This is a genomic window from Actinoplanes sp. NPDC051343, from assembly GCF_044455125.1.
Classification (GTDB): Bacteria; Actinomycetota; Actinomycetes; order Mycobacteriales; family Micromonosporaceae; genus Actinoplanes.
Genome location: NZ_JBITEL010000007.1, coordinates 1 through 56450, shown reverse-complemented (window position 1 = coordinate 56450; position 56450 = coordinate 1). Strand labels below are relative to the sequence as shown.

Sequence of the window (56450 nt, the reverse complement as noted above, 5' to 3'; positions counted from 1 at the left end):
TAGCCGATGCGCAGCCCCACGCAACGCCTCCTGTCCCCCGCCGACATCCAGGACATCGTCGGCTCGCCCGTGCTCGAGGCGGCCGAGCTGAGCGGCGGCGGTTTCGCGGCCGTCTGGCGAGCTACGCTCACCGACGGCCGCCACGTCGTGGTCAAGGTCGGTCCGCCGCCGACGGCTCGCCTGCTCGCGTACGAGGTGGGCCTGATCCGTCGCGAGGCGGAATACTTCGCCCTGGTCGCCGACCGTGCGCCGGTGCCCTCGGTGGTCGCCGCCTCCGACGACTGGATCGTCACCTCGTGGCTGCCCGGCCGGCCGCTGACCGAGGCCGACTCGCCGGCGGCCCGGGCCCAGCTGGGCGCAGTCGTCGCGGCCGTACACGAGATCACCGGCCCGCACTTCGGCTACGTCTCCGACCCCGCCCCACCCCCCGGCCCGTTCACCCACCCCGCGCCACGGCCGGCGGGCGACCGTGCCTCCGGGGCCGACTGGCCGACCGCTTTCGCCGCCATGGTGGCCGCACTGCGGGCCGACGCCGCGGCCTGGGGCGTGCCGCTGCCGCCGCTCGACGGCGTGGTCGAACGGCACGCGGACGTGCTGGCGTCGGTCACCCGGCCGGCCCTGCTCCACTTCGACCTATGGGACGGCAACGTGCTGGCCGGCCCGTCGGGCGAGCTGACCGGCCTGGTCGACGGCGAGCGCTACCTCTACGGTGACCCGCTGCTCGACCTGGTCTCGCCGGCCCTGTTCCGCCGCATCGAGGACATGCCGGACCATCCGTTCCTCCGCGGCTACGGCCGTACCGAATTCGACCGCTCGGCCCGCATCCGGTTGGCCCTCTACCGCCTGCACCTCTATGTGTTGATGCTCGCCGAGGCTCCGTCACGGGGCATCGGCCCCGACCGCCACGACCGCGTCACCCGGCTGCTGACCGCCGAGATCGAGCAGCTCGGCTCATTCGGCCGTTGAGTACAGGGCCGACATCTTCAGTGGCCGCCGAGCAGCGCCTTCTCCTGCTCGGCGGTGAAGGGCTCCGCCTCTGGGCCGCCGCGGGCGACGTCCCAGGCCAGGACGTCGGCGGCGGTCTCGGCCGGTGACCGCCACGTCAGGCCGGCCGCGACGGCCCGGGAGTTGTCGACCAGGTTGGCGGCCGCCCACTCCGGGTCGCCGATCCACAGTGGTACGCCCATCCACGGGTCTAACCCGGCGGCCAGCAGGTCGGCCGTGGACACCCAGACCAGCTCGACCGGGGCACCGGACCGGCACGCCTTCAGCACGTCGCCGAAGGGCAGCGCCGGACCGACCACGTTGAACACGCCGGACGGCGACGGGGAGACCAGGAAGCGGGCCAGGTCGCGAACGTCGATGAACTGGATCGGGTCGTCGGGCGCGCCCGGGGCCAGCACCCGGCCACCGCGGGCCAGGCGACGGGGCCAGTAGGGGAAGCGCACGGTCGGGTCGTACGGGCCGACGATCAGGCCGGGGCGGGCGATCGCCGCGCGCGGGCCGAACACCGAGAGAACCACCTGCTCGCAGGCGGCTTTGCGGCCACCGTAGGAGTCGTCGGAGAGGACGGCCGCGCCCTCGACCGGTGGCACCGACTGGTCGGCGTAGACCGAGACCGAGGAGACGAAGACGTAACGGTCGACCGCGTCGCGCAGCGCCGCGACCGAGAGCGAGACCACCGCGGGGTCGTAGCCGGCACAGTCGATCACCGCGTCGAAGTGGCGGCCGGCCAGCGGCGACAGCGAGACCGTGCGGTCGCCGGTCACCGTCTCGACCGAAGGGTAGAGGCCGGGGTTGGTGAGGCCACGGTTGAACATCGTGACCGAGTGGCCGGCGGCCAGAGCTTCATCGACGACGGCACGACCGACGAAACGGGTGCCACCCAGTACCAGCAGGCGCATGCGGCAGGAGCGTAGTCAGCGAGGCAGCACCAGGTCCATCTCGAGCCAGTCGGCCAGGTCGTGGATCTCCGCGATCACCTCGTCCAGCGGGAGCGTCTCGTCCTGGTGGATCGCTGCCACCCGGAGCACATCGGCCTTGCGGTCGGCGGCGGCGTCGACCTTGCCGAGCAGGCGGTCGCCGACGAGGATCGGCAGCGCCCAGTAACCCCAGCGGCGCTTGGCCGCCGGCTTGTACATCTCCAGCTGGTAGTCGAACTCGAACAGGTCGGTCATCCGCTTGCGGTCGAAGATGGTCCGGTCGAGCGGCGACAACAGCGCGACCCGCGGGTGGAAAGGCATGTCGAGCAGTTGCGGATCGACGCGCCACTTACCGCGTACGCCCGAAATCACGGCCGGCTCGCCGGCCTCGCCGACGCCGCCCGGCTCGGACTGGGTGTCCTGGCCCTTGGAGCGGGCTATCCCGAGCGAGCTCAGCCGCCGCTCGTCGCGCTGCCGCCGGGCGAGGTCCGACGGCACCGGCGGGAGGGCCGGATAGACCCGGGAGGCCAGGTCGAACAGCCTGTCCGGCCCGCGCCGCCCGCTGACCGCGACCTCGCCCCGCGCCACCATGAAATCGAGCAGCCGGACCACGTTGCGGTCGTTGTTCCACCCCGACGACTCCCACGGAACCGCACAGGCGTCCGGAATGTCGCGTGAGGACAGCGGGCCTTCGGCCGAGAGGCGGGCCAGGATGTCGCGCCGGCAGGCGTCGTTCTTCTCGACCCATGCGGCCTGGGACGCACGCCAGGCCGGACCACCGGCGGGCCACACAGCCATGTCCGCCTGGTAGAGCGGGAGATCGGCGGCCGGCCGGATCATGCCGTTGAGCTCGATCAAATCGCGACTTCCGAGCAACGACTGCAACGTCGCCGGCTCGTAGCCCGACCCGAGCCGGCTCCACAACACCAGGTCGGCGCTCGGTGCGACGGCGGCCGTCTGGTCGTACTGAAGAAGGGTGAGGTCGTGCACCACCTCGACCACCCCGGACGGCCGGGGCAGGGACAGCAGCTGGGCGTTCAGCGCGATCCGCCGGGCTTCGGCGAGCGAAAGCTCATGCACGCGTCGCACCCGCGAGGAAATGATCGGCCGGATCCTCGTACCGGAAAAGAGCCCAGCCCGCCGTGGCCAGCAACCGGCGCAGCGGGGTCTCGTTGAGCGGCTCGTCCGGCCGCACCGTGCGGCCGTGGCGGGCGGCGAGCGCCGCCCGCCCCGAGGGATGGAAGATGATCAGCCGGCCGCCGGGGCGCGTCACCCGGGCGAGTTCGGCCAGCCCGGCGCCGGGGTCGGGCAGGTGGTGCACCAGGCCGGCCGCGAAGACCACGTCGGCCGCCGCGTCGGCGATCGGCAACCGGCGCGCGTCGGCCAGCGCCAGCGTCGCGCAGTCGTCCCGGCCGGCGGCGCGCGCCCGGGCCAGCATGTCGGGGGTGATGTCGAAGCCGATCACCCGGCCGGTCGGTGCAACCGCGGCGGAGAGGTCCGGCAGCGCGCGCCCGGTGCCGCAACCCACATCGAGTGCCAGGTCGCCGGGTGCGAGGCCGGCGGCCTCGACCGCTTTCCGGTACGCCGGGAAATCGTCGCCGAACTTGGTGTCCCACCCGGCGGCCCGGGCCCCGAAGAACGCCCGGCTCTCGGTCAGGTACCACTGTTCGGGGTCGGCCAGCCGCGGGTGCACGTGCCGGATCACCGGCCATTGCGGATCGTGGTGGTCGATCACCACCTGGGCCCGGCGCTCGCCCTCGCCGTCGCCCAGCCGGCCGCGCGGCCCGCTGCGGAGATAGACGATGACCTGGTCGGCGGCGGGTTCGAGCACGTTGAGGGCGGAGTCGAAGGCGCCGCCCGCGGGCCCGGTGAGCCCCAGCACCGCGTCGACGCTCCACGCCCGGGCGGACGGCGGGAACGCGGCGGCGAGCCGGGCAGCGAACGCGGCCGCCGCCCCGTGGTCACCGCCCTCGACGATCACGGTGAGAGGGGCCCGCGGCGCGAGTACCTCGGCTAAGAACGCGGTGACCTCGGCGATCCGTTCCGGCACGCCCACAGCATGCCGCTGAGCTTGTGATCAGTGCAACGGTTCGGCAACTGCGAGGCCTTTTCGCGTGTTGCCCTCGCAGTTGCGGCCCTAGAGTGAGGGTTGTGACGACGTATCGCATCGGCGAGGCCGCCGAACTCCTCGGCGTGAGCGTCGACACCGTGCGGCGCTGGGTGGATGCCGGGCGTCTCGCCGCCGGGCGCGACGAGCACGGTCACCGCAGCATCGCCGGCGCCGACCTGGCCGCCTTCGCGCGGACGCTGGCCGACGAGCCCGATCCGGGCACCCGCCGCTCGTCGGCCCGCAACCGGCTGCGGGGCATCGTGACCGCGATCAGCCGCGACGCGGTGATGGCGCAGGTCGACATCCAGGCCGGACCGTTCCGGGTGGTCTCGCTGATGAGCCGCGAGGCCGTCGACGAGCTGGGCCTGGAGGTCGGGTCGGCGGCAACCGCTGTGATCAAGTCGACCACGGTGGTCGTGGAGCGAGGGGACGACAGATGAGGTTCAGATTCGTGGCGGCGGCCGCCCTGGCCACCGCCCTGGCCACCGCAGGATGCGGCCGCTCCTCGACGCCGGCCGCGGGAACCAGCACGGCTGCTGTCACCGGGAAGATCACGGTGCTGGCGGCGGCCTCGCTGACCGAGTCGTTCGACCGGATCGGCAAGGACTTCCAGGCGGCCCACCCGGGCACGACTGTCACTTTCTCGTACGCCGGCAGCTCCCAGCTCGCCCAGCAGATCACCGCGGGCGCACCGGCCGACGTGTTCGCCTCGGCCAGCCCGGCCACCATGAAGACGGTCACCGACGCCGGCGACAACACCGGCACCCCGGCCGTCTTCGTGAAAAACCAGCTGGTCATCGCCGTTCCCAAGGGCAACCCGAAGGGCATCAGGGCGCTGGCCGACCTGACCGGGCCGGGCCTCAAGGTCGCGCTCTGCGCCAAGGAGGTGCCGTGCGGCGCGGCCGCGCACACCGCGCTCGCCGCGGCCGGCGTCAAGCTCACCCCGGTCACCGAGGAACAGGACGTCAAGTCGGCGCTGTCCAAGGTGAAGCTGGGCGAGGTCGACGCGGCGCTGGTCTACCGCACCGATGCCCACGCCGCGGCCGGTGACGTGGACGGCATCGAGTTCCCCGAGTCCGCCCAGGCGATCAACAACTACCCGATCGTCGTCCTGAAGAACGCCCCCAACCCGTCGGGCGCGGCCGCGTTCGTCGCCTTCGTACAGACCCCGGCCGAGCTGACGGTCCTGTCCGACGTCGGGTTCCAGCGGCCCTGAGCAAGCGAAATCTCTCCCGAGTTCCGCTAGCCCTGGCGATCCCCGCGGTCGCCGGGCTCGCGTTTCTCGTGCTGCCCCTGGTCGGACTGCTGGTCCGGGCGCCCTGGGCGACGCTGCCCCGGCGGATCACCGACCCGGCGATAGTGGCCGCGCTCCGGCTGTCGCTGGAGACCGCGACCCTGGCGACCGCGGTGAGCCTGGTCCTCGGCGTACCGCTGGCCTGGGTCCTGGCCCGCACCCGGCTGCCCGGGCGGCGGTTCGTGCGTGCGCTGGTGACGGTGCCGCTGGTGCTGCCGCCGGTGGTCGGCGGCGTGGCGCTGCTGCTGGTCTTCGGCCGGAGGGGTCTGCTCGGCGCCTGGCTCGACACCCACTTCGGCATCACGCTGCCGTTCACCACCACGGGCGTCGTGGTCGCGGAGGCGTTCGTGGCCATGCCGTTCCTGGTGATCAGTGTGGAGGGTGCGCTGCGGGGCGCCGACGCCCGCTACGAGGAGGCCGCGGCGACGCTCGGCGCGACCCGCTGGACGGCCTTCCGCCGGGTCACGTTGCCGCTGGTCGCACCCGGCATCGCGGCCGGTGCGGTGCTCTGCTGGGCGCGCGCGCTGGGCGAGTTCGGCGCGACCATCACGTTCGCCGGCAACTTCCCGGGCCGCACCCAGACCATGCCGCTCGCCGTCTACCTGGCTCTCGAGCAGGACGTCGACGCCGCGATCGTGCTCAGCCTGGTGCTGCTGGTCGTCTCGGTCGTCGTCCTGGCCGCCCTGCGCGATCGGTGGATCAACGCCGCATGAGCCTCTCCAGCCGCCTCGTCGTCCGCCGCAACGACTTCACCCTCGACATCGAACTCGCCGCCGCACCCGGCGAAGTCGTCGCGCTGCTCGGCCCGAACGGCGCCGGTAAGACGACGGCCCTGCGCGCGCTGGCCGGCCTGGCCGACCTCGACGACGGCCACATCACGCTCGACGACGTCCGGCTCGACCGGGTGCCGACCGAGAACCGCCGCATCGGCGTCGTCTTCCAGGACTATCTGCTCTTCCCGCACCTGTCGGCCCTCGACAACGTGGCTTTCGGCCCCCGCTGCCGCCGCGTTCCGCGACGGCTCGCGCGGGCCCAGGCTGCCGAGTGGCTCACGCGGGTGGGCCTGGCCGATCACGTACGCAAGAAGCCGCGCCAACTGTCCGGAGGCCAAGCCCAACGGGTCGCCCTGGCGAGGGCGCTCGCGGCCGAGCCCCGCCTGCTGCTGCTCGACGAACCGCTGGCCGCCCTCGACGCCCGCACCCGCATGGAGACCCGCGCCCAGCTGCGCGGCCACCTCGCCTCGTTCCCCGGCGCCACCGTCCTGGTCACCCACGACCCTCTCGACGCCCTGATGCTGGCCGACCGCCTGGTGGTCGTCGAGGACGGCCGCGTGGTGCAGACCGGCGACGCGGCCACGATCACCGCCCAGCCCCGCACCGACTACGTGGCCCGGCTGGTCGGCCTCAACCTCTACCGGGGCCGCGCCGACGGCACCGCAGTCACCGTGGCCGGCGGCTTCACCCTGGTCACCGCCACCCCTGAGCAAGGCGACGTGTTCGTGGCGTTCCCGCCGAGCGCGGTCGCCCTGTTCCCGGACCGCCCTGCGGGCAGCCCCCGCAACACCTGGCCGGCCACGGTCACCACGGTCTCCCGGCACGGCGACGCCCTGCGCATCGAACTGACCGGCCCGCTCCCGGTCGCCGCCGACATCACCCCGGCCGCCGCGGTCCAGCTCGACCTGGCCCCGGGCCGCGAGGTGTGGGCCGCCCTCAAGGCGACCGAGGCGAGCGCCTACCCCGCCTGACCGGCCGGCCGATGAACGCCGCATGATCCGGCGAGGCTGCTCGGGCCCCGCGGCGGGGTAGGTTGACCTGCGTGGATTCGTGGATCTCGTACTCCGTGTGGTGGCACGTCTATCCGCTCGGCTTCACCGGGGGGCTTCATGCCGGGCCGGGGCATCGGCTGGGCCGGATCGTCGACTGGATGGACTACGCGGTCGAGCTCGGGGCCAACGGGCTGCTACTGGGGCCGATCTTCGCGTCCTCGACGCACGGGTACGACACGATCGACCACTTCCGCATCGATCCTCGGCTGGGGGACGACGGCGACTTCGACGCTCTGGTCGCGGCGGCCCGGGCGCGCGGGCTGCGGCTTCTTCTCGACGGCGTTTTCAACCATGTCGGCCGCGGTTTCGAGGCGGCACCGTCGTGGTTCAGCGGGTCCGTCTTCGAGGGGCACGACGAGCTGCCGGAGCTGGACCATGCGAACCCGGAGGTCGTCGACTACACGGTCCAGGTGATGGAGCACTGGCTGGGCCGGGGCGCCGACGGGTGGCGGCTGGACGCCGCGTACGCGGTCGAGCCGGCGTTCTGGAAAGCCGTACTGGACCGGGTGCGTGCCACGCACCCGGCCGCCTGGTTCGTCGGCGAGATGATTCAGGGCGACTACGCGGGTTACCAGCGCGACAGCGGTCTTGATGCGGTGACCCAGTACGAGCTATGGAAGGCGATCTGGAGCAGCCTCAACGACGGCAACTTCTTCGAGCTGGCGTGGGCTCTGAAGCGGCACGCCTCCGTCCACCTTCCGATGACCTTCGTCGGCAACCACGACGTGACGCGGATCGCCAGCCGGCTCGACGATCCGCGGCATCTCGCTCACGCTCTGGTCGTGCTGTTCCTGGCCGGCGGCGTGCCGAGCGTCTACTACGGCGACGAGCAGGCGTTCCGCGGTGTCAAGGAGGAACGGTTCGGCGGCGACGACGCGATCCGGCCCGAGTTCCCCGCTTCGCCGGGCGACCTGGCGCCCTACGGCTGGCCGACCTACCGCCTGCACGAGCGGCTGATCGGCTTCCGGCGGCGGCACCCGTGGCTGGCCGAGGCCGCACTGACGTCGGAGCACCTGACCAACACCGCGGTCGCGCTCCGCTCCACCAACGGCGCCGAGCAGGTCATCGCCCTGCTCAACGTGGGCGACGACGCATACACGTTCCCGATCGAGGCGGGCGGCCTCTCGCTCGCCGAGAAGGGCGACGACCAGTCCGATCCGCTGACCGTGCCCGCACACGGCTGGGCGATCCTCACTTCGGCCGGGGAGTGATCACGGTGAAGCTAGCCTGGAGGCCATGGAGGCACTTGAGCTCACCGATTTCCGCGCCGCGACCGCCCGGATGTACCTGGACTCCACCGGCCTGAAGGAATTCCGGGCTCGGCGGGACGACCTGTTCGCCACCCACCCGCAGTCGGCGATCCCGGCTGCCGAACGGGCCGGGTTCCGGGGGCTGCGCTACTTCGAGCCGGACGACGACGCGATCTGCGAGGTCGACCTGCGGCCCGAGGCGGGCGAGATCGACATCGACACCGGCGGGCCGGACGGCGTGGTGCACTACGACCGGGTCGGGGTGCTCGAGACGCCGTACGGCGAGCTGTCGCTGTGGTGGATCCGGGCCTACGGCGGCGGGCTTTTCCTTCCGGTGCGCGACGGCACCTGCGGCAAGAGCACCTACGGCGGCGGCCGCTATCTGACCGACACGGTCAAAGGCACGCACGGCCGCGGGCTGCAGGTGGTCGGCGACACCCGGGTACGCCTCGACTTCAACTACCTCTACAACCCGTCCTGCGCCTATGACGACCAGTGGCTGTGCCCGCTCGCCCCGCCGGAGAACCGGGTCACGGCCGCGATCGAGGCCGGAGAGCTGACATACCACTGATCGCCTGATCGCCGCCAGTGCCACCGGCGAAGGCGACGAACGGTGCCGGCTTGGCGGGCGCAGCACCATCCCGACCGTGCCGGCCGCCAACAGCAACGCGGTCATCACGATGGCCGTCGAAGCCCGCCTCGCGGCGATGAACAGCCCGGCCGGCAGCGGTCCGACCAGGTAGAGCGCTTCCTCGGTCACCGAGTCGAGCGCGTACGCCCGCTGCTTGAGCGACGTGCCCAGGGTGGCCACCCGCCAGGTGGCCCGCATGGCCGGGCCGAGCGGCGGCGCCGCGAGGCCGGCCAGGCCGATGAGGAGGACACGAAGGCGCGCAGCGCGAACGGCAGCGTGCGGACGTCACGGTAGCTGTCCACGCCGGCGACCGGGCGCATTTACTGCCGGCTGGGCCATTCCGGGGCTAGCAGCGACCAGACCTCGCAGTCGTGGCGGACGCCCTTCCACGGATATTGCGAGCGCAGCGTGCCGTCGAGGGTCATGCCGAGGCGGCGGGCGACGTTGGCGCTGGCGGTGTTGTCGGGGCGGCAGCGCCATTCGACGCGGTGCAGGCCGCGGGTGACTATCGCGTAGTCGATGAGGGTGCGGCAGGCTCGGGTGACCAGGCCGTGGCCGGTGCCGGCCGGTTCGAGCCAGCAGCCGATCTCGCAGTTGCCGGTGCCGGGGTCGAACTGGGGGAACATCACGCCGCCGACCAGGGTGCCGTCGAGCCAGATGCCGTAGACGCCGCCGCCGGTCGCCGCCTGTTTGTCGGCGTACCGCTGGAGGGTGTTCCGCGCCGATTCGAGGTCGGTGCTGACGCTCGCCCACGGGATCCAGGGGTCGACCGTCGCGCGGGCGCGGTCCATGTGCGCCAGGAATTCCGGGGCCATCCAGGGCTCGAGCGGACGTAGCACGGCGGAGTCACCTAAGTCGACCTTGAACACCCGGGCAGCCTATCGGAAACGATCTACCTGCGGTTTCACAGGGACGAAACAATTGACTCGATGCAGAATGCATTCTATGTTGTGAGCCTGATCACGGTGAGCGGCGCCCTCTTCACCGGCTGTGCACCCACCCCCTCGGGAGGCAGCATGTCCGACTCCACTACCAAGACCGTCGATGCCGTCATCGTCGGCGCCGGGTTCTCCGGCATGTATCTGCTCCATCGCCTGCGCGAGATGGGCCTCAAGGCGGTCGTCTTCGAGGCCGGCACCGACGTCGGCGGCACCTGGTACTGGAACCGCTACCCCGGTGCCCGGGTCGACGTGGAAAGCCTCGCCTACTCGTACTCCTTCTCGAACGACCTCGAGCAGGAGTTCGAGTGGAAGGAGCGCTACCCCACCCAGCCCGAGATCCTCAAGTACGCCCGGCACGTCGCCGACCGCTTCGACCTGCGCAAGGACATCGTCTTCCGCACCCGGGTCACGGCCGCGACCTACAACGACGACTCCCGCGACTGGCTGATCCGCACCGAGTACGGCGAGGCCGTCACCGCCCGCTGGTTCGTCATGGCGACCGGCTGCCTCTCGTCGTCGAAGATGCCCGAGATCCCCGGGCTGGCCGCGTTCAAGGGCGCGACCTACCACACCGCACACTGGCCGCACGAGGGTGTCGATTTCACCGGGCAACGGGTCGGCATCATCGGCACCGGATCGTCCGGCGTGCAGTCGATTCCGGTGATCGCCGAGCAGGCCCTCGACCTGACCGTCTTCCAGCGGACGCCGTCGTACTCGCTGCCCGCCCGCAACCGCAAGCTGCGGCCGCAGGAGGTCGCCGACATGAAGGCCCGCTACCCCGAGTTCCGGCAGGAGCAGCGGGAATCGGGCGCCGGGGTGCCGGTGCCGATCCCCACCAGGTCGGCGCTCGAGGTGGCCGACGCCGAACGCGACTCGATCTACGAGCAGGCGTGGGAGAGCGGCAGCCTGGTCAACCTGCTGTCCAGCTTCACCGACCTGGCGGTCAGTCAGGACGCCAACGACACCGCGAAGCGCTGGATCCACCGCAAGATCCACGAGATCGTCGCGGACCAGGCGGTCGCTGACGACCTCTGCCCGGAGTACCCGTTCGGCACCAAGCGGCCGTGCCTGGACACGAACTACTTCGAGACCTACAACCGGCCGAACGTGCACCTGGTGAACCTGCAGCGCACCCCGCTGATCGAGGTCACCGAGAAGGGCATCCGCACGTCGGAGCGGGAGTACGAGTTCGACGTGATCGTCTACGCGACCGGTTTCGACGCGATGACCGGGTCGCTGACCAACGTCGACATCCGCGGCCGGGACGGGCTCTCGCTGCGGGAGACCTGGCGGGCCGGCCCGCGGACGTACCTCGGCATCGGCTCGGCCGGCTTCCCCAACCTGTTCATGATCACCGGACCGGGCAGCCCGTCGGTGTTGTCCAACATGGTCGTCTCGATCGAGCAGCACGTGGACTTCGTGGCCGACGCGATCGGGCATCTGCGCGAGCAGGGCCTGGCCACGATCGAACCGACCGCCGAGGCGCAGGACGCGTGGGTCGACCACGTCAACGAGATCGCCAGTCACACGCTCTATCCCAAGGCCAACTCCTGGTACATGGGCGCCAACGTGCCCGGCAAGCCGCGCGTGTTCATGCCGTACGCCGGCGGGGTGGGCGAGTACCGCAAGAAATGCGACGAGGTCGCGGCCAAGGGTTACGAGGGCTTTGCCCTCGCCTTCTGAAAGGAGATCAGATGTCTCGTCGCGAATTGATCGACGCTGAAGTACGCGTCCCCCTGGACCAACTGCTCGATGCACTCCCCGGTGGTTTCAACGCCATCCCCGACATCGTGCAGCGACGGGCGACCGTCGAGGCGATGCTCTCCGGCATCGAGGTGCCGGACAACCCGAACGTCACCAAAGAGGACCGCACGATTCCCGGGCCGGACGGCGAGCCGGACATCAGCGTCCGCATCTACCGCCCAGCGGGCAAAACCGAAAAGGGCATCTACTTCATTCACGGCGGCGGCATGATCCTGGGCAGCGTCGAAGGCGAGGACCCGGTCGCCACCAAGATCTGCGACGAGGTCGGCGCTGTCGTCGTCTCCGTCGAATACCGCCTCTCCCCCGAGAATCCGCACCCGGTTCCGGCCGAGGATTGTTATGCCGGCCTCAAATGGATGGCCGCTCATTCCGGCGAACTGGGGATCAACCCCGAAAAGCTCGGCGTCTACGGCGGCAGCGCGGGCGGCGGCCTCGCGATCGCGGTCGCACTCATGGCGCGGGACCGCGGTGGCCCGGCGCTGAAGTTCATGATGCCGATCTACCCGATGATCGACGACACCAACACCACCGCGTCCACGCAGGAGATCGTCGATATCGGCATCTGGGACCGGGCCGGCAACATCCAGGCCTGGGAGTGGTATCTGGGCGGCAAGCCGGCCGACCAGTACGCCGCGCCGACCCGGGCGGAGGACCTGGCCGGCCTGCCGCCGGCGTTCATCGACGTCGGTACGGTCGACATGTTCCGCGACGAGGACATCGCCTTCGCCCAGCGGCTCATGCAGTCCGGCGTGCCGACCGAGCTGCACATCCACCCGGGCAGCTATCACGCGGCCGAGACGTTCGCGACCGATGCGGCCCTGTCCCAGCGCATCTGGTCGCTGCGCATCGACGCCCTGAAGCGTTTCCTCAGCTGACCGGTGCGGTGCTGTCCCGGACGACCAGTTCCGTGGCCAGCTCGATGTGCAGGGCCTCGGCCTCGTGCCCGTCGAGCACCCGCATCAGCGCGGTCACGGCCATCCGTCCCATCTCCTGCAACGGTTGCCGCACCGTCGTGAGCCGCGGCGTGGTCGCCCGGCTCACGTCGATGTCGTCGAAACCGACCACCGAAAGATCCTGAGGCACCTGGAGGCCGCGGTCCGCCGCGGCCTCCAGTACGCCCACGGCCACCTTGTCGTTGAAGCACACGATCGCCGTCGGTCGCGAGTCGAGGTCGAGAAGCTCCCCGCCCTCCTTGCGGCCGGTCGCCGCGATCGGTTCGCCGTAGCGGACCAGCTCCGGTCCGACCAGCGCGCCCACCTGCGCCAGGGCTGAGGCGTGCCCGGCCAGCCGGGCCTCCCCGGCCGCCAGCACCGGACCGGCCGAGATCACCCCGATCCGCCGGTGCCCGAGACCGGCCAGGTGCGCGGTCGCGTCGCGCGACCCGGAGAAGTTGGCCGCCGAGACCGACAGGACGTCTTTCGGTACGCGGACGCGCGGATCGATCACCACGAACGGCGTGCCGGACGCACGCAGGGCCTCGATCTCGCTCGTCTCTTCGGGCGGCAGGATCAGGACCGCCCCGGCGATCTCGCCCCGGGACGGGAGCCGGCGCAGCACGTCGTCGTGATAGCTCGCGCCACCGGTGTCGAGCAGCATCTCGCGCCCGTGCAGCCGCAGCGTTTCGCCGACCGAGGACACGATGGGTCCGAAGTAGTCGGTCAGCTCGTAGGGGCAGCGGACGAAGACGAGGCCTTCTTTCTGAATGGAACGAGAGGCCGCGTCGAGGACCCGCCGGCGCGTTGAGGATGCCACGTGACTGTGCCCGTTGAGCGCGCGCGAGACCGTCGCCGGGGAGAGGCCCAGCTGAGCGGCCAGTTCGCGTACCGTCGCGCCCTTCATCGGGCGAGCATAGCGCTCGATTTCTTGACATCGATGAAACACGATGCTTTCCTTACAAAAACACGCGTTGCAGAGCCGTTTCATAAGTTTCTATGCAGCTCAGCAGCGGTTTGTGACGACCGAAGCCGACCCACCCGGCACCGGCGCCAGGCGTGTTGTTTCAGTAACAAACCCCTTCGTTGCAGTGGAGAGGGCAAATGAAACAGTCCGTATGGCTCGCCGCCGTGGGCGGAGCCAGCCTCGTGGCCACCGGGCTCGTGGGCGTGATGGGTGCGAGCAGCGCCTCCGCCGCCCCGCCGACCGGGACGTTCTTCACCTTCGTCAGCGGTAACAGTGGCAAGTGTCTCGACGCCGCGTCCGCCTCGACCGCCAACGGCACCGCCGTGCAGCAGTACGGGTGCAACGGCAGCGCGGCCCAGCAGTGGGAGTTCCTGCCCGCAGCCGACGCCGGCTACTACGTGATCGTCAACCACAACGCGCCCCAGCCGGCGATCGATGTGGACGGTCCCTCGACCACCTCCGGCGCCAAGATCCATCTCTGGTCGAACGGCGGCTGGAGCAGCCAGGAATGGCAGCCGGTGCAGGAGAGCAGCGGCGCCTACCACTTCGTCAGCCACTACAGCGGCCTCTGCCTGGACACCCCCGGCGCATCCCAGGCCGACGGTGTCCAGCTGCAGCAGTACGCCTGCAACGGCACCGCCGCCCAGTCCTGGGCCCTGAACGCCGCCGGCGGCGGTGGTGGAACGACGCCGCCGACCAACCCGAACAACCCCGACCTCGGCCCGAACGTCAAGATCTTCACGCCGTCGATGTCGCAGTCGTCGATCCAGTCGACGATCAGCTCGGTCTACAGCTCGCAGCAGAGCAACCAGTTCGGCACCAACCGCTACGCCCTGCTGTTCGCGCCGGGCAGCTACAACGTGGACGTCCCGGTCGGCTTCTACACCCAGGTGGCCGGCCTCGGCGCCTCCCCGGACGACGTCTCGCTGACCGGCGCCGGCATCCACGTCGACGCGGCCTGGTCGGGCGGCAACGCGACCCAGAACTTCTGGCGCGACGTCGAGAACCTCTCCGACACCCCGAGCTCGGGCACGCTGGAGTACGCGGTGTCCCAGGCCGACCCGTTCCGCCGGGTCGACGTGCACGGCAACATGACCCTCGACGACTACACCTCGGGCAACAACTCGAGCAACTGGTCGTCCGGCGGCTACATCGGCGACTCCCGCATCTCCGGGCAGATCAACTCCGGTACGCAGCAGCAGTACCTGTTCCAGGACACCCAGATGGGCAGCTTCACCGGCTCGAACTGGAACCTGGTCTTCACCGGCGACACCGGTGGCGTTCCCGGCACCTCGTTCCCGAGCCGCACCAACACGGGCGCCTCGCCGGTCAACCGCGAGAAGCCGTACCTCTACACCGACAGCACCGGCCTCTACAACGTGATGGTTCCGGCGTTGCGCACCAACGCGAGCGGCCCCTCCTGGACCGGCGGCTCGACCGCGGGCACCTCGATCCCGATCACCCAGTTCTACGTGGTGAAGTCGGGCGACACCGCCTCGACGATCAACGCCGCGCTGGCGAGTGGCAAGAACCTGCTGGTCACCCCCGGCGTCTACCACCTCAACGCCCCGATCAACATCACTCGGGCCAACACCGTGGTGCTCGGCCTCGGCCTGGCGACCTTCATGCCGGACAACGGCGTCACCGCGATCACCACCGCCGACGTGGACGGCATCGACGTCGCCGGCCTGCTGATCAGCGCCGGCACGACCAACAGTCAGATGCTGATGCAGGTCGGTCCGGCCGGATCGTCGGCGTCCCACGCGTCCGACCCGATCGCGCTGCAGGACGTGTTCTTCCGGGTCGGTGGCGACGTGGCAGGCAAGGCGACCCAGTCGCTGGTGGTCAACAGCTCCGACACGATCGGCAGCGACAACTGGATCTGGCGGGCCGACCACGGCAACGACAACACGTACGGCTGGGGCACCAACACCGCGGCCAACGGGCTGGTCGTCAACGGCAACAACGTGACGATGTACGGCCTGGCGGTCGAGCACTACCAGCAGTACCAGACACTGTGGAACGGCAACGGCGGCCGGACGTACTTCTACCAGTCCGAGATGCCGTACGACGTGCCCAGCAACGCGAGCTGGTCGGCCGGCGGCGGTGAGCAGGGCTACCCGTCGTACAAGGTGGCCAACTCGGTGACCTCGCACCAGGCGTGGGGCACCGGCGTCTACTGCTACTTCAGCACGAACTCGAGCGTGGTCGCCGACCGCGGCATCGAGGTGCCGAGCAGTGGAACCACCTTCCACGACATGATCGATGTCTCGCTCGGCGGGACCGGGACGATCAACCACATCATCAACAACAGCGGCGCCAAGGTCAGCTCCGCTTCGAACGTCCAACCTTTGACCGTCGGCCCCTGACCCCCGGAGGGATACCCCCATGTCCCGAGTCAAGACGCTGCTCGCCGCCATCCCCGTGGCCGCCGCGGCGATCCTCACCGCCACATCCGGACCGGCGGCCGCGGCCGCCAATCCCGGGCCCGGCTTCCCCACGCACTACGCCGCGCCCTACGCCGAGATGTGGAACGACCCGTCCAGCCTGATGAACGCCTACAACGCGACCGGCAACAAGTACTACACGCTGGCCTTCATCATCAGTCAGGGCACCTGCAACGCCGCTATCAACGGCGACACCCCGGTGACCGACGCCGGCTGGAACAACGCCATCAACAGCCTGCGCGCGGCCGGCGGTGACGTGATCGCCTCGTTCGGCGGCGCGTCGGGCTCCGAACTCGCCTCGTGCGGCACGGTCGCCTCGATGCAGGCGCAATATCAAAAGGTCATCGACCAGTTCAACCTCACCGGCATCGACCTCGACATCGAGGAAGACACGCTCAACAACACCGCCGCCAACGACCGGCGCAACCAGGCTCTGGCCAACCTGCAGACCCAGTACGCCGCCCAGGGCAAGAACCTCCAGGTCGACTACACGCTCCCGGTCGACCCGACCGGCCTGGACTCCCGTGGCGTCGGCATCCTGCAGAACGCCAGGAGCCACAACCTGAACGTCAACCTGGTCGACATCATGACCATGGATTACGGCCCGGCCATGGACATGGGCCAGGCCGCGATCAGCGCCGCGAACGCCCTGCACACCCAGCTCGGCCAGATCTGGACGACCAAGACGTCGGCCCAGCTCTGGGCGATGGAGGGCAACTGCCCGATGATCGGCGTCAACGACGGCGGCGTCGAGACGTTCACCATCCAGGACGGTCAGGAACTGGAGAGCTTCGCCGCCGCCAACGGCATCCAGGAGCTGACATTCTGGGCGCTCGGCCGCGACAACTCGGCGCAGAGCGGCATCTCGCAGAGCAACTACCAGTTCCTCAACATGTTCAAGGCGATCACCGGCGGCGGTACGACGACACCTCCGCCGCCCACCGGCGGTACGGCGATCCACGGCTACGGCGGCAAGTGCGTCGACGTCGCCGGGGCGTCCGCCACCAACGGCACCAAGGTCGACATCTACGGCTGCAACGGCACCAACGCGCAGGCGTGGACGCACTCCGGCAACACGTTCCAGGCGCTCGGCAAGTGCCTCGACGTGGCGGCGGCCGGCACCACGAACGGCGCCAAGGTGCAGATCTACGACTGCAACGGCACTGCGGCCCAGGCCTGGACCGTGGGTGCGAACAACAGCCTGGTCAACTCGGGGTCCGGCAAGTGCCTCGACGACACCGGCTGGAGCACGACCGACGGCAACCAGCTGCAGATCTGGACCTGTGGCGGCACCGCCAACCAGGCCTGGACGCTGGGTTAAGCGACAGGCCCGGCGAGGCTCCACCCCTCGACCTTGCTGACCGGGGTGACCTCGCCGGGCCCGACCACCTCGCCGCACTCGGCGCAGGTCACCCGGGGCCGGAACTCGTGATCGTGGTGGTGCCGCAGCTGCGTGGTCGGCTGCGTCACCGCCCACTTGTTTCCCCAGGTGAGCAGCGACGCGATGACCGGGCCCAGCTCGCGACCGGCCTCGGTCAGGTGGTAGCCCTCGCCGCGCACCAGGATGCCGGCCTCGACCAGCGCTTTCAGCCGGGCCGCGAGGCGGTCGCGGGGGGCGCCGGTGTTGCCGGCGATCTGGTTGAAGCGGTGGTTGCCGAAGGAGATCTCGCGTACCGCGAGCAGGGCCCAGCGGTCACCGACCAGCTCCAGCGCGGCCGCGGCGGCACACGGCCGGCCCGGCAGGGAGGCAACGTCTATCACCCGCTCAGCGTGCCACTTACGGTTTGATTTTCCAACCAACCCCGTTATCGTACGGCCGTGAGCAGTTCAGTTGGATTTTCAAACCGTCGGGTAGCAACCGTTGTCGTGACCCTCGCGGTGTTCATGACCAACCTCGACCTGTGGATCGTCAACGTCGCCCTGCCGGCGCTCGGACGCGACTTCCACGCCACGCTCGGCGATCTCAGCTGGGTGCTCAACGCGTACGCGATAACGCTGGCCGCCCTCCTGGTCGTCGCCGGACGTCTCGGAGATCGGATCGGGCAACGCCCGATCTTCCTGGCCGGCGTGGCCGTCTTCACCGTGGCCTCGCTGGGCTGCGCGCTGGCCCCCAACCTGGGCCTGCTCGTCGTGGCCCGGGTCGTGCAGGCGATCGGCGCCGCCGCCCAGCTGCCGACCTCACTGGCGCTGCTGCTCGCCGCGGTCCCTTTTGAGCGCCGAACCACCGCCACCCGGTCCTGGGCCGCCGTCGGCGGCCTGGCCGCAGCTTCCGGCCCGGTGCTCGGCGGTCTCCTGGTGCAGGCCGACTGGCGCTGGGTCTTCGTGGTCAACCTGCCGATCGGCGTGTTCGCGCTGATCGCCGGCCTGGTGTCGCTGCCGCACCCGGCGGCCCGCGAGTCCGGCCGCCTGCCCGACGCGTTCGGCGCCGTCCTGGTCACCGCCGCGGTGGCCGCGCTGTCCGGGGCGCTGGTCGAGGCGCCGGACTGGGGCTGGCTCTCCCCCCGCACGCTGGCCCTCGCCGCGCTGGCGGTGCTGGCCGGCGCCTGGTTCTTCAGGCGCTCGCTGCGCCACCCGCGACCGCTGCTCGAACTGCACCTGCTGCGGCTCCCCCGCTTCGGCCTCGCCGGCCTGGGCACGATCACGTTCAACGTGGCGTTCGCGATCATGCTGCTTTCGAACGTCCTCTGGTGCCAGGAGGTGTGGCACTGGAGTGCGCTTCTTACCGGCATCGCCCTGGTCCCCGGCCCGGCCCTGGTGCCGATCGTGACCGTGCTGACCACGAAGGCCGTTCACCGCTTCGGCCACGGCCGCCTCGTCACCGTCGGCGGCCTGCTGTTCGCGGCCGGCATGCTGTGGCGGGTCGTCTTCATCTCCGTACGCCCCGACTACCTCCGCGACCTGCTGCCCAGCATGCTGCTCAGCGGCGTCGGCGTCGGCCTCGCGATGGGCACGCTGATCGCGGCCGGCGTGCAGTCACTGCCCGGCCCCCGCGCGGCCACCGGCTCGGCCCTGGTCAACTCGGCCCGCCAGATCTCGGCCTCGATCGGCGTGGCCCTGCTGGTCACGATCGTCGGCGGCAACGTCGGTGTTTCGTCACGCGACGACTTCCGCTGGGTGTGGTCGGTGGCCGCGGTCCTGACCCTCGCCACCGCAGCCGTCGGTCTGCTGCTGTCGCGGACGCCGCGCGCGACCCCGGTGCCCGAACCGGCCCTCACCTGAGGTTCTCGGCCGCCCGCGTCTCGGTCGCCGCGCGGGCGGTGCTCAACGTGCGGGCGGTATCGATCAGCGGGACGTGGCTGAACGCCTGCGGGAAGTTGCCGACCAGCCGACCGGCCTCGGTGTCGTACTCCTCGGCGAGCAACCCGACGTCGTTGCGCAGGGCCAGCAGCCGGGCGAACGTGTCCCGCGCCTCGTCGTGGCGTCCCATCAGCGCGTAGTTGTCGGCCAGCCAGAACGTGCAGGCCAGGAACGCGCCCTCGCCCGGCGGCAGGCCGTCGACGTCGGTCTCGGGGTGCTGGGTGTAACGCTGCACGAAACCGTCACGCATCAGGTGCTTCTCGATCGCGGCGACCGTGCCACGCACCCGCTCGTCGCCGGCCGGGAGGAAGCCGACGAGCGGCACCATGAGCAGCGCGGCGTCCAGCTCGTCCGAGCCGTAGAACTGGGTGAAGGTCTTGCGGCCCGGGTCGTAGCCCTTCTCGAGGATCTCGGCCCGGATCTCGTCGCGCAGCCGGGTCCAGCGGTCGACCGGGCCGTCGAGCCCGAACTCCTCCACCGCCTTGACCGCCCGGTCGGCCGCCACCCAGGCCATCAGCTTGGAGTGCACGAACTGCTTCGGCCCGCCGCGGACCTCCCAGATGCCCTCGTCCGGGTCCTGCCAGTGTTCCCCGACGAACTCCATCAGCTTGCACTGCAGGCCCCACGCCGGGTCTTCCGCCTTGAGCCCGGCCCGGCGTCCCTGGTGGAGTGCGTCCATCACCTCGCCGTAGACGTCAAGCTGGAACTGCTCGGCGGCCGCGTTGCCGATCCGCACCGGGTTGCCGTCGTAGCCGGACAACCAGGTCGCCTGGTATTCGTCGAGGCGGCGTTCGCCGGCCACGCCGTACATGATCTGCAGTTCCGCCGGATTTCCGGCGATCGCCCGGAGCAGCCACTTGCGCCAGGCGATGGCCTCGCTCTGGAAGCCGGAGTACAGCAACGACTGCAGCGTGATGGTCGCGTCGCGCAGCCAGCAGAACCGGTAGTCCCAGTTGCGGACGCCGCCGAGCTTCTCGGGCAGGCTGGTCGTCGCGGCGGCGACGATGCCGCCGGTCGGGGCGTACGTCAATGCCTTGAGCGTGAGCAGCGAGCGCACCACCGCGTCGCGCCACTCGCCCTCGTAGGTGCACGCCGACACCCAGCCCCGCCAGTAGCCCTCGGTCACCCCCAGCTCGTGCGCCGGGTCGAGCGGTTCGGGCGGCGGCAGGTGCGACGGACGCCAGGTGAGCACGAACGGCACGCTCTCGCCGGCCCGTACGGTGAAGTCGGCCCGGGTCGCCAGGTTTTCCCCGCGGGTCTCCACCGGCGTACGCAGCCAGGCCGCGTCCGGCCCGGCCACCGCGACCAGAGCGCCCTGCTCCCGATAGACCCACGGCACGACCTGCCCGTAGTCGAAACGCAGGCGCAGCACCATGCTGAGATCGACCCGGCCGCGCACCCCGGTCACGATCCGGACGATCGACGGGGCCTCGGCGCCTTTCCCACTACGCGGCGGCATGAAGTCGGTCAGGCGCACCACGCCGTCCGCGGTCTCGAACTCGGTCTCCAGCACCAGCGTGTCGTCGCGGTAGCGCCGCTTGACCGTGGCCGCACCGACCGGCCCGATCGTCCAGTGGCCGTTCTCCTCGTTTCCGAGCAGCGAAGCGAGGATCGCCCCGGAGTCGAACCGCGGCACACACAGCCAGTCGATCGACCCGTCCCGCCCGACCAGGGCCGCGGTCTGCGTGTCGGCGATGATCGCGTAATCCTCGATGCGGAGCGCCATGCGCATGTCCGTACCCAGAAACAGCGCCGCTAGTGCCCCCGGCCCTACCGGCGGGAGATCCGGTCGCGCAGAAGTCCGTGGCGGAACTGGTAGACCCCGCCGGCCCGGCGCAGGATGCCACGTTCGCACGCCTGCTGAAGGGCGCGGGCCTGCCGCAGCGGCGTGCGGTGGAATACCGCGACCACGACCTGAGCCAGATGCAACTGCCCCCACGCGCTCAGCAGCACGGCGGCGGCCGCGGCGAGCAGGCCCGCGATCCACGGAAGAGGAGTGACCGGCCAGGCGGCACCGGAGAACAGGAGGAAGGTGGCCGAGCCGATGACGGCACCGGAGACCAGGGCCGCCGTACGGTCGACCCGCAACAGGAAGGTCGGACCGGCCGCGATCGGCGCTGCCACGGCACCGCTGCCGAGAGCGACCACCGTGCCGGCCGACAGGCCCAGAACGCCGCCGACGCCCGGACTGCCGATCAGCGCCGCGATGACGAACGGCGGCAGGCCGATGGCCAGAAACATCGTCTGCAGACCGCGGAGGGTGAGTTGCCGTGGATGCTGGCGATCCGTGAAGAGCAGCCGCCCGAAGGCGGTCAGGAGGCCGATCCACACCCCGCCGAACAGCGAGGTCTGCCCGGCGCCCGCCGAGTTGGCGTCCAGACCGAACACTTCGGGCCGCGAGAATACGGCGACGATGGTCACGAGAGCGACCAGGACGGCGAACGCGACCGACAGGAACTGGGCCACCGGGGCGGGGTTCAGCTCGCTGATCTGCCACCACGCGAAGTCGTACACCCGATGGCGGCGCATGTGCCGGGCGATCAGCGAAAGCCACTGTTCGACGTCCTCGGCCACGGCCGACGGATACCGGTTCCAGGCGGCCGGGATCAGATGATCGAGCAGGTGCTCCTCGATGCCCTGGCGGCTGGTCGACCACTCGGCGGTCAAGAGCTCCCCGGGGTCGCGGGCCGCGTCCTGATAGACCATCCGGGCCAGCCAGATCATCAGCGGCGTGCCGAGCGCCTCGGTCAGCGGCGTGACGCCGCCGCGGTTGAGGTGGGCGACGATCGGTGACCAGCGGTCGTCGCTCATCGCCGCGCTGTCGACGAGGTGCTGCGCGGCCTCGGCGGCCGGAATCGACTGGAGCTCCACCACCACCGCGGCCGGTACCGGTCCGCAGACCGCGACGGCCGCCTCGTACGGCCGGGTGCGGCACGTGACGACGAACTCGCGACCGGCGGCCGCGGCGGCCGAGATGCCGATGAGGGCCGCCCGTTGCACCTGCTCGTCGAGTTCGTCGAGTCCGTCGAGCACCGGCAGGACCAGTCCGTCGGCGACCAGGTCGCGGGCCAGGCTGCGACGGTTGGCATCGCCGCGGCTCAGCCGCCGGTCGAGCCGCCGGTCGAGAGCGACCAACTGGTCGGCGATCCAGTCGTCGAGGGGTTGCGCCGGGTTCCAGCCGGCCGCGCTCAGCAGCACGGCGGCCGGGCCACCGGGCGGACGCCGTTCGAGCAGTTGGAGCGTCAGGTGGATGGCGAGCATCGACTTGCCCGCCCCCGGTTCGCCGAGAACGATCAGCCGCTTCGGGACGTCGGCGCGGTCGAAAACGCCAGCGATCCCGGCGTAGTCACCGTCGACGTCAACCGGGCCGGCGCCACTCGAGCGGCGAACCGACGCCCAGCTCGCCATCACCGCCTGCGCGCGAGTGGTCGACACCCATCGCACATTCAGCGGCCAGGGGTCGCGCACCCGGCGGGCGGCCTGCTCGGCGGTCCACTGCTCCCTCTGCATGGCGGCCAGACACGACAACGACGCCTCGCGACGGTCGGCCGCGGTGGGGCTGCCCAGACGCCAGAGCCAGGTGAGAGCGCCCGCGGTCACGGCGACAGCGCCGATCGAGCCGAAGAGGACACTCGACCACTTGTCGGCCCGGTCCAGGCCCTGGTGCTGAAGGAACCAGATCAGAAGCAGCGCGACGAGCACGGTCGCCGCTGACACGATCAGGAACCAGGCGCGCGGGCGGAACCACCATTTCGGCACCGCAACAGGATGTCCAAGCAACGGCCGGATCGATACCACCCGGACGGGCGATAAATCGATCAAGATCAAACTCTTGAGGAGGACCGGCCGCGTCGGCCCTGGCGGAGCCGGCGCGGCCGGACGTTCTCTATTTTGCCGCCTCGTCGGAGCTGAAAGCGGTCAGGAAACGGTCACGGAACTGGCTCATCTGCCAGACCGGCGCGTTCGGGGCCGGGGTCAGGCCGTCGGTCCAGCCCCAGCTCGCGATCTTGGCGAAGACCGATTTGTCCTTCGCGACGATCGTGATCGGGACGTCGTGGCTGGCGTTCTGGCCGACCACGACCGACGCCGGCTGGTGGTCGCCGAGGAAGACCATGACCAGGTTGTCGTCGCCGTAGTTCTGGATGAACGAGACCAGGGTGTCGACGGAGTACGCGATCGACTTCGCGTACGCCTCCTTGATGTCGTGATTGTGCTGCCACAGCTTGCCCGGCCCCTCGGCCGCGGCGACCATCGGGCCGTAGACCGAGCCGTCGCCGATCTGGTTCCAGTCGAGGGTCTCGGGCAGCGGCGCCCACGGGGTGTGGCTCGAGGTCAGGGTGATCTCGGCCAGCAGCGGGCCCTGGCGCTTGGCGTACTCGAGGTTCTCGAACTGCTTCAGGACGAACTGGTCGGGCATCGTCGACCAGCTCAGCGACGGGCCGTGGTAGCCGAGCGTGTGCGAGTCCCACACCTGGTCGTACCCGTAGAAGTTGCCCTCCGGCCAGGCGTACGTGACACCGGGCTCGACGCCGACCGTGCGGTAGCCGGCCTTCTTGAAGGCCCGCGTCAGCGTGAACCGGTCGCCGCCGACCAGGTTCTGGTAGCGCTGCTGGTTGTCGATCCAGAGGCCGGAGAGGAACGTCGAGTGCGCGAGCCAGCTGCCGCCGCCCGCCGTCGACGACGTGAGGAAGCCGCTCTTGGCCGCGAAGCCCTTCTCCGCCAGTTTGCCCTGGTCGCCCTTGAGCTGGCCGAGCACCTGGGTGTTGAACTCGGGGTTCTCCAGCGCGTCCCGGCCGTAGCTCTCGACGAAGCCGATCACCACGTCCTTGCCCTTGAGCCCGGTCAGCAGCTGTTCGGGCGGGGTGTTGCGGAACGCGTCGACCTGCACCTCGCGTTCGAACGCCTTCTGGTCCTTGATGTCCTCGGGCACCTTGAGCGCGGTGTCCCGGGCCAGGGCGGCCGCGCTGGACGCGGCCACCGGCACGCCGCCGACGATCTGCACGCCGAAGACCAGGCAGACCACCCATGCCGCGGCGAACGCGAGAGCGGCGTGCGCGCTGACACCGCGGTGGGCGGCGAGCAGCCGGCTGAGCCGCATGACGGCGAGCGTCATGAAGGTCATGATGGCGGCGATCAGGACGATCACGCCGATCGCGACCAGCAGCGCGCCTGTTTTGCCCATCGAGTCCTGCAGGAAGCTGTAGCCGTCGCCGATCAGCGGCCAGTCGAGCACCGGGTCGAACTCGCGCGCCAGCACGGCGAAGAAGCCCAGGTCGACAATCTTGATTACGGTCAGTAGGCCCAGAACGAAGCCCAGGACGCCGGCCACGATCTGGCGGGGTCGGCGGGGCAGAACGATCAGGATCGCGAGCGCGACGATCCCCTCGATCGGGATCCGGATCAGGGCGTTGACCACGGGGTTTCCGGGCGGGAGCCGGGTGATCTGGTCAGGCACGATGAGCGCCGAGAGGACCAGCACCGCGGCGAGCGTAGTGAGAACCGCGCCACCGACACGGCGCGGATTCGTGATCATTGACAACTCGGGTTCCTTTACCACCGCTGCGTACCTGCCTTTGGGTACACGGCGGGAGACCGGGTTTGGTTCAACCCTGGGTAACGACCACCACGACCTTACCGGCGACGGCGCGGGCGAGTCGCTCGGCCCGGGCGGTGGCCGGCTTACATCGAGACCTTCGCCGCCGGGTCGTCGAGCAGAAGGTAGATGTCTTCGGGCGAGCTCGGGCGGCCGAAGAGGTAGCCCTGGCCATGGTCGATGCCGATGCGGCGGAGCATGGCCCACTGGCCGTCGGTCTCGATGCCCTCGGCCACGGTCTGCATCTTCAGCGCCTGGCCGAGGCCGACCACGGCGTCGACCAGGGCCACGTCGTCGGCGTCGGTGTCGACCTGGTCCACGAACGTCTTGTCGATCTTGATGATGTCGACCGGGAGCTGCTTGAGGTAGCTCAGCGACGAATAGCCGGTGCCGAAGTCGTCGATCGCCAGCCGTACGCCGAGGCGACGCAGCGAGTGCAGGGTCTCCTTGGCGCTCTCGATGTCGGCCATCAGCATCGACTCGGTGATCTCCAGGGTCAGCGAGGCGGAGTCGATGCCGGCGTCGGCGATCGCCGCGCGTACGTCGTCGACCAGGCCCGCGTACTGGAACTGGCGGGCCGAGAGGTTGACGTTCATCCGCAGGTCGGCGGCGGCCTCCGGCGACTCGGTACGCCAGTACGCCAGCTGCTGGGTGGCCTGCCGCAGCACCCACCGGCCGAGCGGCACGATCAGCCCGTTCGCCTCGGCGTGGGCGATGAAGTGGTACGGCCCCAGCAGCCCGTCGCGGGGGTGCTGCCAGCGCACGAGCGCCTCGACGCCGGTCAGCCGCTGGGTGTGCATGTCGACCACCGGCTGGTAGAGCACCAGGAACTCGTCGTGCTCCAGCGCGTGCTCGAGGTCGGCCCGCTGCTGCGCCTCCTCGAGCACCGACATGGTCATGGTCGGCTCGAAGATCCGGTACGCGTTCCGGCCGGCCCGCTTCGCGGCGTACATGGCCAGGTCGGCGTTGCCCAGCAGCTGCTCGTCCGTGACGCCGTCGCCGCCGGTCACGCTGGCGATGCCGATGCTGAGCGTGCATATCACGTCGCGGCTGGCGAGGCGGATCGGTTCGCGTACGACCGTGAGCAGCCGCGCGGCAAGCGCGGCGGCATCGGACGGCGCGAGGTCTTCCATGAGGATGGCGAATTCGTCGCCGCCCAGCCGGGCCAGCATGTCGCCCGGGCGCACCTGGGCCCGCAGCCGCTCGGCGATGGTGGCGAGCAATTCGTCGCCCGCGCTGTGCCCGAGATTGTCGTTGACCAGCTTGAAGTCGTCGAGGTCGAGCAGGAGCAGCGTGACCGGGCGGCCTTCGACGCCGGTTACCGCCTGCTCGAGCTTCTCGCGGAACAGTGAACGGTTGGGCATGCCGGTCAGCGGGTCGGTGAAGGCCTGGCGCTGGAGTTCGGCCTCGAGCGCCCGGCGGGCGCCGATGTCCCGCAGGCTGATCACGACCGCCGGCATTTCCGGGTCGCCCTTGAGGGTCCGGCCGATCACGTCGACGTAGACCCATTCGCCGTCGGCGCCGCGCAGCCGCGTCTCGGTGCGCCGGGTCGTCGCGTCCGGGAGATCCCAGATCCCGTACATCCAGGCCCGCAGCTCGTCGAGCTGCTCCGGATCGGCGTATTCGCCGATCCGGGTGCCGAGCAGCTGTTCGCCGGGGTAGCCGAGCAACTGCTGGACCGAGGAGCTGACGAACCGGATGTAGCCACCCTCGCCGATCGCCAGCACCGCGTCGGCCGAGGCCTCGAGCAGCGTGACGGTGCGCTGCTCGGCGGTGGTCCGGCGGCGGTCCAGCCGGCGGCGGCTCTGCGCGTTGACCGCGGTCAGGCCGACCACGCAGATCATCATGGCGACCAGCACGACCGTGGTGACCACGTCGGTCGCCGCCTGCGCCGGCAGGAGCACGCAGTAGCCGAGCACCGACGCCGCACCGAGCACGACAACGACCGCGGGTGACCAGAGGGCGGCCGCGGTGAGCAGCAGCAGGACGGCCCCGGGGAGATAGAGCATCAGGCCGCGGCGGTCGTTCAGCCCGAACAGCAGGAGAACCGGCAGCTCACCGAACCACCAGAGCAAAAGCCAGTTGCGAACATTTTTGTGTTGCACCAGTCTGGCCCAGGGCAACCGCAGCGCGGCCGCCTGGAGCAGCACGACCGCCACCACCGGCACCAGCCAGAAGTGCCGGCTGGGTGGCCAGTTCAGCGCGATCCGCACGCCACCGATCGAGGTCACGAAGACCGCGACCCAGGTGCCGATGCGGAGCTGACGGGCCCAATAGTCGGCGGTGTGGGCGTCCATCTCGGTCTGCTGCTCCTGCACGGGCTGCCAGATCGGCGCAACCGATTGGCACCTGAGGCAAACATCCGTGACAAATGTCAGTGGCTGAGTGAGTGCTCACTCAGTTAGAGTTCCGGATCGTGGAGAACAGGCGCAGACGGGTACCCGCGATGGCCCCCGACGACCGCCGGGCCGCGCTGATCCAAGCGACCATCCCGCTGCTGCACGAACACGGTCTCGACGTCAGCACGCGGCAGATCGCCGAGGCGGCCGGGGTCGCCGAGGGCACGATCTTCGGTGTCTTCGAAAACAAGAACAAGCTGGTCACGGTGTCGGTGCTGCAGGCGCTCGACCCCCAGCCGACGATCGACGCGTTCGCCGCGATCGACCGGGGGCTGTCCCTGCGCGAGCGGCTGACCATCGCCGCCGACCTGCTGATGCAGCGCTTCGTCGAGCACGCCCAGCTCATGGGCGCGATGCGAAAGCTGATCATGACAGGGGGCAAGGAGGAGCACTTCCGCAAGTTCGGGCACGACCGCGAACGGATGCAGGCCGCACTGGCCGCGCTGATCGAACCGGACGCGGCGATCCTGCGCCGCTCCCCCGGCTCGACCGCCCGGCTGCTCCTGCTCTATTGCGGCGCCCGCACGTTCGGCCCGTTCGGCGACCCGGACCCCTTTGACTCGCAGGAGGCGGTCTCGCTGCTGCTGGACGGATTACTCATCAGGCAAGACGACAATCGGGGGGCTCAGTCGACGTGTTGATTCGACTGCTACGCACACACCTCCGGCCCTATCGCACCACGATCGGGCTGGTCGTGCTCTTTCAGTTCCTGCAGACACTGGCCACGCTCTATCTGCCGACGCTCAACGCCGACATCATCGACAACGGCGTGGTCAAGGGCGACACGGGCTACGTTGTCCGGATCGGCGCCGGGATGCTCGGCATCACGGTGCTGCAGATCGCGACCCAGATCGTCGCGGTGTACTTCGGCGCCCGCACGGCCATGGCGGTCGGCCGCGACGTACGGGCCTCGATCTTCCGCGCGGTGCAGGGCTTCTCGGCCCGCGAGGTCGGCCAGTTCGGCGCCCCGACGCTGATCACCCGCGTGACCAACGACGTCCAGCAGGTCCAGATGCTGGTGCTGCTCACGTTCACGTTGATGGTCTCGGCACCGATCATGTGCATCGGCGGTGTGGTGCTCGCCCTCCACCAGGACGTGCCGCTCTCGGCCATGCTGCTGGTCATCGTGCCGGTCCTGATCGGCGTGGTCAGCCTCATCGTGAGCCGGATGCGCCCGCTGTTCCGCTCCATGCAGAAGCGCATCGACCGGGTCAACCGGGTCATGCGCGAGCAGATCACCGGCATCCGGGTCATCCGCGCCTTCGTCCGCGACGAGCGCGAGCAGATCCGGTACGGCGAATCCAACGACGAGCTGACCGACGTGTCGAAGAAGGCCGGCAAGCTGATGGCCCTGATGTTCCCCAGCGTGATGCTGATCGTGAACATCTCCAGCATCGCCGTGCTGTGGTTCGGCGGCCACCGCATCGACGCCGGGCACATGCAGGTCGGCGCGCTCACCGCGTTCCTCAGCTACCTCATGCAGATCCTGATGTCGATCATGATGGCGACCTTCATGTTCGTCATGATCCCCCGGGCCGAGGTCAGCTCCGAGCGCATCCAGGAGGTGATCGGCACCGAGCCGAGCGTCAAGCCCGCGGCCAACCCGGTCACCACGCTCAGCCGCTACGGCTACCTGGAACTGCGCGGCGTCGACTTCCACTACCCCGGCGCCGAGGCGCCGGTGCTCCACGACATCAACCTCACGGCCCGGCCGCGCGAGGTCACCGCGATCATCGGAAGTACCGGCAGCGGCAAGACCACCCTGCTGAACCTGATCCCCCGGCTGTTCGACGCGACCGGCGGCCAGGTGCTGGTCGACGGGGTCGACGTGAAGGAACTCGACCAGGCCGAGCTGTCCCGCGTCGTCGGCTTCGTGCCCCAGCGGCCCTACCTGTTCACCGGCACGATCGCCACCAACCTCCGGTACGGCAACCCGGACGCGACCGACGAGGACCTCTGGCGCGCGCTCGAGGTCGCACAGGCCCGCGACTTCGTCGAACGGATGGACGGCGGCCTCGATGCGCCGGTCGCCCAGGGCGGCACCAACGTCTCCGGCGGTCAGCGGCAGCGGCTGGCGATCGCCCGGGCGCTCGTGCACAAGCCCGAGATCTACCTGTTCGACGACTCGTTCTCGGCCCTCGACTACGCGACCGACGCGGCGCTGCGGGGAGCCCTGACGGCGTACATCGCCGACGCCACGGTCGTGATCGTGGCCCAGCGGGTCAGCACCATCCGCGACGCCGACCGGATCATCGTGCTCGACGACGGCCGGGTGGCCGGCACCGGCACCCACGCCGAGCTGATGGACACCAACGCCACCTACCGCGAGATCGTCCTCTCGCAGCTGACCGAGCAGGAGGCCGCCGCGTGACCGCCCCGAACCGGCCCGGCGGAGGGCCACCGGCCGTCCGCATGATGATGGGCGCCCGACCGACCGAAAAACTGCAGGACTTCAAGGGCTCCACCAAGCGGCTGCTCAAACTGCTCAAACCCCAGTGGCCGCTGGTCTCGGTCGCCGTGCTGTTCGGCATCGGCAGCGTCGGACTGGCTGTGACCGGGCCCAAACTGCTCGGCAAGGCCACCGACATCATCTTCGCCGGCTGGATCGGCAAGCTGACCGCGAGCGCCCCCAACAAGGCCGCAGCGGTGAGCGCGCTGCGCGCCTCCGGCCACGGCAACCAGGCCTCCCTGCTCAACTCGATCGACTTCACGCCCGGCCAGGGCATCGACTTCGACCGGCTGGGCCACCTGCTCGCCTGGGTCGCCCTGGTCTACGTCTTCGCGTGGGTCTTCGGCGTCTTCCAGGGCCGGCTGATCGCCACCGTCGTGCAGAACACGGTCTCCCAGCTGCGCGGCAGCGTCGAGTCCAAACTGTCCCGGCTCCCGCTGTCCTACTTCGACCAGCAGGCCCGCGGCGAGGTGCTCAGCCGCGCGACCAACGACACCGACAACATCGCGCAGACCCTCCAGCAGACGTTCGCCCAGCTGCTGACCGCGCTCCTGACGATCATCGGCGTGCTGGTGTTCATGTTCTGGATCTCCTGGCTGCTCGCCCTGATCGCGCTGGTCACGGTACCGATCTCGGTCCTCGTCACAACCCAGGTCGGCAAGCGGGCCCAGCCCAACTTCGTCGCCCAGTGGGCCACCACCGGCAAGCTCAACGGGCACATCGAGGAGATGTTCACCGGGCACTCGCTGGTCCGCGTCTTCGGGCGGCAGGAGGAGGCGGTGCAGACCTTCGATGAGCACAACGAGAAGCTGTACGCGTCGGCGTTCCGGGCCCAGTTCATCTCCGGCATGATCCAGCCCGCCATGATGTTCATCGGCAACCTCAACTACGTGCTCGTTGCGGTCGTCGGCGGCCTGCGGGTGGCCTCGGGCGCGCTGACGCTGGGCGACGTGCAGGCGTTCATCCAGTACTCGCGCCAGTTCAGCCAGCCACTCACCCAGGTGGCGTCGATGGCCAACCTGATCCAGTCCGGTGTCGCCTCGGCCGAGCGGGTCTTCCAACTGCTCGACGCGCCCGAACAGAGCCCCGACCCGGCGCCGGTCAACCTTCACCGGGTCGAAGGGCGGATCGCGTTCGAGGACGTGTCGTTCCGCTACCTGCCCGACAAGCCGCTGATCGACGGGCTGTCGCTCAGCGTCGAACCGGGCCAGACGGTCGCGATCGTCGGCCCGACCGGCGCCGGCAAGACGACGCTGGTCAACCTGCTGATGCGGTTCTACGACGTGTCATCGGGGCGGATCACGCTCGACGGGATGGACATCGCCACGATGCCCCGCGAAGAACTGCGGGAACACATGGGGATGGTGCTGCAGGACACCTGGCTGTTCGGCGGGACGATCGCGGAGAACATCGCGTACGGCGCCGACTCGTACGACATCGAGGCAGTGCAGGCGGCGGCCGAGGCGGCCCACGTCGACGCGTTCTGCAAGACGCTGCCCGAGGGCTACGACACGGTCATCGACGAGGAGGGCTCGAACGTCTCGGCCGGCCAGAAACAGCTGATCACCATCGCCCGGGCGTTCCTCGCCGAACCGAGCATCCTCATCCTCGACGAGGCGACCAGCTCGGTCGACACCCGCACCGAGGTGCTGATCCAGCGGGCGATGACCACGCTCCGCAGCGGCCGCACCTCGTTCGTGATCGCCCACCGGCTGTCCACCATCCGCGACGCCGACGTGATCCTGGTGATGGAGGACGGCAGCATCGTCGAACAGGGCACCCACGACGAGCTCATCACGGCGGACGGCGCGTACGCCCGCCTGTACTCCGCCCAGTTCGCCTCAGCAGTAGCCGAAGTCGACTGAGTTCGGGAAAGGCGGCGGGGCGGCCCGATGGGCCGCCCCGCCTTCGTTCGGTCAGTGAAGAACTACTTGATGGTGACCTTCTTGGCAGCCGAGTAGCCGCCGTTGATGCCCCAGTTCATGTCGCCCTGGACGAAGGCCCGCAGCGTCCAGCTGGACTTGGACTTCTGGGAGACGGTCGCCTTCCAGACGTTGTTCGTCCCGGTCATGCCCTTCCAGGTGTTGACCCACTTGCCACCGGACCACACCTGAACGATGACGACCTGCTTCGGTCCACGCGGGTTGCCCTGGATGGCCACACTCAGCTTGCCCTTCGACGGCGAGCTCGCCACGAAGACCGGAGCCTGGTTGAGGCCGACCTTGACGACGTCAGACATCTCGTCGCCGACCGCAACCTGGAAGCGGTAGCCGGTGCCGACCCAACGCGAGAACTTGTAGTTGCCGTTCTTGTCCGCGGTGGTCGAGTCCAGCTTCACCAGCTTCGGGTTGGCCGGGCTCCAGGCAGCACCCCACAGGTCGACGGTCGCACCGGCGTCCGCCTTACCCGTGACCGGCACGGCCACCGAACCAGTCACCCAGGTGGGAGCCGAGATGGTCAGGCTGCCGTTGCTCGGCGGAGGCGTGGTGCCGCCACCACCGTCGTTGTCCTTGATGATGACCTGGCTGATCGCCTTGCCAAGCGTGGCACCGGTCGGACCGACCGAGCTGACCTTGACGAAGAAGTCCTCGCCGTTCTCCTTGACCATGTCGTCGATGACCGGAATGTTGATCTTCGACTTGAGCGTGCCTGCCGGAATCGACAGGGTGCTCTTGGTCGCCTTGTAATCCTGGCCGGCCTTTGCCGCTCCATCGACGGTCGTGTACTGGACCGTCACGGGCTGCGACGTCGACGTGGCGTCGTTGTCGCTGGTGAAGGTGAGATCGACCGGGATGTCGACACTCTTCTCGCCCTCACCGATCGACACGTCCTCGAGCGACACCATCGGCGGCAGGTCCAGCGGATCGTCCGCGATCTTCACAGTCGCGGTCGACGGCATGAAGCCCATCAGCGGCGACGTGGTTTCGCTCGCCTTGACCCCGAACGTCTCGGTCGCCTCGTCGATCGAGTCCCCGTCGAGCACGAAGGACAGCGGCGTGAAGCCCGTGACCAGCGGATCGGTGAGCGCACCGGTGAATCCGGCCGGGATCTGGGCCACGTCGGTCGCGAGCCCGGTCGGGACATCGAAGTCGGTGCCCGGGGTAGCCGGATTGTCCCCATTACCAGCGACCGTGAAGCCGACGGTGTAGGGGTACTGCGAGGAGCCGGTGACCGTTCCCGTCACCTGGATCGTGCCGCCCTCGGGCCCGCTGTACTGGCCGAAGGTGATGGTGGGCTGAGCGTCGTCGTTCTTGATCGTCACGCGTGCGGTGTCCACCGTGTCCGCGGTGGTGGTGACGCCGCCCGGAGCCCCGAAGAGAACGGTGAACGACTCGTCCCGCTCGTACATCTGGTCACCGTTGATCGGCACGTCGAGGTACCCGACGGTGGCGCCGGCCTTGATTGTTACGTTCCCGAGCGCGGGTGAGCTGTAGTCGTTGCCGTCCACGCCGATGTTGCCCGACTTGGCGCTGCCGTTGATCGGCATCGCCGAGAAGGTGACGTCGGCAGCGGCCGGCCCACTGAGGGAGACCGGCACCCGGGCCATCGTCTGGCCTGAGTCGCCTTCCGTCACGGTCACGTCGCTGGTAGTCCAGGACGGCGCGGTGTCATCGTCGTTGATGGTGAACGGCTGCTCGCCGATGGTCGTCGAGTCGGCGATGCCATTGGCGTCGGTCAGGAGGAGCTTGAACGTCTCGTTCATTTCGTCGATCCGGTCACCGATGATGGTCACCGGAACCGATACCGTCGAGTTCGGCGTTCCCGAGGCCGGGACCGTGATCGTTCCGGACTTGCCGATGTAGTCGGTGCCGTTGGTCGCGGTGCCGTCGACGAAGCTGTAGTTCAGCGTCGTCGGCAGTGTTCCGCTGGTGAGCTTCAGGTAGATCTTCTGCTCGACCGGCCCGTTGTTGCCCTCGGTCCACTCCCGGTAGCCGTTGCTGAAGATTTGGGCCGGCGCGGTGCCGTTCGCAGAGCTGAGCTCCAGAAGCTCGCCCGCTCCGGTGTCGGTGATGACACCGTTCGCAGTCGTCTGCGCGCCCAGCGTCGAATTCGCCGCGTTCGAGATCGTGGCCCGCACGTTCTCCGGGCCTTCGAACGTGTAGTGGCCGACCGTGCCCGGGTTCGTCGTGATCGGCATCATGACGTTGGTAGACGCGGCGTACAGCGGAACGTCCACCGTGTTGTGGCCGCTCGCGTTGTTCCAGAGAACGTCCACCGCGTCGGTCGTGCCGTGGTCGTCGACCGCCGCGACCGTTGCATCACCGGCGCTGCCGGTGGCCACGCCGGCAGCATCGAGATCGACGCTGACGCCCTTCTCGGACGGGTTGCTCAGCTTGAGCGGGAAGGTCAGGCGCCCTCCCTCCTGGGCCGTCGTCGCATCGCCGATGGTGACCGTCGGCTGAGCGTCGTCGTCCTTGATGCCGACCCGCACGGTGTCCTGGACCACGGCACCGCCGAGCGTCGGCCGGGTCGGATCCGTGTCCTGGACGACGTTGAAGTACTGGGTGTCCGCCTCGTCGGAGGTGTCGTCCCAGAGCTGAACCGAGATGGTTCCCGTGGTCTGGTTCGCCGGGATGACGATCGCGGCGTCGGCCGGCAGCGCCGTGTAGTCCCGGTTGGGACCGCCATCGGGGGTCGCCATGTCGGTCTGGTAGTCGGTGCCGTCGGTGATGTCGGCGGTCTTCACCGGAACGACGACGTCGTGCGGCTGCGGATGCGTCGACGTGGCGGTGACGGTCACCACTTTCTGGACGCCGTTGACGGCGGTCTCGGGGACCGTCGTGTTACCGCTCAGAACGACGTCGTTCGCCGGGTCAAGGTTCCAGATCGTTCCGGTCGCCTTGCTGCTGGGAGTCGACCCGATCTGGCCGTCCGGCGTGGCGACGAGGTGGAACGTCTCGCTGGGCAGGTCACTCGCCCCAGCATCCAAGGCGTGCACGGTGACAGTTGCCCTCGCGGGCTGGCTCGCACTCGCCGCCGTGAAGGTGATGTTGGTGCTCGAGGTGTCGAAATACGGCGAGTCCAGAGTCGGATCGGTGTCGTCCACCGAAGCGCTGCCGTCATTGACAATGGCGAAGTCGAAGGTGGTGGTGGCCGCCGTGCCCGTGTAGGTCACGTTGAAGACGAGGTCGCCGCCTTCCCAGTTCGCCGCGTCTGAGATCTTGAGGAAGTCGATCGGCGCGGCCTGCGCCGGCGACGCCACCATGACGACTGGAACGAGGGCAGCGGCCGCGGCAGCTACCGCTGCGAGCGCTGTCCGGGCTTTTGAATGCCCCCACAGCGCTAGCGGCGCCCGCTCCCGCGAGGCCGCTTGGATTGGTCGATAACGCATTCTCTTCCTAACTCCTTCGGCGGCTGGGCTGCCTCCGTTCGGGGAGGCCCCTGGCTTTGCGCCCCCGCCTCGCGACGGGTTCGCCTGTTCGGGTACCGCACCTGAGGGCGGTTGGGGCACCGGCGTGACCTGTGCAGGAACCAGGCATGAAGGTCCGTCCAGAGGCCGCGCCTTCCGTAATCTAACCGTCCTATCCGCCTCTTACCGGCGGATTACGTAATTCGGTCTAAATCAACCTAAGACGCCCACTGAGCAGCAGGGATAGACCCGGTCGACGGCTGTGGACAGCGCCGCGAAACTGTCAGACCAGCCGTTGACTGGGCCCACCCAGTAGAGGGCGGGAAGACGCGGCGAAACAGACGGGTCGGTGCGGTCGGGGCAGCGGCCAGGATATGGGCTGGTCGAGGCGCAGGCGGGCGCGTCAGCGCCGCAATGTCGACGGTCGCTGCTGCTTCGAGGCCCGTCTTCCTACCTGATGTTCATCTCCGGCGCCCTGTCCGGCCCGAGTTTGCCGACCCGTTCCCCGTTGTCCATTTTCAGGTCGCCCTGGGCTGGTCATGTCTGACTCGACAGTCTTCGAGACAACTCGCTTTGAGACAACGGAGTGCCGATCAATGAAAGCCTCACGCGTAGCCCTCGCGGCCGCGGCGATCGCCGTCGTGGCGGTGCCCTCGGTCGCCCTCGCGTCCGACTCCCACCCCGATCGCACCTCGGCCGCGAAGCACGCCGTCCAGGGCGGCAAGGCGCGCAACGTCATCCTGCTGATCGGTGACGGCATGGGCGACAGCGAGATCACGATCGCCCGCAACTACCAGGTCGGCGCGAACGGCCGCCTGGCCATGGACACCCTGCCGCTGACCGGCGCGTACACGACCTACGCGGTGCAGAAGGACAACCCGGCACTGCCCGAGTACGTGACCGACTCGGCCGCCTCGGGCACCGGCTGGTCGACCGGGCACAAGACGTACAACGGGGCGATCTCGGTGCTGCCGGACGGCAGGCCGGTCCCGACCGTCCTCGAGCTGGCGAAGGCCGCCGGCTACCGGACCGGTGACGTGAGCACCGCCGAACTGCAGGACGCCACCCCGGCCGTCCTCGGCGCGCACGTCGTCAGCCGCGACTGCAAGGGCCCCGACGCGATGGCCGCCTGCGCGGTCAACGACAAGCTGAACGGCGGCGCCGGTTCGATCGCCGAGCAGCTGGTGCAGACCCGGCCCGACGTTCTGCTCGGCGGCGGCAAGCAGTACTTCGACCAGACCGTGAAGGCCGGCCGCTACCGGGGCCTGACCGTCGCGCAGCAGGCGCAGGTCAACGGCTACCAGATCGTCACCGACGCGACCGGCCTGGCCGCCGCCCCGGCGAACAAGCCCATCCTCGGTGCCTTCGCCAAGAACAACATGGACCTCGAGTGGGTCGGCCCGACCCCGACCCGCACCGGCACCGCGCCGGCCAAGTGTGCGGTCAACACCGCCCGCACGGCCTCGCAGCCGCACCTGGTCGACATGACGACCAAGGCGCTGGACGTGCTCGACCGGCAGACCCGGGGCGACCGGAAGGGCTTCTTCCTGCAGGTCGAGGGCGCCTCTATCGACAAGCAGGACCACGCGGCCAACCCGTGCGGCCAGATCGGCGAGACGGTCGCCTTCGACGCCGCGGTGAAGAAGGTCCTGTCCTACCAGAAGTCGCACCCGGACACCCTTGTCGTCGTCACCGCCGACCACGGCCACACCAGCCAGATCGTCGAGGCGGCCACGCTCGGCTACACCGCCACGCTGGTCACCCACGACAACGCCAACATGACGGTCTCCTACGCCACGGCCGAGATCACCGGCTCGCAGCAGCACACCGGCACCGAGGTGCGGATTGCCGCCGGCGGCCCGCAGGCGGCCAACGTGCTCGGCGTGACCAACCAGACCGACCTGTTCTACACGATGAAGCGGGCGCTCGGCCTCCGCTAAGGCCCGCGCACGGAGAGGGGCCCGGGCTCGCCGGGCCTCTCTCAGGCGGGCCAGCCACCCAGCCGCAGTACGTCGAGGCTGGGTGTGACCAGGCGGCTGGGCACCGAGCGGAGCAGGTCGTACGCGCCCCGGCCGCGGACGATCGCGGCCGTGGTCAGGGCGTTGGCGCGCAGGCAGGTGGAGGCCGCAACGGACACCGTGCGCCAGATGCGGGCCGCCGGCCGGCCGGTGCGCGGGTCGACGATGTGATGCGGCTCCGGGCCCCACGTGCGTCCGGCCGTGCTCGAGGTCGCCAGCGCCGCGCCCGCGGGCAACCGCACCGTGGCCGACGGGTCGCCCGGGCGGTCCTGCACCAGCACCGGCCATCCCCCGGCCGGCGCCGGGCCCGCGGTGGCGATGTCGCCGCCCAGGGCGACCAGCGCGCCCACGCCGAGGCGCAACGCGATCAGCGAGGCGATCCGGTCGGCGGTCGCGGCCTTCGCGGTCGCGCCGAGATCGAGCAGTACGCCGTCGGGCACGGTCAGTTCCTCGCCGCGCAGCCGCACCGCGCGATGGTCGGGCACCGGGAAGACGCGGACCGGGGGCGCCACGACGCGGCCGGTGATGCGAGCGAAGTCACGGTCGTAACCGGGCCCGCACAGCGCCGTGCCGACGGTCGGGTCGACGTCGCCGCCGGTCTGCTCGGCCACCTCCAGGGCGGCCGCGATCAGATCGGCGAGCAGCGGGCTGACGGTCACCGGGCGGCCGCCGGAGCGGCATGCGAGGGACAGTTCGGAGTCGTCGCGGAACCGGCTGCAGGCAGCGTCGACGGCGTCGAGTTCGGCGCGGGCGATCGCGGCGGCCTCGTCGATCGCCGCTGGATCGGTGACCACGATCCGGGCGACGGTGCCCCAGACCGGCCATTGCGCGGTGTCCTTGCGGACCGGGAGCGTCTCGATCGGCGGCATGTCAGAACCTCCCGGGGTGGCGGCGCCGCTGGGCGCCTCACCCATGAGAGTGCGCGTGCCCCTTGGACCTTCCCTGTGGCCTGCCTACGAGGTTGCTGTGGGCAGAAAATCCTCGACCGGCGAGGAAAAGGTCACTTGACCGATTCACCAAGTGCCGATGATCGCTTAGCTTCAGGCCGACCGCACCGATCTGAGGAGTTGGTAATGCCAACCATCCCGCAGCATCTTCGTGACGAGATTGCCGAAGTCAACGCCGGCGGCCGCACCCCGGTCGTCTTCATCCACGGCCTGTGGCTTCTGCCGAACAGCTGGGACCGGTGGGCCGAGGTGTTCGAGGGCGCCGGCTACGCGCCCCTCTCGCCCGGCTGGCCCGACGACCCGGAGACGGTCGAGGAGGCGAACGCCCACCCTGAGGTCATGGCCGGCAAGACGGTCGGCCAGGTCGCCGACCACTACGCCGAGGTGATCGGCCTGCTCGACAAGCAGCCGGCAGTGGTTGGCCACTCGTTCGGCGGCCTGCTCGCGATGATCCTGGCCGGTCGTGGACTGTCCAATGTGACAGTGGCGGTCGACGCGGCACCGTTCCAGGGTGTGCTGCCGCTGCCCGTCTCGGCCCTGCGCTCGGCGTCGCCGGTGCTGTCCAACCCGGCCAACCGGCACAAGGCGATCCCGCTGACATTCGAGCAGTTCCACTACGCCTTCGCCAACGCGGTCGACGAGGTCGAGGCGCGGAAGCTGTACGAGGAGTACGCGGTGCCGGCCCCGGGCGCGCCGCTGTTCCAGGCCGCGGTGGCCAACTTCAACCCGTGGAGCGAGGTCAAGGTCGACCACGAGAACCCGTACCGCGGGCCGCTGCTGATCATCTCGGGCGAGAAGGACCACACCGTGCCGCCGGCGATCTCCAACTACGCCTACAAAGTGCAGCAGAAGAACACCGGGGTGACCGAGTTTGCCTCGATCCCCGGCCGCGGCCACTCGCTGACCATCGACTCGGGGTGGCTCGAGGTCTGCAACACCGCGCTCGCGTTCGTGGGGCGCTTCACCAACAAGTAGGGCTTACAGCAGGCCGAGCCGCATCGCCGTGGTCACCGCGGCGGTGCGGTCGGCCACGTCCAGCTTGTTGAAGATGCGCAGCAGGTGGGTCTTCACGGTCGCCTCGGCGATGAACAGGCGCTTGCCGATGTCGGCGTTCGTCAGCCCACTCGCGACCAGGCGAAGGACCTCGGTCTCCCGGGCCGAGAGCGCCGGCGGGGCCGGCGAGCGCACCTGCCGTACGAGCGTGGAAGCGACGCTGGGCGCGAGCACCGTCTCGCCGCGAGCGGCCGCCCGAACGGCATCGGCCAGTTCGGCCGGGGTCGCGTCCTTGAGCAGGTATCCCCCGGCCCCGGCCTCGATCGCGCGCAGGATGTCGCGGTCCGACTCGTACGTCGTGAGCACCAGCACCCGCGTCCGCGGGGCGGCGGCCAGGATCCGTTCGGTCGCCGACACCCCGTCGCCGCCCGGCATGCGCAGGTCCATCAGCACGATGTCGGGCTTCTCGGCCAGCGTCATCGCCAGGCCCTCGTCGCCCGACGACGCCTCGCCGACGACCGCCAGGTCGGGCTCGGCGTCGAGCATGCCCCGGAGTCCCATCCGCACCACCGGGTGGTCGTCGACCAGCAGGATCCGGATCATGCGGGAATCTCCAGTTCGATCGTCGTGCCGTCGGCAGGCGTGCTGGCGACGGTCAGGGTGCCGTTGACCTGTTCGGCGCGGGCGCGCATGCCGTTGAGACCGAACCCGCCGGCCGCCGAGGAGCGGGAGCCCGGCGTGAAGCCACGGCCGTCGTCGCGCACGGTCAAGCGGACGCCCTCGTCGCCGAAGGCCAGAAGCACCTGGGCCGAGCCGGCTCCCGCGTGGCGGCGCACGTTGGTCAGCGCCTCCTGGGTCGAGCGCAACAGCACCACCTCGACCGACGTCGGCAGCGGGCGATCGGCGCCGGTGATGCGCACGGTCGCGGGCACTCCCGACTCCTCGCTGAAACGGGACGCGGCGCGGCGTACGGAATCAAGCAGTGACCCCGACGCGAGAGCGACGGGCGAAAGGTCGGAAACCAACGCACGGGCCTCGGCCAGGTTTTCCTTCGCGGTGCGCACCGCGAGCGCCACCCGCTCGTCGCGCAGCTGCGGGTCGGCCGCCTGCAGCAGCGTGATGATGCTGGTGAAGCCCTGGGCGAGGGTGTCGTGGATCTCGCCGGCGAGGCGGGTCCGCTCGGCCGCGACGCCCGCCTCGTGGGAGAGCCGGGCGACCTCGGCCCGGCTCTCCTCGAGTTCCTCGATGAGCTGGCCCCGCTCGACGCTCTGCTCGATCACCCGGATGTTCCAGAAGCCGAGCCAGACCCCGGCCGCGGCCGAGATCGCGCCGATGACCAGGTCCATCGGGACGAGCTTGGGCTCCTCGAACACATCGACCAGCGGGGTGACCAGGTTGACCAGCACGACCAGCACGATCGCCGGGCGCATCGGAACCAGCTGGAAGAACAACGGGATGAGCGCGAAGAGCAGCCAGGTCGCGAACGGTGCGGCGGCGACCGCGACGACGAACAGGACCAGGGTGACGAGCGCGGCGACGAGGTTGCGCCAGTCCTCGATATCGGCGCCGATGAGCCGTCGGCTGACCGTCACGTGAAGCACCGCCATGCCGGCGATCGCCGCCACCACCACCTCGCGGCGCCAGAGCGCGTGACCGTCGGCGGCGAGGGTCGCGGCGGCGACCGCCGCCGCGACCACGAGGAAGTAGACCTCCCAGTACGGCCAGTAGCGCCGATGGGCCGCCTCGGTCAGGGAGGTCACCGGTCGCTCTCGCTCCAGCGGAAGGTCACCAGGCACAACGCCAATCCGATCACACACCAGGCGCCGAGGACCATCGCGGTCCGGCCGAGCTCCCACTGACCGGCCGCCTCGAGTGACTTCATGCTGTCGGGCAGGAAGACGTAGCGGAAGCCCTGGCTCATCCACTTGACCGGGAAGATCGACGCGACGGTGATCAGCCAGTTCGGCAGCTGGGTGATCGGGTGGATGAAGACGCCCGAGATGAACTGCAACGCCACCACCGGCACGTTGAGGATCGCGCCGGCCGTGCGAGCGTGCCGCACGATCGCACTGACCGCCACGCCGATCAGCGAGCACGCCACCACCGACAGCACGAACAGCCAGGCGAAGGTCAGCCAGTGCGACGCGTCCGGCAGCTTGAGGTCGAAGACCAGCGCCCCGACGCCGATCAGCACCACCACCTCGGCGATGCTCAGGAACAGCACCAAGGTCAACTTTCCGATGAGGTATGCCGTGACGGTCAGCGGCGTCCCCCGGAGCCGCTTGAGTGTCCCGTCCTCCCGGTCGAGCGCCAGCCCCGCACCCATCGTGATGAATCCGGTGTTGAGAATCCCGTACGCGATCATGCTGGCCGCGTAGACGTGGCTCGCGCTGACCCCGGCCTGGTCGTCGTCCTTACCGAAGATCGTGCCGAACAGCAGCAGGAGCAGCGCCGGGAAGAGGAACGTGAAGATCAGGGCGGTGCGGTCGCGGACGAACATCAACAGTTCCACGCGGCCTCGGGAGAGCCCATAGCCGAAGGTCGTCACTTGCCTGCTCCGATCAGATTGAGGTAGATGTCCTCCAGGGTCGGACGGGTGACCGTGAGAGTGCTCAGGTCCTCGTTTTCCGCGACCAGGCGGCGCAGCAGTGGCGTCGGGTCAGCCACGTGCTCGGTGTGGCCCTTCCAGCTGACCTTGGCGCCGGCGGCGGCCCGCCCGCCCAGGGTCGCCGGCGTGCCCTCCGCGACGATCTTGCCGCTGGCCAGTACCGCCAGCCGGTCGGCCAGCGCCTCGGCCTCTTCCAGGTAGTGCGTGGTCAGGACGATCGTGGTGCCCTCGGCGGCGAGCGCCCGGATCAGATCCCAGAACTGGCGGCGGGCCTGCGGGTCGAAGCCGGTGGTCGGCTCGTCGAGGAACAGCAGCTCGGGCCGGCCGACGATGCCGAGCGCGACGTCGACCCGCCGGCGCTGGCCACCCGACAGGGAGCGGATCTTGCTGTTGTGCTTGGCGGTGAGGCCGACGAGTTCGATGACCTCGTCGGCCGGGCGCGGGTCGGGATAGAAGCCGGCGATGTGCCGCACCATCTCCCGCACGGTCAGGTCGGCGGCGTCGTCGGCGTCCTGCAGCACGATGCCGATCCGCGCCCGCCAGTCCCGGCCGGCCGTTTCCGGATCGGCCCCGAGCACCCGGACCTCGCCGCCGCTGCGGCGGCGGTGCCCCTCCAGAATCTCCACGGTCGTGGTCTTGCCCGCGCCGTTCGGGCCGAGCAGCGCGAAGACCTCGCCACGGGCGACCGCGAGATCGATGCCCGCGACCGCCTCGTGCCCCCGATAAACCTTGCGGAGGCCCTGCACCTCAATGGCTGTCATGCCATCGATCCTGCTTGTTCTCGGCGGTGAACGGGACGACCGTGTGGACGGCAGTGGTTGTCCACCGATCGGTGGACAGGGCTTGCTATTCCCAGCGGAACTTTTTCGCGGCCGCGGTGAGGAAGACGGCCGCCCACAGGGTGAGACTCAGCCAGATCGACAGCGGGATCTCGGTGTCGCGGGTCAGCGCGTCACGCAGCGCCTCGGCGTGGGCGGCCAGCGGCAGCAGGAACCACCCCGCCGGCCCCAGATCGGGTGCGGCGAACATGATGCCGCCCGCCGCCAGCATCAGCACGTAGATGAAGGTGGCGGCGGCGGTCGTCGTCTCGGGTCGCAGCACGCTGGCCAGCAGCAACGCGAGTCCGGTGTAGGCGGCGGCCGCCAGCACCGTCACTCCGGCCGCCGGAAGCAGATCGGCCACGTGCGGGCGCCAGCCGACCGCCACGCCGACCAGCGCGAGCACCAGCAACTGCAGCACGATCAGCCCGAGCACGGCCGCGGTCTTGGCAAAGAGCAGACCGGGCCGGGTGAGCGGAGACGCTCCGAGCCGTTTCAGTACGCCGTAACTCCGCTCATAGCCAGTCGTGATCGCCTGGCCGGTGAACGCGGTCGACATGACGGTCAGCGCCAGCACGCCCGGGACGATGAAGCCGAGCCGGTTGTCTCCCGGCACGTTGGTCGCGTGGGTGAGACCGGCACCGAGCAGCACCAGCAGCGGCACGCCCATGGCCAGCACGACCGCCTCGCCGCGGCGGGCGGTCAGCGTGATCTCCATCCGGATCTGCTGCCGCAGGATGTTCTTGAACGGGGCGCGGCTCGGCGCCGGAGCGAAGGTGCTCATCGAACCGCTCCCTGCATGGTCAGCGCGAGATAGACGTCTTCGAGCGTGCGCCGCCGTGTGTTGACGGCCGTGACCTGCGCGTCCTCCGCCGCAAATCGGGCCAGCACCTCGGCGATGGTCTTGGTGTCGAGGCCACCGGCGACCGAGTATTCGCCCGGGCTGGTCTCGGTGACCTTGTCGATCCTCAGCCCCGGCCGTGCCCGGATCTCCAGCAGATCGATGCCGGCCGCCGCGGTGAGCTCGGCCGGCGTACCCGTCGCCGCGACCACCCCGGACCGCATGATGACCACGTCGTCGGCCAGGCGCTCCGCCTCGTCGAGCAGATGTGTCGTCAGCAGGACGGTGACCCCGTCGGCCCGCAACTCCTCGATCAGATGCCAGGTGGTGTGGCGGGCCTCGGTGTCCATGCCCGCGGTCGGCTCGTCGAGGAACACCAGTTCGGGCCGGCCGACCAGGGCCACCGCCAGGCACAGCCGCTGCTGCTCGCCGCCGGACAGCCGCCGGAACCGGGTGCGCTCGAACTTGCGCAGACCCAGCCGGTCGAGCAGCATCTCGGTGCTCAGTGGACGGGCGCTGAAGCTGGCGAACAACCGCAGGATCTCGCCCGCGGTCGCCCACGGATAGACGCCGCCGCTCTGCAGCATGATGCCGAGCCGCGGCATCAGCGCATCGTGATCGTCCATCGGGTCGAGCCCGAGCACCCGCACCCGGCCGCCGTCGGCGCGCCGGAACCCCTCGCACACCTGAAGCAGGCTCGTCTTGCCGGCGCCGTTGCTGCCCAGCAGGGCGAACACGCGACCGCGCGGCACGGTCAGCGAGACCCTGTCGACCGCGGTCGTGTCGCCATAGCGCACGACGAGCTCGTCGACCACGACCGCGTCGTCCATCACCCGGCCACCATACGTCGCGGTTCCTGAGCGTCCGCTGGAGACCGGCCGGGCATGGCGGCGCTCACTTGTAAGGTGCCTCCATGACGGTCGTCGAGATCTACACCGACGGGGCCTGCGCGCCCAACCCCGGCCCCGGCGGATGGGGCGCGGTGCTGCGCTACGGCACCCGCGAGAAGGACATGTGCGGCGGCTCGGCGGCTTCGACCACCAACAACCGCATGGAGCTGATGGCGCCGATCTCGGCGCTCGAGTCGCTCAACCGCGCGCCGATGACGGTGATGCTCTACACCGACAGCATCTACGTGCGCGACGGCATCACGAAGTGGCTGCCCCGGTGGAAGGCCAACGGTTGGCAGACGTCAGCCAAGCAGCCGGTCAAGAACGTCGATCTGTGGCAGCGCCTCGACGCGGCGGTCAGCCGGCACGAGGTGCAGTGGCACTGGGTGAAGGGACACGCCGGGCACCCGGAGAACGAGCGAGCCGACCGGCTGGCCGCCCGGGGCCTGCAGGAGGCGGTCGCCGCGGGGTAGCCGGGGGTGGCCGGGCGGGCCTATCGTCATAATATGACTAACCCTTTGCACTCCCAGCCCGTGCCGGCTCCTCCGGTGGCGCCGGTGCGTGCTTCCGACGGCGAGCGGCAGGCGGTGGCCGACCGGCTCAACGTGGCGGTCGGCGAAGGCCGGTTGACGCTGTCCGAGTTCTCCGAGCGGGTCGGCGCCGCCTATGCGGCGCGCACCCTGGGCGAACTGGACGTGCTGGTGCAGGATCTGCCCGCCGGGCGCTCGATCGCCGCGGCGGTGCCCGCGCCGCCTCCCGAGCCGGCTCCCCTGGAGATCATGGTCGGGGCGATCAAGAAGCGCGGGCGCTGGCGCATCCAGCCATCGGCCGCACTCGGCGTCGCGATCGGCCCGATGAAGCTTGACCTGCGCAACGCGGATCTCGCGGCGCACGAGGTCACGCTGTCGGCGCGGACGGTCGTCGGGGCGATCAAGGTCTGGGTGCCGCGCGGCGTACGGGTGATCGTCGAGGGCCGCACGGCGGTCGGGACGCGCACGATCGCCGAGAGCAACCTGCCGCCCGAGGTGGACGTGCCGACCCTGCGCCTCCGGCTCGACACCGGCCTCGGCACGGTCAAGGTCTATCGCACCTGACTGAGCGCCTCGAGCGCGGCCAGGAAGCCGTCCCGATCCTGTTTCGGGAGGCCGGCCAGCAGGGCCTCCTCCGCGGCGCGGATGTCGGCCCGCACGGCCTGCTGCCGGTTGCGGCCGTCGGGGGTCAGGCTCAGCAGGCGTACGCGCCGGTCGGTCGGATCCGGTTCCCGCTCGATGAGCCCACGGCGTTGCAGGTCGTCCAGCACCGGGATGAGCCGCGTCTTGTCGGCGCCGATGGCCGTGGCCAGCGCCGCCTGCGTGCGGGTCGGCCGGCCGCGCAGGCTGCTGAGCACGATGTAGGCCCACATCGAGATCTCGTGACGGGCCAGGATCGGCTCCTCCATCGCGATCAGGCGACGGCTCAACCGCACGACCATCGCCGCGAGATCCGCCCGCTCGTCTGCCACGCCCCTACCCTTTCACGGCTTGACGTACCGTAAGCGACAGCAGATCATATGCGCATGCCTATTATCAACCAGGAGCCACCGGTGAACATCCAACTCGGCATGATCGGGCTCGACGTGCGCGACATCCGGCGATCCATCGAGTTCTACCGCCTTCTCGGGCTGGCGGTGCCCGAGCCGTTTCCCGACCGGCCCGTCTCCCTCCTGAGGATGGACAGCGGTGTGAGCCTCGTCCTCGCCGAAGGCTTCGCGGCCGCCGCCGACCCGGACTGGGCCCGGCCCGAGCACGGCTACCAACAGTTTCTGGAGTTCTTCGTCGGCGACGACGCGGCCGTCGACGACCAGTGGAACCGGCTCACCGCCGCCGGCTACCACGGCCGGATGGCGCCTCGCCGGACCACCGGACCGTACGCGGCCATGGTCGACGACCCCGACGGCAACGTCGTGCTGATCTCCTCCGACCCGGCCGCGAACGTCTCCCGTTAGTCCTGTCAGGACGGGCGTCAGGGTTTGGTCAGGCTTCGGCGGTCAATTCGTAGACCTCGGTCGTGGGGTGACCGGCGCGATCGTGGATGCGCATGACCGCCTCCTTGCTCGGGGCCGTGCTCAGGCAGAAGACCTTGCCGGAGTCGGCGTCGAGCCAGGTGCGCTCGAAATGGACACCCTCCTCGCCCTCGATTTTGAGGTCGGCGTCGTGGGCGTCGGCGAGTTGCTCCGGGGTGACGCCGTGGAAGCCGCTGTGCACGTCCATGAATTTGGCCATCGGAATGCTCCTGTCGAATTGACTGATATGGCGCAGCCTGCCCGGGAACCCGAAGTCGGACATCGGTCATTGCACCTAGGAAGGCGTCCGCGGGTGACCTAAAGTCGCGCCATGAACCTCGCCTTGAGCAGCCCGGTGCTGGTCGGGCGGGAGGATCTGCTCGCGCTGGCCTCCCGCCGGCTGGCCGCGGCGGCCGACGGTCGGGGCGAGTTGCTGTTGCTGGCCGGGGAGGCCGGGATCGGCAAGACCCGGCTGCTCGGCGAGGTCGTACACCGGGCCCGCGAGCTGGGGTTCACGGTGGTGACCGCGGCCGCGTCCCCGGGGGATGCGGTGGTCGCGGCGGGCCTGTTGGGGGATCTGGCGAGCGAGTTGGCCCGGGAGACCGGGACGGCATCGGTGGGCGAGCGGATCGCCGCGCGGCTCGACTCCGGCGGCGTGGATGGTGACTCCGACCGGCAGCGGCGACTCCTGGTCAGCGAGGTCGCCGATCTGCTGAGCTCCCTGGGGGCCGATCGGACGCTGCTCGCGCTGGAAGATCTCCACTGGGCCGACGACGTCACGCTCGACGTGCTCGGCCGCCTGGGCCGGCGCACTCAGACCAGCAAGATGCTGCTCGTCGGCACCTACCGCAGCGACGAGCTCTATCCCCGCGTGCCGATGCGATCCTGGCGCACCCGGCTGCTCACCCAACGCCACGCCGAGGAGGCCAAACTCGGCCGGCTGAGCCGGGCCGACACCGCGGAGCTGACCTCGGCCATCACCGGCGCGCCGCTGCCCGGCCCGGTCGCCGACGAGATCTACGCCCGCAGCGACGGCATTCCGCTGCACGTCGAGGAGTTCGTGGCCGCGGTCGGCGGGATGCCGGACACGCTGGCCGACGCGGTGCTGGGCCGGGCGGAGCAGCTCAGTGGAGAAGCGCGGCGCCTGGCCGAGGTGGCGTCGGTTCTGGGGCGGTCGTTCGACCTCGACCTGCTGACCGCGATCACCGGGTACGGCCCGGGCGCGGTCGACGACGGTCTGCGCGAACTGACCGAGCGGTTCTTCGTGCAGCCGCGGTCCGACCAGGTTCGTTACGACTTCCGGCATGCGCTGATCCGGGATGCCCTGTACGCCGACCTCACCCCGCATCGCCGCCGCTACCTGCACGCCCGGGCGGCCGCGGCGGCGGTCGCGGCCGGGTTCTCGCCGGTCTTCGTGAGCGACCAGTTCGAACGGGCGGCCATGCCGGCCGAAGCCTTCGAGCACGCGTCGGCCGCCGCACGGCGGGCGGCCACGATGTCGGCGCATCGGGAGGGGGTCGAGCTGTACCGGCGGGCTTTCCGCAACGCGCCGGCCGACCTGCCGCCGGCGGTGAAGGCGACGCTGCTCACCGAGATGGCCGACGAACTGCTGGCGGTCGACCACAACGCCGAGGCCGCCGACTGCTACGCCGAGGCGTACCGGCTCCACCAGGAGGTGAACGACCCGCTCGCCGCGGCGGCCCTGGTGCCGGACTGGGTCGCGGTGCGGCACCTGCTCGGCGCCGACCTCGCCGAGCGGACCGGCGCGCTGCGCGGAGCGCTTCCGCTCATCGCGTTCCGCGATGATCCGCAGGCCCAGGAGGTACGCGCCAACATCCACGCCGCCCTGTCCGCCGCCTACATGCTCGACCGCCGTCTCGCCGAGGCGATCGAGGACGGGCAGTTCGCGCAGTCGATCGCGGTCGAGGACTGCGACCGCGGCACCCGATGCAACATCGACGCGACACTCGGCTCGGTGCTCCTGTTCGCGGGCCGCCTCGACGAGGGGCTCGAACTGCTCGAGGGGTCGATCTCCCGCGCGTCCGGTTGGCGGCTCGAAGGCCAGACGGCGCGCGGTTACCGCATGATCGGATCGTCGATGTCCATGCTTGTCGAATATCCCACCGCCTTGCGGTGGCTGGGCGAGGGCATCGCGTACGCCGAGCGGGTCGAACAGTTCAGCGACCGCCACTACATGGCCTCCCACCTGGCACATGTGCAGTGGGCGGTCGGCGACTGGGACCGGGCGCTCGCCACCGCGGACCAGGCGCTGACCGACGGCAGCGGCATCACCACCCGCATCACGGCGCTGCACGTGCGAGGGTTCGTGGCGTTCGGGCGCGGCTCGCTGCCGGAGGCCACCACTCTGCTGACCGAGGCCGCGTCGCTCGGCGAGGGCATGCGGGAACTGCAGCGGCTCTCGCCCGCGTGGTGGGGGCTGGCCGAGACCGCCCTGCTGTCCGGGTCGTTCTCCGAGGCGGCCGCCTGGTGCGAGAAGGGCTTCGAGGCCTCGGCCCGGGTGCGGGACGCGGCCTACCTCTTTCCCTATCTGGTCACCGGGGTGCGGGCCTATTTGGGTACGTCGGGGGCGACCACGGCGCGGGAGTGGCTCACACGCACCTCGGCGATCGTCGCCGACCGGGGGATCCCGGGGACCCTGGGGGCGATCGGGCACGGGTGGGGGCTCATCCACCTGCACGAGGGGCAGACCGCCAGGGCGCGCTCCGAGCTCGAGTCGGCCGAGCAGTTCTGGCGGGGCCGGCGGCGGTTCTGGGAGGGTGCGGCGGCGCGGGTCGACCGGGCGCGGTGCTCGCCGCCCGGCCCGGCCGCTCTGTTGCTCGCCTCGGCGCGGGAAGAATACGGCGCGGTGGGTGCGCCGTTACCCTTCTCGCCTCCGGCACCCTCGTCACTTTCCGCCCGGGAAATGGAAGTGGCACGTCTGGTGGCGGCCGGCATGACCAACCGGGAGATCGCGGCCGCATTGACGATCGCACTCAAGACGGCCGCCGCCCACGTCGAGCACATCCGCACCAAGCTGGACTTTTCCCGCCGCTCGCAGATCGCGGCGTGGGTTGTCGCACAAAACTGACCCGCCAAGGTAATTCGATCGGGTTCCGTCAAACGGGCCATAGCTCTCGGTCTATCCGATTGGACAGAATCGGAGCATGAGCGCCCCTGGCAATACGATTTTGATCATCGCCTTGCTTGCCCTGTTCGTCGCCTGCTGCGGCTACGCGGCCGGTCGCATCCACCAGCGTCGTCAGACCGGCGAGGACCGGAAGGCGGCCTACCGCGACGGATACGAGAAGGGCTCTCATAGTGTGTTCAGCCTGGCCGCCCGGGTGATCGTCCCCCGCCGGCCGGTGCGAGCCGCCGCGCCGGTGAAGCCGGAGTCCGAAGCACGGGACGAGACGACCCTGTTGCCGCAGATGTCGCCCTCCTCGTCACCGTCACCGGCACCGGCGTCGCCGTCCGCGTCCCCGTCAGCCTCGCCGTCGTCATCACCCGGGCAGTCGTCCCTGCCACCTTCATCGCCGCCGCCTTCGTCGCTGCACTCGCCCACCCCACCAGCGACGTCGAAGCCCTCCCCGAAGCCGTCATCCAAACGCTCAGCCCGCCCCCCGGTGCACTCCTCAACGCACCTCCCCATGCAGCCTCCGCCCCGAATCTCAGCAAAGCCGTCGCCGCAGCCGTCGCCCCAGCTCCCGGCCCAGCCGTCGCCCCAGCTCCCGGCCCAGCCGTCGCCCCAGCCGTCGCCCCAGTTCCCGGCCCAGCCGTCGCCCCAGTTCCCGGCCCAGCCGTCGCCCCAGTTCCCGGCCCAGCCGTCGTCGCAAGTCTCGGCCCAGCCCTCGCCCCAGCTCCCGGCCCAATCGTCGCCCCAGCTGTCGGCCCAGCTCCCGGCGCAGACTTCGCCCCAGCTGTCGGCGCAGTCGTCGCCCCAGCTGTCGGCGCAGTCGTCGCCCCAGCTGTCGGCGCAGTCGTCGCCCCAGCTTCCGGCCCAATCGTCGCCCCAGCTGTCGGCGCAGTCGTCAGTCCAGCTCCCGGCGCAGACTTCGCCCCAGCTGTCGGCGCAGTCGTCGGCGCAGACTTCGCCCCTGCTGTCGGCGCAGTCGTCGGCACAGTCGTCGGCACAGTCCTCGCCGCGAGTCCCGGCGCAGCCTTCGTCGCAACTCTCACCGCAGCCGTCGGCCCACCTTCCGGCGCAGCCCTCGGCGGTGCCGTCACCGCAGATCCCGGCGCAATCGCCATCGCCGTCGCCGTCTTCGGCCTCGGCCTCCGCCTCGCCGAAGCTCGGTGCCGCCGCCCGTCCCTCTCCCGGGCCGGCGATGAGCCAGATGGGCTTCCCGGTGCCGCCTCCCCCGCCGACCGGGACCGTCCCCGAGCCCCCGGCGGTCGGCGGGGTGCGCTTCCAGCGGTTCCCGGATCCGCGCACCGGCAAGGAGACCACCGTGCTCCCCGACATGAGCGACCGCGCCGCCAAGAAGACGGACACCGACAAGGCCCCCTCGACGCGCCGGGCTCCCGGGCATCGGGCCCCGGAGGACGAGGAGGACACGGTCGTGCCTTCCCCGGCCGCCGACGAGGCCGCCGCCTCCTCGGGGCGCCACACGGTTCCCGACGAGCTGGTGAAGGCCGCGACCTACCGCCTGCCTCCGGACCGGGTCTTCCGGGCCAAGGTCCGCGACACGACCACGCCGTCGGCTGACGACCCGACCACCAAGCTGGTGCCCAAGCCGCGGCAGTCGTGAAAGTTGTCGTACCCCGGTCGTAGGGTGCCCGCATGGTCACCGTCGACGATGTCCGCCGGGTTGCGTGCGACCTGCCCCGCAGTTCGGAGCACCTGATTCGTGATCGGGTGAAGTTTCGTGTCAGCAAGATCGTCTACGTGGCCTTCTCCCGCGACGAGACCGTGATGGGGTTCGGCTTCCCGAAGGATGAGCGGCTCGCGCTGGTGCACGCCGAGCCGCAGATCTTCCACCTGCCGGGCGAGTCCGACATGCGCTTCAACTGGGTGCAGGCATGGATGGCCGGGCTCGACGAGGAGCGCATGACCGAACTGGTCCTCGACGCATGGGCCATGTGCGTCCCGAAGAAGGTGTGGTCGGCCTACCTCCCGCGGCTCGCCTGACCGATTCCGAGGCTGCGGCGACACCACGCCGCACCGTTGGAAGATCAGCGCGCTGTGAAGAACTTTCCGGAGGGAGACGATCGCCCGCCCCGGGAAATCGCCGTTCAGCCGAGCCGGGGAGGGCCGCCGGCGATGCGGCGCGGATCTCGGCCCTGCGTTCAGGGCTGTGGTGGGGCATCTCCAGCGGGTCTCCATCCACCAGGTGCAGCCCGCGTCGGCCTACGGCCGCACGATCGCGGCCGCGGCCGCCGGGTCGGCGGGTGTCTCGCCCTCGCCGATGAAGTCCTGGCCGGGGCGGTCGAGCCACGCGCGCATCTCGCGGACCTGGCCGGGTGTTTCGGCGCCGGCCGGGAGCACACCTTCGCAGCGCTGGGCGCGCGGCAGGGATTTCGGTCGCGGCCAGACGGCCACGACCCGGATCGGTACGGCATTTTGCACCGGCCGCCCACTTCGGCGAGGTCGTCGCGGCCCACCTCGTGCTGGTAATGGACGCCCTGAGGGCCCGCATCAGGTCGATGCCGTCGTCCTTCATGGCCGCGCTGGTGCGCAGGTCGAGTTCTTCGCCGGTCAGCGGCAGGTCGGTCGTGGCCAGCACGGCCTGTTCCAGCTGCTCGGACGCCGTGCCCCCGGGGAGAACCACGCCACTTCTCAGGCCATGGGGCCAACCTAGCGGCCCCCTCTGACACGATGCGTGGCATGACTGCGATCGCACGCCTCGGCGCCGTGGCCCTCGACGCCCCCGACCCGGCCCGGCTGGCCCGCTTCTATTGCGAGGCCCTCGACCTCCAGGTCATCTTCGAGAACGACAGCTTCGTGGCCCTCAAGGGAGCCGGCGTCCTGCTGACCATCCAGCAGGTGGCCGACCTCCCGCCGGTCACCTGGCCCGAGGGCGCCGTACCCAAGCAGATCCACCTCGATCTCGCGGTCGACGACCTCGACTCGTCCGAGAAGGCCCTGCTGACGGCCGGCGCGGTCAAGGCCGCGACTCAGCCCGCCCCCGACCGCTGGCGCGTCCTGATCGACCCGGCCGGGCACCCGTTCTGCATCACCACCCTGATTCCCGAGGTCTGAAAGTGCAGCGGGACCGGCGGCGGGCGGGTCTTAAGGTGGGGCCGATGAATACGGTGGGGATCGTGAGCCCGGGCTTCATGGGTGCCGGGCTCGGTGGCGCGCTGCGGGCCGGCGGGGCGCGTGTCGTGGCGACCGTCGACGGGCGGTCGGCGCGCAGCAGGCGGCTGGCCGGCGAGGCCGGGCTCGAGCTTCTGCCGACGCTTCGTGACGTGGTCGGTGCGGCCGATGTCGTGCTCGTCGTGACACCGCCCGGCGAGGCGGTCGCGGCCGCCTCGGCGATCCGGGTCGCGGCCGGGGCGGCCGGGAGCAGCCCGCTCGTGGCCGACCTCAACGCGGTCTCGCCGACCACGATGACGCGGGTCCAGGAACAACTGGGAGATCTACGCCTCGTCGACGGGTCGATCTCGGGGCCGCCGCCTAGCGATCAGCCCGGCGCCCGGCTCTACTTCTCGGGGCCGGAGGCCGCCACGGTCGCCGGCCTGCCCTGGGACGGGCAGGTCGAGCCGATCGTGCTCGGTGACCGGGTCGGCTCGGCGAGCGCGCTCAAGATGTGCACCGGCAGCGTCTACAAGGGCCTGATCGCGCTGGTCACGCAGGCGATGCGGACGGCCGGGGCGTACGGCGTACTCCAAGAAGTTGTTCTTGACCTTGATCGGGCCGGGCTGGCTCACACGGCCGGGGTGGCGCGGGGTGCGACGAAGGCCTGGCGGTACGTGGCCGAGATGCGGGAGATCTCGGCGACCCAGGAGGCGGCCGGGCTGACGCCGGAGCTGTTCGCGGCGATTGCCGGGATTTTTGACGAGGTGTCCCGCACCGAGCTGGCCCGGGACGACCCCGAATCGGCTCGGGAGCTGTCGGCGGATGACGTCGTGCGCCTGTTGGGGAGGTAACGGCGGAACAACTCCGACATCGATGTCATACTGGGTCCTCCCGACACCGATTTCTCCCCGGAGCGCCATGCCCGCCGACGATCCCTCGGTCCGACGGCCGACGCTCACCCAGGTGGCGGCGCTCGCCGGGGTCAGCCTCAAGACCGCCTCCCGCGCACTCAACCGGGAGCCCAACGTCGCGCCCTCGACGGGGCAGCGCGTCCTCGACGCGGCCGACCTGCTCGGCTACCGGCTCAACGGGATCGCCCGCGAGCTGCGCCGAGGCGCGACCAGTGCGCTGGTCGGGCTGGTCAGCGGTGATCTGGCCAACCCGTTCTACTCGGCGGTGGCCAGCGGCATCGAACGCGAGCTGCGGCAGCACGGCCTGCTGCTGGTGACCGCCAACAACGACGAGGACCCCGAGCTCGAGCACAGCCTGATCGACGCGTTCCTGGAACGCCGGGTGCGAGCTTTACTCATCATCCCGAGCGTCGGCGAGCACGACTACCTGTCGATCGAGGGCAGGCACGGCGTCCCGTTCGTCTTCCTCGACCGGCCACCGGACGGGGTGGACGGTGACGCCGTGCTCATCGACAACGTGGGCGGCGCCCGGTCGGCCGCCGAGCACCTGCTGGCGGGCGGGCACCGGCGCATCGCGCTGGTCGCCGACCTGGCCCGGATGGCTCCGCAGCGCGGACGCATCGACGGATTCGTGGCGGCCATGCGGGCGGCCGGCAATACGGCGTGGGAACCCTACGTACGCACCGACATCCACGACGTACGCCATGCCGAGCGCGCCGTGCGTGACCTGCTCGCCCTCGACCCGGCGCCGACCGCGTTCTTCACCACCAACAACCGGCTGACCACCGGCGCGCTGCGGGCGATGCGGGACGTCGCCGAGCCGCCCGCCCTGGTCGGCTTCGACGACTTCGACCTGGCCGATGTGCTCGGCACGACCGTGGTCGCGCACGACATGACCGCGATCGGGCGGGAGGCGGCCCGGCTGGCGTTCGAGCGGATCAGCGGGCACACCGGCCCGGCCCGCACGATCGTGATCTCCACTTCGGTCGTCCCGCGCGGGTCCGGCGAACGACCGCCCCGATAACATTTCGGGACCGCCCGTTCGGGGAGGGGGCGCTGCCCGGCCGGGGGCCATAGGGTGCTTTTGTGGCCCCTGAAGAGCAGCGCACCAGCGACTTCGCGATGCGCATGGCGTTCGCTCTGGAGAAAGATCCGACCGAGGGCCCGCGCCGCACCCACGTCACCCTCAAGATTGTTCTGGTGACGCTGGCCTGGCTGGTGGTCGTGCCGCTCATGGTCGTCTACGGCATGACCGGCAAGCACCGCGGCGACGAGGTGTTCACGCTGGCCGCGTTGGCCAACCTGGTGCTGCCGTTCTCGGCCGCGGTCATCGCGACCCGCCACAAGCGGTCCGGCATCGCCGGGCTCTACATCGTTCTGACCCTTCTGATGATCCTGCCCTCACTGGCAATCGGTCATGCCGGCTGAGAAAGAGGAACGCGACGGCGTCCCGCTGACCAACCTCGACCAGGAGCTGTACGAGGGGGCCGGCGCGACCAAACGCGACTTGATCGACTACCTCGACGCGATGTCGGCGCGGCTCCTGCCGGTCCTGCACGACCGGCCGCTGTCGGTGATCCGGCTGCTCCGCGGGCAGGACCAGTTCATGCAGAAAAACCTGCCCAAATACACGCCCGACTGGGTGCCGCGCACCGAGGTGTGGGCCGAGGCGTCGCACCGCAACGTGACCTACGCCCTGTGCAACGACCGCCGCACGCTGCTGTGGTTCGGCAATCAGCGCGCGGTCGAATACCATCCCGCGCTCATGCTCGCCGGGCAGCACCACCCGACCCATCTGATCATGGATCTCGACCCGCCCGAGGGCGGTGACTTCGGCATTGTGGTGGCCGCGGCCCGGCTCGTACGCCAGGCGCTGACCGATGCCGGCCTGGCCGGCGCCGTCAAGACCAGCGGCTCCAAGGGCCTGCACATCTTCATGCCGCTCGCCGACGACGTCGCGACCGAGGACGTCGCGGCCGCGACCCGGGCGGTGGCGGTGCGGGCCGAGAAGCTCGACCCGCAGCTGGCGACCACGGCGTTCATCCGCGAGGACCGGCACGGCAAGGTTTTCCTCGACGCGACCCGCTCGGGCGGGGCTACGGTCGTCGCCGCCTACAGCCCCCGCATCCGGCCCGGGGTGCGGGTGTCGTTCCCCCTGTCGTGGGACGCGCTCGACGACGTCACGCCGGCCGACTTCACGATCCACAACGCGCCGGGCCTGCTCGGCGACGACGACCCGTGGGCCTCCTCGATGCCCGCGCCGCAGCCGCTCGACGCCGGCCTGGTCGCCGAGGGTCACACGATTCCGGTGGCCCGGGTGCAGGCGATGCACGAGGGAAAACGCCGGGCCAAGGCCCGGCGGGAAGCCGACGGCTAAGAGATCAGGTCGCGCCAGAACGGTACGCTCGGACGCCGTCCCGCCACCTCGGAGGCCGTTCCGACGCCGAACTCCCGGGCCATCCAGTCGCCGAGGTCGTTGCCGGACAGGACGATGTCGGTCTGATAGATCGACAGCACGGGGTGGCCGGTCAGACCGGCGGGCAGATAGCGGTGCGAATAGAGCGGGATCATCCGCGGCACGGTCATCAGGTAGCGCCGCGCCTTCTCCACGGCTTCGTCGTCCGGCTGCGGTCGCGGTCCCCAACCGCCGTACCAGAATTCGCCGTGGGCGACGTCGAAGAGCACCCCTTCGACCGGGGCGGCCAGCCGGTCCCTCAGCGCCGGCCGGTGGGGCGTGCGCCAGTCCGGCCAGCCCCGGCCGGACGGCAGGCCGGCGGCGAGGAACGCGCGGTGGTCGTCGGCGAAGCGGAAAGCGAACTCGTCCTCGATGCGGTCGAGCTCGGCGTCGGTCAGTCCGGGGGACAGCGGGAAACGCCCTCCTAGTGTGGTGCGCCGGAAGTCCCTAATCTAAATGTAGGCTGTGGTCATGTCTGGTCGTGGCCGGCCGCGGGCCGAGTTGGTGCTCAGCGACGAG

52 protein-coding genes and 1 riboswitch (1 of these 53 running past the window's edge) are annotated in these 56450 nt (G+C 70.1%); of the genes, 29 read left to right on the top strand and 23 right to left on the bottom strand.

The features are described 5' to 3' along the window. Together ACIA5C_RS23165 and ACIA5C_RS23160 are read left to right on the top strand one after the other, a co-directional pair. A protein-coding gene (locus tag ACIA5C_RS23165; RefSeq protein WP_396057816.1) for a PrsW family intramembrane metalloprotease crosses the window boundary here: on the top strand, positions 1-3 show its end. 798 nt of this gene lie to the left of the window's left edge; only the last 3 of its 801 coding nucleotides appear in the window; its start codon lies beyond the left edge, outside the window; it ends in the stop codon at positions 1-3. A 3-nt stretch (positions 4-6) separates the two neighbouring features. Then, positions 7-966, top strand: a complete 960-nt coding sequence (locus ACIA5C_RS23160; protein WP_396057814.1) for a phosphotransferase — start codon at positions 7-9, stop codon at positions 964-966. Positions 967-983: 17 nt separating this feature from the next. On the opposite strand, the gene ACIA5C_RS23155 is transcribed toward ACIA5C_RS23160, so the two are convergent. From ACIA5C_RS23155 to ACIA5C_RS23145, 3 genes are read right to left on the bottom strand one after another with little or no spacing between them, the layout of a single operon-like run. After that, entirely contained in the window at positions 984-1904 is a 921-nt protein-coding gene (locus ACIA5C_RS23155; RefSeq protein ID WP_396057812.1) for an NAD-dependent epimerase/dehydratase family protein, read from the bottom strand. Between the two features lie 15 nt (positions 1905-1919). Continuing rightward, entirely contained in the window at positions 1920-3002 is a 1083-nt protein-coding gene (locus tag ACIA5C_RS23150; protein WP_396057810.1) for a DNA glycosylase AlkZ-like family protein, read from the bottom strand. Next, on the bottom strand, positions 2995-3972 hold the full coding sequence (locus ACIA5C_RS23145) for a methyltransferase domain-containing protein (RefSeq protein WP_396057807.1): 978 nt from the start codon (positions 3970-3972) through the stop codon (positions 2995-2997). The genes ACIA5C_RS23150 and ACIA5C_RS23145 overlap by 8 nt, the downstream gene beginning before the upstream one ends. Positions 3973-4073: 101 nt before the next feature. On the opposite strand from ACIA5C_RS23145, the gene ACIA5C_RS23140 reads away from it, so the two are divergent. The 6 genes from ACIA5C_RS23140 to ACIA5C_RS23115 all read left to right on the top strand — a co-directional run bounded on the left by ACIA5C_RS23140 (position 4074) and on the right by ACIA5C_RS23115 (position 8972). Further along, entirely contained in the window at positions 4074-4472 is a 399-nt protein-coding gene (locus ACIA5C_RS23140; RefSeq protein ID WP_396057805.1) for a molybdopterin-binding protein, read from the top strand. Beyond that, on the top strand, positions 4469-5248 hold the full coding sequence (modA, locus tag ACIA5C_RS23135; protein ID WP_396057803.1) for a molybdate ABC transporter substrate-binding protein: 780 nt from the start codon (positions 4469-4471) through the stop codon (positions 5246-5248). Before ACIA5C_RS23140 ends, modA begins: the two co-directional genes overlap by 4 nt. Then, entirely contained in the window at positions 5245-6039 is a 795-nt protein-coding gene (locus ACIA5C_RS23130; RefSeq protein WP_396058762.1) for an ABC transporter permease, read from the top strand. Before modA ends, ACIA5C_RS23130 begins: the two co-directional genes overlap by 4 nt. Beyond that, positions 6036-7070: an ABC transporter ATP-binding protein gene (locus ACIA5C_RS23125; RefSeq protein WP_396057801.1), complete on the top strand. Its 1035-nt coding sequence runs from the start codon at positions 6036-6038 to the stop codon at positions 7068-7070. Before ACIA5C_RS23130 ends, ACIA5C_RS23125 begins: the two co-directional genes overlap by 4 nt. 71 nt (positions 7071-7141) lie before the next feature. Beyond that, positions 7142-8362, top strand: a complete 1221-nt coding sequence (locus ACIA5C_RS23120; RefSeq protein WP_396057799.1) for an alpha-amylase family protein — start codon at positions 7142-7144, stop codon at positions 8360-8362. A 25-nt stretch (positions 8363-8387) separates the two neighbouring features. Further along, positions 8388-8972: a DUF1684 domain-containing protein gene (locus tag ACIA5C_RS23115; protein ID WP_396057798.1), complete on the top strand. Its 585-nt coding sequence runs from the start codon at positions 8388-8390 to the stop codon at positions 8970-8972. Positions 8973-9352: 380 nt separating this feature from the next. Here the strand turns inward: ACIA5C_RS23115 and ACIA5C_RS23110 are convergent, their stop codons facing one another. Further along, the gene (locus ACIA5C_RS23110; RefSeq protein ID WP_396057796.1) at positions 9353-9901 is read right to left on the bottom strand and encodes a GNAT family N-acetyltransferase; all 549 of its coding nucleotides are present in this window, start codon (positions 9899-9901) and stop codon (positions 9353-9355) included. Positions 9902-10048: 147 nt separating this feature from the next. Between ACIA5C_RS23110 and ACIA5C_RS23105 the strand changes: the two genes are divergently transcribed. Both ACIA5C_RS23105 and ACIA5C_RS23100 read left to right on the top strand, forming a co-directional pair. Beyond that, a complete protein-coding gene (locus ACIA5C_RS23105) occupies positions 10049-11656 on the top strand; it encodes a flavin-containing monooxygenase (RefSeq protein ID WP_396057795.1) in 1608 nt (535 codons plus the stop codon). A gap of 11 nt (positions 11657-11667) precedes the next feature. Further along, positions 11668-12612 carry an alpha/beta hydrolase gene (locus ACIA5C_RS23100; RefSeq protein WP_396057793.1) on the top strand — a complete coding sequence of 315 codons (945 nt, stop codon included), beginning with the start codon at positions 11668-11670 and terminating at the stop codon, positions 12610-12612. On the opposite strand, the gene ACIA5C_RS23095 is transcribed toward ACIA5C_RS23100, so the two are convergent. Next, a complete protein-coding gene (locus ACIA5C_RS23095; protein ID WP_396057791.1) occupies positions 12605-13576 on the bottom strand; it encodes a LacI family DNA-binding transcriptional regulator in 972 nt (323 codons plus the stop codon). The two genes, ACIA5C_RS23100 and ACIA5C_RS23095, sit on opposite strands and share 8 nt — an antisense overlap. A 197-nt stretch (positions 13577-13773) precedes the next feature. Here ACIA5C_RS23095 and ACIA5C_RS23090 point away from each other — a divergent pair, with 197 nt between their 5' ends. Further along, positions 13774-16005, top strand: a complete 2232-nt coding sequence (locus tag ACIA5C_RS23090; RefSeq protein ID WP_396057789.1) for an RICIN domain-containing protein — start codon at positions 13774-13776, stop codon at positions 16003-16005. Positions 16006-16024: 19 nt separating this feature from the next. After that, on the top strand, positions 16025-17404 hold the full coding sequence (locus ACIA5C_RS23085) for a ricin-type beta-trefoil lectin domain protein (protein ID WP_396057787.1): 1380 nt from the start codon (positions 16025-16027) through the stop codon (positions 17402-17404). Here ACIA5C_RS23085 and ACIA5C_RS23080 read toward each other — a convergent pair. After that, positions 17401-17844, bottom strand: a complete 444-nt coding sequence (locus ACIA5C_RS23080; RefSeq protein ID WP_396057785.1) for a winged helix-turn-helix transcriptional regulator — start codon at positions 17842-17844, stop codon at positions 17401-17403. The two genes, ACIA5C_RS23085 and ACIA5C_RS23080, sit on opposite strands and share 4 nt — an antisense overlap. 105 nt (positions 17845-17949) lie before the next feature. Here ACIA5C_RS23080 and ACIA5C_RS23075 point away from each other — a divergent pair, with 105 nt between their 5' ends. After that, a complete protein-coding gene (locus tag ACIA5C_RS23075) occupies positions 17950-19302 on the top strand; it encodes an MFS transporter (RefSeq protein WP_396057783.1) in 1353 nt (450 codons plus the stop codon). Here ACIA5C_RS23075 and ACIA5C_RS23070 read toward each other — a convergent pair. The 4 genes from ACIA5C_RS23070 to ACIA5C_RS23055 form a co-directional block, all read right to left on the bottom strand. After that, entirely contained in the window at positions 19295-21106 is a 1812-nt protein-coding gene (locus tag ACIA5C_RS23070) for a glycoside hydrolase family 15 protein (protein ID WP_396057781.1), read from the bottom strand. The two genes, ACIA5C_RS23075 and ACIA5C_RS23070, sit on opposite strands and share 8 nt — an antisense overlap. 44 nt (positions 21107-21150) lie before the next feature. Further along, a complete protein-coding gene (locus tag ACIA5C_RS23065; protein WP_396057779.1) occupies positions 21151-23139 on the bottom strand; it encodes a hypothetical protein in 1989 nt (662 codons plus the stop codon). Between the two features lie 127 nt (positions 23140-23266). Then, positions 23267-24913, bottom strand: a complete 1647-nt coding sequence (locus tag ACIA5C_RS23060) for a sulfatase-like hydrolase/transferase (protein ID WP_396057777.1) — start codon at positions 24911-24913, stop codon at positions 23267-23269. Between the two features lie 146 nt (positions 24914-25059). Continuing rightward, positions 25060-27291, bottom strand: coding sequence for a putative bifunctional diguanylate cyclase/phosphodiesterase (locus tag ACIA5C_RS23055; RefSeq protein ID WP_396057775.1), 2232 nt, complete (start codon positions 27289-27291; stop codon positions 25060-25062). A 98-nt stretch (positions 27292-27389) separates the two neighbouring features. Here ACIA5C_RS23055 and ACIA5C_RS23050 point away from each other — a divergent pair, with 98 nt between their 5' ends. The 3 genes from ACIA5C_RS23050 to ACIA5C_RS23040 are packed head-to-tail and all read left to right on the top strand — an operon-like array spanning position 27390 to position 31686. After that, complete coding sequence (locus ACIA5C_RS23050) at positions 27390-28013, top strand: TetR/AcrR family transcriptional regulator (protein WP_396057773.1); 624 nt, start codon at positions 27390-27392, stop codon at positions 28011-28013. Continuing rightward, positions 28007-29743, top strand: coding sequence for an ABC transporter ATP-binding protein (locus ACIA5C_RS23045; protein WP_396057771.1), 1737 nt, complete (start codon positions 28007-28009; stop codon positions 29741-29743). The genes ACIA5C_RS23050 and ACIA5C_RS23045 overlap by 7 nt, the downstream gene beginning before the upstream one ends. Before the next feature lie 41 nt (positions 29744-29784). Then, complete coding sequence (locus ACIA5C_RS23040) at positions 29785-31686, top strand: ABC transporter ATP-binding protein (protein WP_396058760.1); 1902 nt, start codon at positions 29785-29787, stop codon at positions 31684-31686. A gap of 62 nt (positions 31687-31748) precedes the next feature. On the opposite strand, the gene ACIA5C_RS23035 is transcribed toward ACIA5C_RS23040, so the two are convergent. Beyond that, on the bottom strand, positions 31749-35027 hold the full coding sequence (locus tag ACIA5C_RS23035; RefSeq protein WP_396057769.1) for a Calx-beta domain-containing protein: 3279 nt from the start codon (positions 35025-35027) through the stop codon (positions 31749-31751). A 141-nt stretch (positions 35028-35168) separates the two neighbouring features. After that, a riboswitch (cyclic di-GMP riboswitch) is annotated at positions 35169-35248 on the bottom strand. Between the two features lie 519 nt (positions 35249-35767). Here ACIA5C_RS23035 and phoA point away from each other — a divergent pair. Next, positions 35768-37111, top strand: a complete 1344-nt coding sequence (gene phoA, locus ACIA5C_RS23030) for an alkaline phosphatase (protein ID WP_396057767.1) — start codon at positions 35768-35770, stop codon at positions 37109-37111. A 41-nt stretch (positions 37112-37152) separates the two neighbouring features. On the opposite strand, the gene ACIA5C_RS23025 is transcribed toward phoA, so the two are convergent. Continuing rightward, complete coding sequence (locus ACIA5C_RS23025; protein ID WP_396057765.1) at positions 37153-38058, bottom strand: FAD:protein FMN transferase; 906 nt, start codon at positions 38056-38058, stop codon at positions 37153-37155. Positions 38059-38262: 204 nt separating this feature from the next. On the opposite strand from ACIA5C_RS23025, the gene ACIA5C_RS23020 reads away from it, so the two are divergent. Next, positions 38263-39111 carry an alpha/beta hydrolase gene (locus ACIA5C_RS23020; protein ID WP_396057763.1) on the top strand — a complete coding sequence of 283 codons (849 nt, stop codon included), beginning with the start codon at positions 38263-38265 and terminating at the stop codon, positions 39109-39111. Positions 39112-39114: 3 nt separating this feature from the next. Here ACIA5C_RS23020 and ACIA5C_RS23015 read toward each other — a convergent pair whose 3' ends face one another. The 6 genes from ACIA5C_RS23015 to ACIA5C_RS22990 all read right to left on the bottom strand — a co-directional run bounded on the left by ACIA5C_RS23015 (position 39115) and on the right by ACIA5C_RS22990 (position 44226). Further along, entirely contained in the window at positions 39115-39732 is a 618-nt protein-coding gene (locus ACIA5C_RS23015) for a response regulator (RefSeq protein WP_396057761.1), read from the bottom strand. Continuing rightward, positions 39729-40889 carry a sensor histidine kinase gene (locus ACIA5C_RS23010; RefSeq protein ID WP_396057759.1) on the bottom strand — a complete coding sequence of 387 codons (1161 nt, stop codon included), beginning with the start codon at positions 40887-40889 and terminating at the stop codon, positions 39729-39731. The genes ACIA5C_RS23015 and ACIA5C_RS23010 overlap by 4 nt, the downstream gene beginning before the upstream one ends. Further along, a complete protein-coding gene (locus ACIA5C_RS23005) occupies positions 40886-41677 on the bottom strand; it encodes an ABC transporter permease (protein WP_396057757.1) in 792 nt (263 codons plus the stop codon). Before ACIA5C_RS23005 ends, ACIA5C_RS23010 begins: the two co-directional genes overlap by 4 nt. Then, complete coding sequence (locus ACIA5C_RS23000) at positions 41674-42498, bottom strand: ABC transporter ATP-binding protein (protein WP_396057755.1); 825 nt, start codon at positions 42496-42498, stop codon at positions 41674-41676. The genes ACIA5C_RS23005 and ACIA5C_RS23000 overlap by 4 nt, the downstream gene beginning before the upstream one ends. Positions 42499-42583: 85 nt before the next feature. Next, a complete protein-coding gene (locus ACIA5C_RS22995) occupies positions 42584-43339 on the bottom strand; it encodes an ABC transporter permease (RefSeq protein WP_396057752.1) in 756 nt (251 codons plus the stop codon). After that, the gene (locus tag ACIA5C_RS22990; protein WP_396058758.1) at positions 43336-44226 is read right to left on the bottom strand and encodes an ABC transporter ATP-binding protein; all 891 of its coding nucleotides are present in this window, start codon (positions 44224-44226) and stop codon (positions 43336-43338) included. The genes ACIA5C_RS22995 and ACIA5C_RS22990 overlap by 4 nt, the downstream gene beginning before the upstream one ends. Before the next feature lie 83 nt (positions 44227-44309). Between ACIA5C_RS22990 and rnhA the strand changes: the two genes are divergently transcribed. After that, positions 44310-44759: a ribonuclease HI gene (gene rnhA / locus ACIA5C_RS22985; RefSeq protein ID WP_396057750.1), complete on the top strand. Its 450-nt coding sequence runs from the start codon at positions 44310-44312 to the stop codon at positions 44757-44759. A gap of 33 nt (positions 44760-44792) precedes the next feature. Next, positions 44793-45380 (top strand): DUF1707 domain-containing protein, encoded by a 588-nt coding sequence (locus ACIA5C_RS22980; protein ID WP_396057748.1) that lies wholly within the window; start codon positions 44793-44795, stop codon positions 45378-45380. On the opposite strand, the gene ACIA5C_RS22975 is transcribed toward ACIA5C_RS22980, so the two are convergent. Beyond that, on the bottom strand, positions 45368-45787 hold the full coding sequence (locus ACIA5C_RS22975) for a MarR family winged helix-turn-helix transcriptional regulator (protein WP_396057746.1): 420 nt from the start codon (positions 45785-45787) through the stop codon (positions 45368-45370). The genes ACIA5C_RS22980 and ACIA5C_RS22975 overlap by 13 nt on opposite strands. A 54-nt stretch (positions 45788-45841) precedes the next feature. On the opposite strand from ACIA5C_RS22975, the gene ACIA5C_RS22970 reads away from it, so the two are divergent. Continuing rightward, positions 45842-46270, top strand: a complete 429-nt coding sequence (locus ACIA5C_RS22970; protein ID WP_396057744.1) for a VOC family protein — start codon at positions 45842-45844, stop codon at positions 46268-46270. 28 nt (positions 46271-46298) lie between these two features. Here the strand turns inward: ACIA5C_RS22970 and ACIA5C_RS22965 are convergent, their stop codons facing one another. Beyond that, positions 46299-46547, bottom strand: a complete 249-nt coding sequence (locus ACIA5C_RS22965) for an SCO4226 family nickel-binding protein (protein ID WP_396057742.1) — start codon at positions 46545-46547, stop codon at positions 46299-46301. 111 nt (positions 46548-46658) lie between these two features. On the opposite strand from ACIA5C_RS22965, the gene ACIA5C_RS22960 reads away from it, so the two are divergent. Next, entirely contained in the window at positions 46659-49415 is a 2757-nt protein-coding gene (locus tag ACIA5C_RS22960) for an ATP-binding protein (protein WP_396057740.1), read from the top strand. 225 nt (positions 49416-49640) lie between these two features. Here the strand turns inward: ACIA5C_RS22960 and ACIA5C_RS22955 are convergent, their stop codons facing one another. Further along, positions 49641-50774 carry a hypothetical protein gene (locus ACIA5C_RS22955; protein ID WP_396057738.1) on the bottom strand — a complete coding sequence of 378 codons (1134 nt, stop codon included), beginning with the start codon at positions 50772-50774 and terminating at the stop codon, positions 49641-49643. 1 nt (position 50775) lies between these two features. Here ACIA5C_RS22955 and ACIA5C_RS22950 point away from each other — a divergent pair, with 1 nt between their 5' ends. Continuing rightward, a complete protein-coding gene (locus ACIA5C_RS22950; RefSeq protein WP_396057736.1) occupies positions 50776-51075 on the top strand; it encodes a hypothetical protein in 300 nt (99 codons plus the stop codon). Between the two features lie 32 nt (positions 51076-51107). Continuing rightward, positions 51108-51455 (top strand): MmcQ/YjbR family DNA-binding protein, encoded by a 348-nt coding sequence (locus ACIA5C_RS22945; protein WP_396057734.1) that lies wholly within the window; start codon positions 51108-51110, stop codon positions 51453-51455. 219 nt (positions 51456-51674) lie between these two features. Here the strand turns inward: ACIA5C_RS22945 and ACIA5C_RS22940 are convergent, their stop codons facing one another. Then, positions 51675-51893, bottom strand: a complete 219-nt coding sequence (locus tag ACIA5C_RS22940) for a hypothetical protein (RefSeq protein ID WP_396057732.1) — start codon at positions 51891-51893, stop codon at positions 51675-51677. A gap of 258 nt (positions 51894-52151) precedes the next feature. Here ACIA5C_RS22940 and ACIA5C_RS22935 point away from each other — a divergent pair, with 258 nt between their 5' ends. The 5 genes from ACIA5C_RS22935 to ACIA5C_RS22915 all read left to right on the top strand — a co-directional run bounded on the left by ACIA5C_RS22935 (position 52152) and on the right by ACIA5C_RS22915 (position 55853). After that, positions 52152-52526, top strand: coding sequence for a VOC family protein (locus tag ACIA5C_RS22935; protein WP_396057730.1), 375 nt, complete (start codon positions 52152-52154; stop codon positions 52524-52526). Between the two features lie 44 nt (positions 52527-52570). Further along, a complete protein-coding gene (locus tag ACIA5C_RS22930) occupies positions 52571-53416 on the top strand; it encodes a DUF1932 domain-containing protein (protein WP_396057728.1) in 846 nt (281 codons plus the stop codon). A gap of 67 nt (positions 53417-53483) precedes the next feature. After that, a complete protein-coding gene (locus ACIA5C_RS22925) occupies positions 53484-54500 on the top strand; it encodes a LacI family DNA-binding transcriptional regulator (RefSeq protein WP_396057726.1) in 1017 nt (338 codons plus the stop codon). A gap of 62 nt (positions 54501-54562) precedes the next feature. Beyond that, positions 54563-54904 carry a hypothetical protein gene (locus ACIA5C_RS22920; RefSeq protein ID WP_396057723.1) on the top strand — a complete coding sequence of 114 codons (342 nt, stop codon included), beginning with the start codon at positions 54563-54565 and terminating at the stop codon, positions 54902-54904. Next, complete coding sequence (locus ACIA5C_RS22915) at positions 54894-55853, top strand: DNA polymerase domain-containing protein (RefSeq protein WP_396057721.1); 960 nt, start codon at positions 54894-54896, stop codon at positions 55851-55853. Before ACIA5C_RS22920 ends, ACIA5C_RS22915 begins: the two co-directional genes overlap by 11 nt. Here ACIA5C_RS22915 and ACIA5C_RS22910 read toward each other — a convergent pair. Further along, positions 55850-56161: a hypothetical protein gene (locus tag ACIA5C_RS22910; RefSeq protein ID WP_396057719.1), complete on the bottom strand. Its 312-nt coding sequence runs from the start codon at positions 56159-56161 to the stop codon at positions 55850-55852. The genes ACIA5C_RS22915 and ACIA5C_RS22910 overlap by 4 nt on opposite strands. Positions 56162-56450 lie beyond the last annotated feature (289 nt).

Excerpts from the sequence above, each read along its gene's own strand:
- ACIA5C_RS23160 (WP_396057814.1), top strand. The coding sequence starts at position 7 with ATGCGCAGCCCCACGCAACGCCTCCTGTCCCCCGCCGACATCCAGGAC.
- ACIA5C_RS23155 (WP_396057812.1), bottom strand. The coding sequence starts at position 1,904 with ATGCGCCTGCTGGTACTGGGTGGCACCCGTTTCGTCGGTCGTGCCGTC.
- modA (WP_396057803.1), top strand. The coding sequence starts at position 4,469 with ATGAGGTTCAGATTCGTGGCGGCGGCCGCCCTGGCCACCGCCCTGGCC.
- ACIA5C_RS23125 (WP_396057801.1), top strand. The coding sequence starts at position 6,036 with ATGAGCCTCTCCAGCCGCCTCGTCGTCCGCCGCAACGACTTCACCCTC.
- ACIA5C_RS23115 (WP_396057798.1), top strand. The coding sequence starts at position 8,388 with ATGGAGGCACTTGAGCTCACCGATTTCCGCGCCGCGACCGCCCGGATG.
- ACIA5C_RS23105 (WP_396057795.1), top strand. The coding sequence starts at position 10,049 with ATGTCCGACTCCACTACCAAGACCGTCGATGCCGTCATCGTCGGCGCC.
- ACIA5C_RS23100 (WP_396057793.1), top strand. The coding sequence starts at position 11,668 with ATGTCTCGTCGCGAATTGATCGACGCTGAAGTACGCGTCCCCCTGGAC.
- ACIA5C_RS23095 (WP_396057791.1), bottom strand. The coding sequence starts at position 13,576 with ATGAAGGGCGCGACGGTACGCGAACTGGCCGCTCAGCTGGGCCTCTCC.
- ACIA5C_RS23090 (WP_396057789.1), top strand. The coding sequence starts at position 13,774 with ATGAAACAGTCCGTATGGCTCGCCGCCGTGGGCGGAGCCAGCCTCGTG.
- ACIA5C_RS23085 (WP_396057787.1), top strand. The coding sequence starts at position 16,025 with ATGTCCCGAGTCAAGACGCTGCTCGCCGCCATCCCCGTGGCCGCCGCG.
- ACIA5C_RS23070 (WP_396057781.1), bottom strand. The coding sequence starts at position 21,106 with ATGGCGCTCCGCATCGAGGATTACGCGATCATCGCCGACACGCAGACC.
- ACIA5C_RS23060 (WP_396057777.1), bottom strand. The coding sequence starts at position 24,913 with ATGATCACGAATCCGCGCCGTGTCGGTGGCGCGGTTCTCACTACGCTC.
- ACIA5C_RS23040 (WP_396058760.1), top strand. The coding sequence starts at position 29,785 with ATGATGATGGGCGCCCGACCGACCGAAAAACTGCAGGACTTCAAGGGC.
- ACIA5C_RS23035 (WP_396057769.1), bottom strand. The coding sequence starts at position 35,027 with ATGGTGGCGTCGCCGGCGCAGGCCGCGCCGATCGACTTCCTCAAGATC.
- phoA (WP_396057767.1), top strand. The coding sequence starts at position 35,768 with ATGAAAGCCTCACGCGTAGCCCTCGCGGCCGCGGCGATCGCCGTCGTG.
- ACIA5C_RS23025 (WP_396057765.1), bottom strand. The coding sequence starts at position 38,058 with ATGCCGCCGATCGAGACGCTCCCGGTCCGCAAGGACACCGCGCAATGG.
- ACIA5C_RS23020 (WP_396057763.1), top strand. The coding sequence starts at position 38,263 with ATGCCAACCATCCCGCAGCATCTTCGTGACGAGATTGCCGAAGTCAAC.
- ACIA5C_RS23015 (WP_396057761.1), bottom strand. The coding sequence starts at position 39,732 with ATGATCCGGATCCTGCTGGTCGACGACCACCCGGTGGTGCGGATGGGA.
- ACIA5C_RS23000 (WP_396057755.1), bottom strand. The coding sequence starts at position 42,498 with ATGACAGCCATTGAGGTGCAGGGCCTCCGCAAGGTTTATCGGGGGCAC.
- ACIA5C_RS22995 (WP_396057752.1), bottom strand. The coding sequence starts at position 43,339 with ATGAGCACCTTCGCTCCGGCGCCGAGCCGCGCCCCGTTCAAGAACATC.
- ACIA5C_RS22990 (WP_396058758.1), bottom strand. The coding sequence starts at position 44,226 with ATGGACGACGCGGTCGTGGTCGACGAGCTCGTCGTGCGCTATGGCGAC.
- rnhA (WP_396057750.1), top strand. The coding sequence starts at position 44,310 with ATGACGGTCGTCGAGATCTACACCGACGGGGCCTGCGCGCCCAACCCC.
- ACIA5C_RS22980 (WP_396057748.1), top strand. The coding sequence starts at position 44,793 with ATGACTAACCCTTTGCACTCCCAGCCCGTGCCGGCTCCTCCGGTGGCG.
- ACIA5C_RS22970 (WP_396057744.1), top strand. The coding sequence starts at position 45,842 with ATGCCTATTATCAACCAGGAGCCACCGGTGAACATCCAACTCGGCATG.
- ACIA5C_RS22965 (WP_396057742.1), bottom strand. The coding sequence starts at position 46,547 with ATGGCCAAATTCATGGACGTGCACAGCGGCTTCCACGGCGTCACCCCG.
- ACIA5C_RS22960 (WP_396057740.1), top strand. The coding sequence starts at position 46,659 with ATGAACCTCGCCTTGAGCAGCCCGGTGCTGGTCGGGCGGGAGGATCTG.
- ACIA5C_RS22945 (WP_396057734.1), top strand. The coding sequence starts at position 51,108 with ATGGTCACCGTCGACGATGTCCGCCGGGTTGCGTGCGACCTGCCCCGC.
- ACIA5C_RS22935 (WP_396057730.1), top strand. The coding sequence starts at position 52,152 with ATGACTGCGATCGCACGCCTCGGCGCCGTGGCCCTCGACGCCCCCGAC.
- ACIA5C_RS22930 (WP_396057728.1), top strand. The coding sequence starts at position 52,571 with ATGAATACGGTGGGGATCGTGAGCCCGGGCTTCATGGGTGCCGGGCTC.
- ACIA5C_RS22925 (WP_396057726.1), top strand. The coding sequence starts at position 53,484 with ATGCCCGCCGACGATCCCTCGGTCCGACGGCCGACGCTCACCCAGGTG.
- ACIA5C_RS22915 (WP_396057721.1), top strand. The coding sequence starts at position 54,894 with ATGCCGGCTGAGAAAGAGGAACGCGACGGCGTCCCGCTGACCAACCTC.